This is a genomic window from Halonatronomonas betaini (genome assembly GCF_015666175.1).
GTDB lineage: Bacteria > Bacillota > Halanaerobiia > Halanaerobiales > Halarsenatibacteraceae > Halonatronomonas > Halonatronomonas betaini.
The window spans coordinates 173,015-217,187 of record NZ_JADPIE010000007.1 but is presented as its reverse complement, the minus strand read 5'-3'; the positions used below and the strand labels follow the sequence as shown (position 1 = coordinate 217,187).

Sequence of the window (44,173 nt, the reverse complement as noted above, 5' to 3'; positions counted from 1 at the left end):
GAAAAAAGCTAAAACTGGCTTTATTGCTTAACTTTATTACTGACTGAGGAATTTACACACAAATATGGACTTGACTCCTGTTATCCTGAAATCATTTTAAACTAATATTAAAAGCAAACTGATTGTATCATGATTATAGCTTCAAAAGTAATTGTAATAACAATTCAACGTCCTACTATTATTAAACCTGATATATTATGATTAATGCATACTAAGAAATGGGAGGGAAAATTAAATGAAAAAAAGAAGTTTGAAATTTGTTGGGCTATTTGTCTTTATTCTAGTTTTTACATTTACAATGGCAGCATGCGACATGGTCGGTAATAGTGCTGTTGAGGATACTGCTGGTGATGTTGCTGATAGTTCAGAGACAGGTGAATTGGAAATCGTGATGAGTAGCATAGACATGGAGGAAGAAGTTGGAGCCCAGAGTTTACTGTTTAATAGGTTTCAAGATTTTGAATTAGAATTTTATATTCAATATCAGCCAGATTCATCTGTAAACCATACAGAAACAATTAGTTTAGACGATGCAGATATTCTAGAAGATAATCTCGGTGATGATGGTTACTCAGTAACCTTCACAGCTCTAAGAGAGTCCAACTGGAATGTAGAAGTTACCTTAACTGGTTACAATGTTAATACTGAAGAAAGAGTAACTATTGCAACTGGTGACACTGAAGCTATGGTTATTGCTGGTCAGAAAAGAGATGTCAGGTTAGAGATCCAGCAAGTAACTGGTGGCTTAGATATAACTGTAGATCAGTTCCCATCTGAAGAAACCGGTGGAGAACTAATTGAAGAAGTAAATATTCAATTATTTGATTTAGAAGGCGAACTAATCGAAGAAATGGATTTTGATTATGATGTAGATAACCAAAATCTACTAGCAGAAGACCTATTTCCTGCTTATTATACAATTCAAATATCCTGGGAAGGACATGGTACTGTAGAAGAAGAAATACAGGCTAGAGTAGTTCCAGGTAAAGTTACAGAGGTCCCAATCTCTCTATTTGGCTCTCAGCTTACTGTTGGTGTTGACTGGACAGCAGAACCTGCCTCACCCGAAAACGTCCAGGTAGAGCAGAATGACGAAGGATTCTTAATCTCCTGGGATGCAGTAGACAATGCAGACTCATATAATGTGCTTCGCAAAAGAACTCCTTATACTCACGCTCATTTCGCAAAAGTCGGCGAAATAGTTGATACAGGCGAAGGTAATTATGAATTTCAGTATGATGTAGAAAAGCCAGAACTATTTGATATTGCAGACTTTGAATTCCAGATAGTCTCTGTAAGAGAACATCCTGATAAAGATTATGACCTAACAAGTGAACCTGCCAATGGAGAATTCATGGTAGATTAAAACGATTATAACAGAATTAGAGTTGAATAAATATTATGAATTAGTAAGTGAGCCCTCCCCTCCATGGGAGGGTTTTTTATTTAAAATATTCTTCTGCTGTGAAAATGACTTTAAGATACCAAAATAACCAGTTCCAGAGAACTGTCGTTATCCTGAAATCATTTTTAGCTAAGATTAAAAAAACAGACTAATTGTATAGTGATTAAACCTTAAAAAATATTTTCAATATCAATTCAGAGTACTATGATTATAACATCCAGCATAATATGATTAAGACATACTATAGAAACGGGAGGATGGTAAAAATGACAAGAAGAAAATTTAAAGTTGTTGGGCTATTTGTGTTTGTTCTAGTTTTTGCATTTACAATGGCAGCCTGTGACATGGTGGGGAATAATGCAGTTGAGGATACTGCCCGCAACGTTGCTGAAAGTTCAGAGACCGGTGAATTAGAAATCGTAATGAGTGGGATAAACATGGAGGAAGAAGTCGGAGCTCAGAGTTTACTATTTAATAGATTTGAAGATTTTCAGTTAGAATTTTATATTGAATATCAGAATGATGATACAGTAAACTTTACAGAAACCATTAGTATAGACAATGCAGACATTCTAGAAGATAATCTCGGTGATATCTCAGTAACTTTCACCGCTTTAAGAGAGTCAAACTATGATGTAAAAGTTACTTTAACTGGTTTCAATACTGGTTCTGAACAGAGGGTAACTATTGCAGAAGGTACCACCGAAGCTATGGTTATTGCTGGTATGAAAAGAGATGTTAGATTAGAGATCCAGCAGGTAACTGGTGGATTAGATATAACTGTAGATCAGTTCCCATCTGAAGCAACCGGTGGAACACTAATCGAAGATGTAAATGTTGAGTTGCTTGGTTTAGAAGGCGAATCACTTGGAGAAATGGATTTTGAATATGGTGTAGAGGACCAGAATCTTCTAATAGAAGGTCTCTTCCCTGCTTATTATACAATGGTCATATCATGGGAAGGACATGGTTCTGTGAGAGAAGAAGTTCAAGTTAGAGTAGTTCCAGGTAAAGTTACAGAAGTTCCAATAACTCTATTTGGTTCACAGCTTACTGTTGGTGTTGACTGGATGGCAGAACCTGCCTCCCCTGCAAACGTTCGGGTAGAGCAAAATGAAGAAGGATTCTTAATTTCCTGGGACGCAGTAGAGAATGCCGATAGATATAATGTACTCCGTAAAAGAACTCCTTATTATCACGCTCATTTTGCAAAAGTTGGCGAAGTAGAGCATACAAGTTCAGGCAGACATGAATTCCAATATGAAGTATTAAAGCCAGAACTATTTGATATTGCAGCTTATGACTTCCAGGTTGTCTCTGTTAGAGAACATCCGGGTAAAGATTATGACCTAACAAGTGATCCTGCCAGTCCAGCTCTCTTCGAACTTGATAGAGCCACAGCCTGGGGTGGAGACACTGCTGGTGAATTTGGTGAAGGCTGGTGGTATTACTATGATACTGAAGGTCCTGCCGTACAAACCATCTGGGTCAATCTAGAAACAGAAATGGGAACAATAGAAGTTATTGATAATGGAAATGGTTATATTACAGTTGAAATGGTCATAGATAAAGATAATTGGACTCTGCAGGTAGATGACGTTGATGAAGTTGTAAAAGTCCAGGGATTTGCAGAAGGCAATCTGCCTAATCTCAGACCTGAACCTGCATTTTTCGATCATCAATTTGATTATGATCAATTGAATATAGAAGGCAATGTAGTTACTATTGAAGTACCAACCGATTATTTTAGATATTTCGGAATCAAGCTAGATGTTATGGGCATTATCTATGGTGCTTAATTAATAAGCCCGGTAATATTTAAATCTATTACCATAACCTCCCCTGATATAGGGGAGGTTTTTTTATTTAATTAAACATCTATTCTAGAAATATTCCAGAAAACTGCCTGTTATCTTATAATCATTTTTATCCAACTGTAAATCTTCACCGTGATTATATCGTGATTATACCTTCAAAAAAAATTAAAAATGTCAATGTGGCAAACTATTATTATTAAAATCGATATATTATGATATAAATATACTACAGCAAAGGGGAGGATGATAAAAGATGGGGAAAAGAAAACTAAAAATTGTTGGGTTGTTTGTATTTGTTATGGTTTTTGCATTTACAATGGCTGCCTGTGATATGGTAAGTAATACTGCTGTCGAGGATACTGCCCAAAACGTCGCTGAAAGTTCAGAAACAGGAGATTTATTAGTCGAGGTAAGTGGAATTGAAATGAGAGAAGAAGTTGGGGCTCAAAGTGTGCATTTTAGTAGGTTCACAGATTTTAAACTCGAATTTCAGGTTGAACATCAAGATGATCCAACTATAAAGTATAATAAAACTATTAATTTAAATAATGACGATATACTAAAAGATAATTTAGGTAATCCTAATGGTGATTACTCAGCGATATTCACTGCCCTAAAAGAAGGTAAATATAATGTAAGTTCTGCTTTAAAAGGTACCAATATCAATAGTGGTGAAGAAGTAATTATTGCATCTAAAGAAAATTATGAAGCTTTTTGTGTTGCAGGCATGAAGGTGGTTGCTAGATTTGAAATTCAACAAACAACTGGTGATCTAAATATAACAGTGGATCAATTCCCATCTGAAGAAACAGGTGGAGAACTAATCGAAGAAGTAAAAGTTAAATTATTGGATTTAGATAATGAAACAGTATTAAGAGAAATGGATTTTAATTATAATGTAGAAGACCAAAATCTTCTAGTGGAAGACCTTTATCCTGTTTATTACACAATAGTTATCTCCTGGGAAGGTCATGGTTCAGTAGAAGAAGAAATCCAGGCTAGAGTAATCCCAGGTAAAATCACAAACGTTCCAATCACTCTATATGGTTCTCAACTAATTGTAGATATTGACTGGAAGGCAGAACCTGCCTCACCTACAAATGTTCGGGTATTCCAAAATGAAGAAGGATTTCTAATCTCCTGGGATGCCGTAGGAAATGCAGATTCATATAATGTACTCCGAAAAAGAACTCCATATTATCACGCTCATTTTAAAGAAGTTGGCAAGGTAGAGCATACAGGTCCAGGTAGACACCAATTCCAATATAAAGTATTAAAACCAGAACTATTTGATATAGCAGCCTATAACTTCCAGGTTGTCGCTGTAAGAGAGCATCCTGATAAAGATTATGACCTTACAAGTGATCCTGCCAGTCCAGCTCTATTCGAACTCGATCGAGCCACAGCCTGGGGTGGAGACACTGCTGGTGAATTTGGTGATGGCTGGTGGTATTACTATGACACCGAAGGTCCTGCCGAACAAACTATCTATGTCAATCTAGCAGTAGAAATGGGAACAGTAGAAGTTATTGAAAATCCAGATAATCCTAATTATATCACACTCAAAATGACTATCGATCATGTTAATTGGTCACTACAAACAGATAAAACTGATGAAGTTGTAAAAGTCCAGGGATTTACTGAAGACAATCTACCTGATATGAGACCTCAACCTGCATTTTTTGACTACCAATATGATTTTGATGAGTTAAATGTAGATGGAGATATAATTACTATCGATGTTCCTGCCGTAAATTATAGATTTTATGGGATCAAGCTGGATGTTATGGGAATAATCTATGGAGCTTAATGAATAGCACCAGCAACAGTTAATCTGTTATCAAACCCTCCTCTGCTGTCGGGGAGGGTTTTTATTTAATATATTCTTTTTCTGTTGATATGTCATTATAATACCAAAATAATCATTTACAAAAAACTAACTGTTATCCTAAAATCATTTTCAGCTAAATTAAAATATTACTGTTATTATGATGTGATTATAGCTTTAAAAATATTTTCAATATCAATTCATCATACTAACATTATCAAACACGATATATTATTATAATTGTATACTATAGAAATAGGAGGGAAAACAAAATGAAAAAAAGAAAGTTGAAAGTTGTTGGTCTATTTGTGTTTGTTCTAGTTTTTGCATTTACAATGGCTGCCTGTGACATGGTAGGGAATAATGCCGTCGAGGATACTGCCCGAAACGTCGCTGATAGTTCAGAAACAGGTGAATTGGAAGTTGTAATGAGTGGAATAAACATGGAGGAAGAAGTTGGAGCCCAGAGTTTACTATTTAATAGGTTTGAAGATTTTCAATTAGAATTTTATATTGAATATCAGATTGATGGTACAAGCTATACAGAAACAATTGATTTAGACGATGAAGATATATTAGAAGATAATCTCGGTGATAATGGTTACTCAGTAACTTTCACAGCTTTAAGAGAGTCAAACTATGATGTAAAAGTTACTTTAACTGGGTACAATACCGGTTCTGAACAGAGGGTAACTATTGCAGAAGGTACCACCGAAGCTATGGTTATTGCTGGTCAGAAAAGAGATGTCAGTCTAGAGATCCAGCAGGCAAATGGTGGATTAGATATAACTGTAGATCAGTTTCCATCTGAAGCTACCGGTGGAGAAAGAATAGACGATGTAAATATTAAAGTATTGGATCTAGACGGAGAACCAATACCTGGTGCGGAAAAAGATTTTAATTATGATGTAGAAGATCAGAATCTTTTAGTAGAAGGTCTTTTCCCTGCATACTATACAATAGTTATATCCTGGGAAGGTCATGGTTCTGTGAGAGAAGAAATACAGGCTAGAGTAGTTCCAGGTAAAGTTACAGATGTACCAATAACTCTATATGGTTCTCAGCTTACTGTTGGTGTTGACTGGATGGCAGAACCTGCCTCCCCTACAAACGTCCAGATAGTTCAGAATAACGATGGCTTCTTAATCTCCTGGGACGGAGTAGAAAATGCTGACAGATATAATGTGCTCCGCAAAAGAACTCCTTATTATCACTCTCATTTTGCAAAAATTGGCGAAGTAGAGCATACAGCTGAAGGCGAAAGACACGAATTGCAATATATTGTAGAAAAAGACGAACTATATGATATTGCTGACTATGAATTCCAGGTTGTCTCTGTAAGAGAACATCCTGAAAAAGATTATGACCTAACAAGTGAACCTACCAATGGAGAATTCACTCCTGATAACGGTGATCCTTTAGATCCTGATAACGGATTTGAAGTTGGTGATTTTGTAGAAGAGACAGCATTTGGTGGAGACACCTGGGGTGGCGGTTCACGCTGGTGGTATTACTTTGACACCGCTGGTCCTTCCGTACAAAATATCTATGCCGGCCGAAATATAAATATAGGAACAGTAGAAATATCTGAACCTGTTGATGGTGAAGTTACAATTACACTAAATCTCAAAGATAACTGGGACCTACAACAAGATGAAGAAGAAGCTGTAAAAATAAAGGGATATGCAACAGCAGATCTACCTGAAAAATTGACTGGAGTTGGAATTGGAAACGTATTCGACACTTATCAAGGTACTGATTTGACTATTACTGTTCCAGCTTATGATATTTTTATAATTCACCTCGATGTTGAGGGAACAATTGAGAGCGAAGATTTACCAGCATAATGAATAACCAGTAATAGTTAGATCTATTATAGCGCCCTCCCCTGTTCCGGGGAGGGTTTTTTTATGCATCGTTACCGCTATTATGCAACTTCTCCACCATTGGCCCAGTTATCAATTTTATCCATGACAAGATCATAGGTTATATCTGAGATCTCTGGAAGGCTGCCTCCTAAAAGTTCTCTGGCTTCATTAAAACCTTTCTCAATGGCATCTTTTAAGAGATCATATTTTTCAGTATCGCCACCGGAGATTGCTTTAGCGAAATTTACAATCCTGTCGCTAACGGCTTCCGGGCTAAATTTCCCGCCTTCTGAGATCAATTCATTAGCTTCAACAACTGCCTGCTCATCAACCTCTACTTTTTCTGATGATTCAAGAGCCTCGTTAAAAGTCATACCCTGCCGGGCCAGAAGTTCCTTAACCATTGCCTTGAGACGGCTATTAGCGTCATCTGCAGCCTTTTTCACCTCGGCCAGGGCTTCCTGATCTATCTTAGTGGCCGGCTTATCATAAGTTGTATTTTTAATATTGCGCTTGCCAGGAGTATATTTATCTCTATCAACATCAATTACATTGCCTTTACCATGGGCTTTATCAGCTCTATCGACTTCATTTTTACCAGCAGACTTATTTCCAGTTTCCACAGGATTTACTCCTGGAATTTTATCAATCTTCATCTGCGCCACCTTCTTTTTTATTATTTATGATCCTATTAATTCTAGATTATCTCTATATTTATTATCGATCGATAATAAATATTATTAAAGGCTGGATTTTATCTTTAAAGCAGATTAAAGATCATTAGCTAGATAATACTCACTATTAATGATTAATAGTACTCCTCTTATTAAATCTATAGTGCTCATTTTAAAATCAAATAATTAAAGTGATTATCTAAATAACTCTACAAATTCTTCTGCAATTTCAGGGTCAAACTGGCTACCGGCACAATCTTCTATTTCCTGGAGTGCTTCCTCTTTAGACATGCCCTGCTGATAAGGGCGGCCACTAAGCATGACATCATAGGCATCTACTATTGTTATTATTCGGGCAAGATAAGGAATATCTTGACCCGCCAGTCCTCTGGGATAACCTTTTCCATCCCAACGTTCATGGTGAGAGAGAATTTCCTCGGCAATGACTGCAAACTCACTGGTAGCTGAAGCTATCTTATAACCCCGGGCTGGATGACCTTCAATCATCTTCCATTCTTCTTTTGTCAGTGGACCTGGCTTATTTAAAACTTCCTCTGGAATAGAAGTCTTACCAATATCATGAAGGGTTGCCAGGAGAGAAAGTCGATTAAGCTGAGAATTATGAACTCCCAACTTCTCTCCAATCTTTCTGGCCAACTGGGTCATCCGTTCTGTATGTTCAACAGTCTCATCACTTTTAGCAGATAAAGCCCCTAAAAGCCCTGAAACCATCTTATGATTGGCGCTTCTAGTTTCAAGTAGCTTATTATGATTCATCTCCCTATCAGCTTTCTCAAAAATAAGGTTAATATCCTGTTCAGAATCAGTCATTGTAGCTATACCCATCCCCAATGAAACAGGGAACTCATCTGATTCAGTTGCTTTACAGGCTGTTTTAATATCATCAAAAATTCTGTGGGCCTCCTGATTATCAGTCTCAGGTAAAAGAATGACAAATTCATCGCCGCCAAAGCGGGCTACTGTTGCTTTTTCAGGTGTTTCTTCCTCTAAAATATTAGCAGCCTTGACCAAAACTTTATCGCCAGTCGTATGACCATAGCTGTTATTTACAATTTTTAAACCATTGAGATCTGCCATGATAAGGCTGACTGGCAAGATTGCCTCATTAATAGTTTCCAGCTTTTCTTCAAAATATCGGCGATTATAGAGTCCTGTTAAAACATCATGATAGCTTAAATATAGTATTCTATTTTCTTTATTTTTACGATCTGTAATGTCTCGAACAAAGGCAATCATGTACTCCTGACCATTATTACCGACCTTGCCGGCATCTATCTCCACAGGTATAGGTTCTCCATCTTTGCCTACATGCTCAACCTGAAAGCTAACAGATTCGCCAACATTACAATCTTCCCAGCTATCATAGATATTCTGCCGATCGTATTTAGGAACATCAACATCTGGATGGAGATCAAAGACCTTCATATCAGTGATTTCTTCCCAGGTATAGCCAGTCTCTTCAAGGGCCCGTTCGTTTACATCAATAATATTACCCCTTAAATCATGGAGATAGATCATATCATAAACACTATCTATAATTATTTTATAAAAACTATCTAAAATCCTCTGACTATCTGCCAATTTAGTACCCTCCCCCGATACTTCAAAACAATTTATAAACTTTCCCTTAATAATTATTCTTCTCGTTAATCCTATTTATTCCTGCATAATTTGAAATATATTTAATAATTATGATGCCAGTCAATAAAATCAGCTATAACTAAAGGTTCCGTAATATAAAAACCCTGAATATAATCACATTTAAGGGAATTAAGCTCTGTTATAGTTTGCTCTGTTTCGACACCTTCTGCTACTACCTGACAGCCAATTATATGGCCTAACTTTATTGCAGCAGAAACAATTTCCTTACTTTTAGGTTTTTGATAAATATCCTTAATAAATATTTGATCAACTTTTAAGCTATTAAATGGTAATTCTTTTAAATAAGAAAGTGATGAATAACCTGTACCAAAATCATCCAGAGAAATATTAAAGCCAGCCTGACTTAACTCTGAAAGTTTTATTGCAGCGGTATCAATATCCTGCATGATATCTGTTTCAGTAAGTTCTAAATCAAAATCTGCAGGTCTAAGATCATGGTTTGAAATGATCTTAAACAAATTGTCAATAAAATTATTATCCAATAGGTTTCTTGGAGTTATATTTATTGAAATATTGATATCGATACCAGCTTCTTTTAGTTGATTTAATTCCTGACAGGATTTTTTTACAACCCAATATGTTAAATCATTGATAAGAGCTGTCTTTTCTACTTGAGGAATAAATAATCCTGGCGATATCTGGCCTTTTTCAGGATGATTCCAGCGTATTAGTGCCTCAGCTCCAATAATCTCATTGTTTTTCAAATCTAATTTAGGCAGATATTTAAGGAAAAAATCATCATTCTGGATAGAGTCTTTTATCTCACCTAATAATATTAAGTTATTTTCTTCTTTCTCTCTATAATCATTCTTATACTCTATTAAAGTCTGATTTGAATCCCTGGCTTCTTTCAATGCTAAATAGACATTCTGGAATAGTTCTTCTGGATTTAACTTATTTTCTATTGAAGTAACTGAAAAATATGTTTCAAGATATACTGGTAAATCATTAAACTCAAATGATTGATTAAATTCATTTTCTAGAAGTTTAATTAAATCTATTAAAGAATTATTGTGAGAGTCTTCATTATAAATAACAACAAAATTTTCATTGTAGATATTATAAACATTGTTCACCTGGTTAAAATTACCTTTAATTTTTCCTGCTATAGCCTGATTAAACTCAACTGTTTTACCATGACCGAAATTATTAATAGCCTCAGAATAATTTTTTATATTTATTAAAACTAATTTATAGTCAGTAATTTCATCTTCCTGCTGAATCTCTTTAAGTTTATTAAATAAAAATAATTTATTTGGCAACCCAGATGAAGGATCATGATATGATGACTCTTCTAATTTATTAAATTGATAATGAAGAATTTCAAAGGTAACGCCAGCAATCATACCTTCCGCCATAAAAAAACTTGTTCTTAAAAGCCAGCCAACTCTGGCTCTTAGTAAATCCAGCCCAAAATCTATTGGAATTATTGGGGCAAAAATCATTCCAGCAATAAAGCCAGCTATTACGCCTCCCTTTGATCTAAAAATAATAGCAGATAAAATAATTGGCAAATGCATGCTATGCATATAAATATAACTATCAGAATAATATCTCCCGATTAAATATATTCCGCCTGCTGAAATCAGAAATATTAAAATGATAATTGCTAAGCTATAAGTTTTTGTTTTTCTACCTGGATCTCTCCATTTTGTTACCAGCCAGTGAGTATAAAACGATAAATCCTTTACCAACATATAAAAAATCTCTCCCTAATTTAATTGTTACATAAAATTTAACTTAAACTTTTAACTTTTTAAGACAATAAAACAATAATTTTTATCTCATTTTAAAATTAAAGTTAATTACTTAGCAGTTATCAATATGAATGCCTGGCTGGCAGTTTCTCTCTTTAGATCTCGAATTTATTAATAGTTTCCTCTAATTCTTCAGACATTCTTGATAATTCTTCGGCAAAAGAGATAATTTCTTCAGTTGAAGCGATCTGTTCCTCGCTGGAAGCTGCAACTTCTTCTGCATTACTGGCTGCCTCTTCACTAACTTTTGAAATATCACCGACAGCTGTTTCTAACTGCACACTATTTTGATCCATATCCCTGGCCTCTTCTGTGACTTTTTCAATTAATTGATCAAGCTCAAAAACAGCCTTTTTAATATCATTAAAGACTTCACCAGTCTCCTTGATGGCACTGACGCTGGATTCCACAGTCCCGACACTAGCATCCATCTTATCATTAGCTTTCTCAGCATTCTCCTGGATATCAACTATTAGATTATTAATCTTTTCAGTGGCTGATGCTGATTCTTCTGCTAGCTGGCGAATTTCTTCAGCAACAACACTAAAACCACGGCCAGCTTCACCTGCTCTGGCAGCCTCAATTGCAGCATTTAGAGCAAGCAAATTAGTTTGACTGGCTATACTACTTATGATTTCAATTATATCGCCAATCTCATTACTTGTTTCTCCTAAATCATTTATAATTTCAGCTACTTCGCCTGCATCTGACTTCACATTATTTACTGATTCAACTGAATTATCAACAGAGTTGCTCCCTTTCTCAACATTTTCAACCACTTTATCGGCTTTAGCAGACATGTTTTCTGCCATATCACCTGTTCTACTAATCTGATTACTCAAGTCTGTAAAGATTGTCTCCATTTCATCGATCTGGGCCGACTGCTCTTCAGCACCTGAGGCCACATTTTGAATGGCAGTTGCAACCTCTTCAGCTGATCTTTCAACCTGGGCACCAGCTTCAGCCTGGCCTCTACTGGTTGATGATAAGTTCTCAGCTGCCTTTTGAACAGGTCTAACAGTATCCTGTAAATTTTCGACCATCTTATTAATTGCAGTTAATAACTGGCCAATTTCATCCTCTTTTTGAACATTAAAATCAGTTAAATTAACCCGTTCTGTTAAGTTACCTCCGGCAATTTTTTGAGCCAGATTATTAACAGATATTATTGGATTGACAATCATTCTGGCAATAAGATAACTGACTATGATCCCTAAAAGGATTGCAATTAAACCGGTTGCGAAACTGCTATTTCTGATAATATCAAGAGGTGCAAATAAATTTGCCTGGCTGGCGGTTAAAAATACAGTCCAGTCAGTGTTATCCACAGTTGCATATGCTAAATCCCAGTCTTCATTTTCAAATTGATATGTACCATAACCTTCTGATTCCTGGAAACTTTCACTTACAAGATTATAAAATTCGTCTCCAAGATCGGAATAAATATCCTGGTTGCCAAGATAGTCAGCTTCAGGGTGGGCAATTATATTCTGATTCTGATCAACTATCATTCCGTAACCATGGCCACTGATATCCATATTTGCAGTTAATTCACGAAGAATATCAAGGGCAACGACGCCACCAACGATTCCGACAAATTCATCATCATTAAAAACCGGGCTAGCAATAATAGTTATTGGTCTGCCAGTCTCAAAACTTTCTGTTGGTTCAGAGAATACCTGTTCTTTATCAGCAGTTACTGACTGAAAATATGACTGATCGCTGACATTGGTTTCATATTGATTGGTATCTCTCATTGTACCGTCTGGTTCAACAACAAAGAGTGATTCAATTTGGTCATCATCCCTGGCCATTTCCAGGAGATCATCATATTGTCTATCCCAGTCCATACTCTTGATGCTATCCAAGTATGATAGATTCTGTATGATTTTTCCCTTTTCTTCAGACCAGAGGTTTATGGTTTCAACTGACCTTCTGGCACTATTTAAAGCTTCGGATCTTAGAGTGTCATCTAAAATATCTCTAGACTGTCTAAATGAATAAAATGAACTTCCAGCAATTAATAATAAAATAAGAAGACCAATAAAAACAACAAGTCTTGTCTTAATACTTTTAAACATCGAATTCCCCCAAAATTATATATGTAATTAAATAGTAAACCGTTGCTATTATAACATATATTACAAATACTATCCAGAGTTCTACTGTAATCTGATTAACTTAAATAAACTCACCAGGGACTAGCCTGGTGAGCTTTTTTATTATCATATTTTTTATAAATAGTTTTAATTGTCATTTAGTTTAAATTGTTCGGTTATGTCCTGGAGTCTGACTGCCATTTCAGCTAGTTCTTCAGATACTTTAACAACTTCCTGGGTTGAAGCAGACTGTTCCTGGCTAGATGCTGAAACTTCTTCAGTATGAGCTGAAGATTCCCGGCTAACTTCTGCGATTTCATTCATAGCTGCTTTTACATCTGTACTATATTGTGACATCTCTGCAGCATTGCCGACTACTTCAGTAATAAGATCAGTTAGTCTATTGACAACCTCGTCTATCTCGGCAAAACTCTTTTCAGTTGTCTCGATAGCTGAGGCGCTTTCCATAACTGCTTTTTCTGACTGGTTCATAACCTCTGTTGTCGCACTGACTTTATTCTGAATCTGTTTGATTAGATCATCTATTTCATTGGTTGCTTTAGATGACTCTTCTGCTAGCTCTCTAATCTCTTCTGCAACAACACTGAAACCTCTACCGGCTTCACCAGCTCTAGCTGCCTCAATTGCAGCATTTAAAGCCAGGAGATTGGTCTGTTCAGCGATGTTATTGATCATACTAACTATTTCACCGATCTGATCTGAAAGATCGCTTAACTCATCAACCATGGCTGTAGCTTCTTTTTGATCATTAACAACCTTTTGCACCTGGTTGCTGGTAATATTAACAGCCTGATTGCCCTCTGCTATTTCCTGGTTGGCTTTTTCAGCCTGCTCACCCATAATATTAGCTTTCTCACTGACAGAGTCGATCTGATTATTGAGATCTTCCATCATTTCTGTTGTCTGGTCTACCTGGGCAGCCTGTTCTTCAGCTCCTGAGGCAACCTCTTCTACGGCCCTGCTAACTTCCTGGGCTGAAGCTGATATTTCTTCACTATTGGCGGATAACTCCTGGCTAGATGCTGATAATTCAGTTGTTGTTGATTGGACCTTGCCGATTGCATTATTAATATTATCAGTAAATTTATTGAACCAGGCACCTAATGTCTGAATTTCATCTGTATTAACTGTTTTGTAAACAATACATTCTTCACAGGAATCATATTCGCCTGAGGAGATCTTTGGACAGTGAATTTCCTGACCAAACTCAGGGGCATAACTACCTACATCAAACCAGCAAACAACTCCGTCTTTAGAATAATCAGGACATTCCTCGCGGCCACAATCCATCATCTCTGAGCAGTTAACTTCCTGGATAGGGAATGATTGGGTTAGATCTCCTAAAGCCATGTCAGCAAATAGACTTTGAAATTTATTTAATGGCTCAAGCTGCTTTTTGATTAATAGGAATGTTAATAAACCTGCAATTAAAATACCTAAGATTGCAATAAAAAGCATATTTCTAGTTACTGCAGAGGCCTGAGCAACAATCTCCTGCCTATCCTGAACTACTTTTATATAACCCATATTTCTGCCCTGAAAATCTTCAAAGGGCTCAAGTAAGATCCTGTAGTTGTTATCTTCTGAAAGAGTAAATACCCTTTCGCCATTTCTAGCCTGTTCAATTTCTGTATCATCTACCTGCCAATCATCTGCTGTTGTAGAGCCGAGCAGGCCATCATCAACTGCATCCCAGGCCACTCCGGCAACATCTTCGAATATATAGATGAAATAATCTCCGGCCATCTCAGCCTGGACAGTATTTAAAAACTCATCATCAAAAGCAGATCCATACTCAACAGTTCCAGTATGGTCACCATCATAAAACATTGGAGTAACTACTCTAAAGCCAAATCCACCTCGGCCTTCTTCTAAACCTAAAACTAATTCTTGATTGCGGTTGGCCTGGTTTACTGTTTCACGGAAATCACTAAGATCATCTCCATAGTTATCAAGACTATGTAATCTTAAAAATGAGGTTGAATCAGGCTCATGGAACTGTATCTGGGCAACATCATCTGAAAGCTCGTTAAAAACAGGTTCTAATCTAACAATTAATTCTGCTCTATCTCTTTCCGCGAAGAGCTCCTGAATCTCAGGATTATTAGAAATGCTTAAAACACTCATTCTAGCTGCATGTAGCTGATCGTTCATCTTGGATTGGAGAAAGTCTCCAACTGCATAAAGACTAGATTCTTCTTCACCCATAACAATATTATCTGTCTGATTGATCGAATAAAAGCTTAATACCCCTGCCAGGATTAGAATAACAACAATTACAGCCAATGAAATCTTACCTTTAATAGATAATCTTTTTAATAACATCTGCTTTCCCCCTTGTTTGTTTTTAGCTATATTAATTAATTGATAAATATATCCCCAATTATTACTTCATCATTTTGATAAATTCATTTGCTAATTCCGGGTCAAATTGACTACCAGCACAGTAACTGATTTCCTCGAGAGCCTCACCTTTATTCATAGGCTGATTATAACTTCTTTTGTTTGTCATAACATCATAGGCATCTATTATTGAAATTATTCTGGCTAATTCAGGAATATCTTTGCCAGCTAATTTCCTCGGATAACCGCTGCCATCCCAGCGCTCATGGTGGGCCAGTATATCTTCTGCTATTATAGAAAACTCTGATGTTGCCGAGGCTATCTTATAGCCCTGCTCTGAATGCTTTTTTATGATCTCCCATTCTCTGTCGCTTAAGCTGCCTGGTTTATTTAAAATTTCTTCAGAGATTGAAGTTTTCCCGATATCATGCATGGTAGCTAATAGCGATAATTTATTTAGTTCAGAGTTAGATAATCCTAGCTTACTGCCGAAATTAAAGGCCAGTCCTGTCATTCTAATAGCATGTTCTTTAGTTTCATCGCTCTTAGCACTTAATGTATTTAAGAGGCCCTGGACTATACTATTCTTGCTGCTTCTACTCTCTAAAAGCTTATTCTGATACATATTGTCATCTGCTTCTTTGAAGATATCATTTATATTCTGTTCAGAACTTTCCTTAGTAGCTGAGCCCAGAGCGATAGATATTGGTAGATCTTCTTTTTGATTTTCTAAAGATATTTTAGCCTGGATTCTTTTAATAATTTTATCTAGCTTATCACTGCTGGTTTTCGGCAATAAAACTGCAAATTCATCGCCACCCTGCCTTGCCAGAATATCCTCGTCTCTCAGGGAATCCTTTAAAATTTCAGCAGCTTTTATTAGTATTTCATCACCCTTTTCATGGCCATAGCTGTCATTGATGATCTTTAATCCATTTAAATCTGCCATGATGATACTTAGCGGTAACTGTCTTTTTGTATCAAGTCTTTTTAGCTCTTCTTCAAAAAAACTTCGGTTATATAGATCAGTTAAACTATCATGAAAGGTTTTATAATTGAGCTTTTGCTGATGATAAACTCTTTCTAAAGCTGCCTGAGTACTTGCAATTAAAATTTCAGCAAACTCAAGGTCTCTCTGGTTAAAAGCAGATTTTTTGTCCGAAACAACCTGGAAAACTCCAACATCCTGCATTGGTATAACAATGCCAGATTTATAGGTGTTTCTAGTTGGTTTTGCCTCAGGATTGTTATCTATATCTGTATTTAAGTAACTTTTATTGTTCTTATAAGCTTTACCTATAATCCCATGATTTATTGGTAAAAAATCGAAATCTATTTTTTCTGAAACTCCTGCTGGAACAAATCTATCGCCTTTGGCCAGGGCGATTCCACATAAATCAAATTTTAAAATACTTTTTGCAGTTTCAATTGTTTTTTTAAAAATTTCTGCTTCATTTTTAAGTTGATTGAACTCAACTGCCACTTTATTGAGTTCTTTTATTATCACTTCATAACTTTTTCTAACTGAGATATCCTTAGCAAAAACAAATTCATATTCGTTACCTTCATATTCAAAGTATTGACTGGTTATCTCCACAGGAAAACTATCTCCGGTTTTTGTGATAAAATTGCTCTCATATGTTAAACTCCCACTAATTTTAATAGCTTTCCAGAACTTATCTCTTGGAATATATTCATCCTCTGGAATAAAGCTATCAACAGATAAATATTCAAGTTTTGCTTCTGAATATCCCAAACTATCAAGGGCAGTTTGATTGGCATATTTTATAATGCCATCAGGTGATACCCTAAATATCAAGATATCTGCATTATCAACAAAGAACTTATTCATTTCCAGCAGCCTTTTTTGCTTAATAGCTTCATCGATAACTTGAATATACTCTTTAGCATTATAGATTTCTTCGTATTTAGCCTGTTCTTCCTGCAAGTTTTTAACAGGTTTAAGGTCTGAGGCTATTTCAATAAAACCATCTAGTTCTTTTGAATTATTAAATACTGGAATTGCTTTCATTTGCCAGATTTGATTATTTACTTTTTTCATTATCCCTTCTTCTGCTGTCTTTGATTTATTGGCTCTGATCACCGGGCAACTATCACATTTATCTTTCCAGCCCCATTTTTCATAACATTTTTGCCCTTTTAGACTGGTTAAATCTTTATCAAAATAGTCGATAGCTGTCTGGTTGGCCCAGATTATTTTTAAATCTTTATCTAAATAAAATACTATTTCTGAGATATTATTTAATGCTCTTTTATGTAGATTATTTTCTCCAATCATTTAAAAACCCCTCAATTCCTAGCTACTTATCAATTTGTATCCTTGTGATATTTATATCGTCAGAATAATTATTATTGTTAACCAGCTTTAGATGTTATTAGATGTCATTAAATAGAATTATCTCTCATATACTCTTTATATTGCAGGTATTACACTATAAATATTTAATTTTCATTCTTTAGTATAATACCAGTCGATAACACTTGCAGCAGAAAAATTTAAATAACAACTAAATAATATATAAAATTCCCTCAGGGAATTAACCCTGAGGGTATTTTAATTCTGTATTATTAAAGACATCTTCTGGCAAATAACTTTTAATAAAATATCTGGCTGACTCTGGACCTTTAAAACTGCTTTAAATAGTTCATCATGGGGTTAATTTCTTATACTTAACTCATCACCTGCATTCTTTATATTCTGGTTGAATTATATCATAATTCTCAAAATATTACATTAGTGCAGCTTGCAAAAACCGCCTATTCTAATGCTATCAGGTTGTTATTAGGTGATTATAGGGCTTATAAGACAGTTTATATTTCTCTTGTTTTCCAGGTTCCTTTCCTAAACCAGACAGAAAGGACTAATACTCCCATAAATTTAGCAATTAAAATTCCCCACCATACCCCGGATTGTTCAAATCCTAAAGTTGTTGATAATAGATAACTTATAGGTAGTTGAAAAACCCAGAGTGAAAGCAGTCTAAAAATAGTCTGCGATAATGATTTGCCTGCTCCATTTAAAGCTCCACTTAGAACAATCTGGGCAGCTAGAAAGGTATATGCAAACCCGGCAATCTGCAGATATTCTGTGCCAACTTTTATAACATCCATATCTCCAGTAAAAACTGCCATTATATTAGGGGATATAAATAATAACACTATTGCTAAGCCAACCATAAATAAAATAGTTATTCCTGCACTCATCCACGAAACCTTACCTGCTTCATCAGGTTGTTCAGCTCCAAGATATTGACCAACCATAACGCTAGTTGCTCTGCCCATACCAAAGGCTGGCATTCTAATAGCCGAAGTGACCCGATTGGCTATACCCCAGGCTGCAACTGTAATCGTTCCAAAGTTAGCCACCAGTGCAGTCATTAATGATAAAGCAATTGCCATTGCAGAATCTCCAAGAGCAGCTGGTGTTCCAATTCTTATAATTCTCTTGATCATTTTAGGTTCTGGCTTTAAATGCCAGAGTTCTAATTTTAACTCTGTTTTATTCCAAAACATTATGTAGATTCCAATTATACCTGCAACCAATCTTGATAACACAGTTGCTAATGCAGCTCCGCCAATCCCTAATTCTGGAAAGAAAAACCAGCCAAAAATCAAAAAGGGATCCAGAACAATATTTAAAATAACTGTAACTAATTTGATCTTCATCGGAGTTATTGTATCTCCAATACCTTCTAAAACCGATGAGAAGATAAAATAAATAAAGATTATCGGAATTCCTGATACATAGATTCTAAAATATTCCAGGGCCAGCGGTAAAACATCCTCTTCTGCTCCAATCAAAAGAAATAGTTCTTCACTAAAATAAATTCCTGCTGCTGTAAATATAATTGAAAGAAATATTGCCAATGTAAATATCTGTCCAGTAGCTTTACTAGCCATTTTAGGCCTGCCTGCTCCTGTATACTGTGAAACTAGAGAAACACCTGCGATTGAAAAGCCTGCGCCGACTGAATAAACCACCAATAATAATGGAAATGCCAGCGACATGGCTGCTAAATATTCTGCGCCTAACCTACCTACCCAAAAAGTATCTGCCAGTTGATACATTAAATGCATACCCTGGCCAATAATAATCGGCCATGAAAGCTTTATCAAAGTAGGTAAAATCGGTTGATCAATTATTTCTTGCTTATTAGTTTTTGCGACTTTCAAGATAACCCTTCTTTCTAATTGATTATATATTTATGTTTTGATAACTATTATATATTAATATCTTTAGTTCTGCAAACTACTCAGGTTATCCTCTCAACAATTAATATTCTTTATCCTTCATTAAGCTCTTCTATTCTCTCAGCTTCTTTGCATTAACTAATAATATCTCCAGTCAGGCTACAAATATGGACTTGACTAAAATATCTCTATAATAAATTTTAAATTAAAAATAGTAAATAATAGATCAATTATTTTAAATCTAGAAAGGAAGCTCCTATTAAGAGCTCCCTGCAATACTTTTAAATATATAATTTAATTAACTAAATCTAATTTCTAGTTAGGACAATTAATTTTAGAAAGTATAACTAATCCCAGTTCTAAATTCTAAACCTGAAAAATCTTCTTCTGTTCCCTCAAAAATTTCTTCGTCATTATCCTGATCAAAAGCAATCTCCATCTCTAACCTTCTATAATAAAAATCTCCAAATACATCAAGATTATTATCAACTGGGACTTCAAATCCAGCCCCAACTTTAAACCCTACAGCACCTTCTAAGGTTAAATCAGCACTAAATTCTTCGTCACTAATTTCTTCTTCATCAATAGGATCTCCGTCACCATCAGTTCCTTCCATTGTGGTTTTATTATAAACACTTAAATTGTATTTACCGTCACCCCAATAATAGCCTCCACCAAGATTCACTGTAAAGTATTCAAGGAAATGACCGATCTCGGTTTCTGTTTCGGTGAATAAAGGGAATTTATAGCTTCCAATAGCACTGTTCACTGTAAGATCAGTGTTAATGCTAATCTCATAATCCTCACTGAACTCTACTTCAGTATAATCTGGATCATCCTCTAATGCCTCTTCTTCAACTTCTATCCATAAATCATAATTTGCATTACCACTTACATTAATATTGAACCTTTCATAACTAATCATAGCGCTATGTCCAGCCTCAGTTTTATTTGCAATGCCAATATAAAAACCTGGAGAACCAATTGGTGATGTAGGACTACTTACATTGCTATTAAATCTATAATTAACATGCTCTGACCCTTCAATATCCCCATCATATAAAAATTCTAAGTTTTCTTCAATGTTCTCATAATTTTCTTCAATGAACTCAAAATATTCCTGATAATCTTCAACAAGTTCAGTCATATTGGTTCTGGTATAAAAAATACCGCCAAAAACTTCATAACCATCAATAACTCCACTAGCTTTTAAATCGATAGACATGAATGTTAAAACCAATAAGATCATTAAACTAATAGATATTATTTTCTTCAATTTCAATGCCCCCTATGTATTTTAATTAAACCTCCTAAAAATATGCTTATCATTTATACATTTATCTAATAGTTGCTAATCTCCTGCAATATTTTCTAAAAAACATTAAATTGGTGAATTATTTTAAATAAAAAAAGGAGTTTTTAAACTTATCATGAATACATATATTAAGATTTAATATTTCCAAAACATAGGAGGGGTAACCATTATTAAGAAAACTTTTATATTAACTTTATTAATTTTTACTATTCCAGTCTTATTATTTCCATCTTCAATGGCCGCTAGTAATGTTGCCATTAATACTATTAATTTAGAAGACGAATCAGAAACAGAATCTTTAAGAGAACGAGTTGATCGAGAATTAGCCAGACAAAACTTAAATGTTTTAGGACCAGGTCAGGATGTTGATTTTGATATAAATATTTACCAGTCTGGCGTTGAGTATGATAGATCATTTAATTGGTTAATATTAATTTTACCATTATGGCCTATTGTGGGTATAACTCAATCAACAACAACTGTTTATGTTGATAGTGAAGCTCTCGATCAAGATGGAAACAGAGTATGGACTGGATCAGGAAAAGCCGAAGATTCTACAATCTTCTTTTCAGACTTTAGACATCCAGCTCAAGCACCTTTATTAACTCATGCTGCGCAAAGATCAGTTTCTGGTGCTGGATATTTAGCTTCATTTGAGGCTCCAAATAACAAAATTACTCTAGTATCATTACCATTTTAATATTAAAGCCCTCACATAATTTGTGAGGGTTTTAGTATTTCTATTTAAACTCAACTCTTTTAACAATGTTAAATCCAATAACAAGAAACCTTATTTAAATTATTTTTAAATTTAGATTGTTTGGAAAGCATATTATATAAAGCCAAATTATACTCGGAAATCGACGTGGACAGCCTGGCTGCCCTGGCCGGTGGCGTTGTTCTGGACCTGCTGGATTTCCTGGCTCATCTCCTGCATGCCTTCCATGAGTTTGTCCATTGTAGCTTCGGACCGGTTCATTGACTGGTCTAGAGTCATTGTTGATAATGCCTGTTGAACACTTGCCATCTGCTGCTGGTTGACACTGCTCATTTCCATGGTTCTATGCCACCTCCTGAGTTAATAGCTATGATTTTAAGTTGATAATTTTTAAGATGAATAATTTAAACCTAGCATATTCTGACCTGTAAATAATAAGTTTAGCTTAAATTCTAAAGAAAATGCCAAACCTTAAGGAGGAAAGAACTGCTCCTATGATGACTATTCCAAAAACAATTGGGGCAATAATTATAGCTAGATATAGCAGGGCTGTAATAATTAAGAATACCCCAATGTATTTAAAGATAGCTTTAAAATTTAATTTCTTTTCAGTTCTGCCATGGAGGTTTTCCTCTACAATTCTGTAAAGCCTATCTTCTGAGCGACTGGCGGACATCATTGTTATTATAAGAGCAATAACTACTGGTAATAGATATAGCATAAATATCACCTTTTTTAGTTTTCTTAAAGCTTCTCTTATTAAATGACTATAATATTAATGACCTTAAAAATAGATAATAAGCCTATTTCTCTTTGTCGATTAAGTCGTCATCGACCTGGGGTTCAACTTCTTCGACGTCATAATGGTGGGCTAGTTCATCGGCCATGGCCTGGAGTCTGTCCAGTTCTGGCTGGAAGCTTTCGCTGATGATTGTTACCAACTCGTCGCTGTTGCCGCTATCTATTCTGTCTCTGACTGAGTTGAGCATGGTATTAAGGCTCTGGCTGGTCTCATTAAAGCGTTCCATTAGCTTCTCGTTACCTGATAGGGTTGAGCCATGGGACATGACATCCATTGACCAGCGGAGCCCCTGCAGGGCATAGTTGAGGATCTCATAGCCGTTGGCCTGGTTGCCTAGTTTGAGCTGGGCTGCTGCCTGTTTGAAGCCTTTAATGACCTTTGGCAGGTATTCCTGGAGATCAGCCATTGTCTGCTTGATGAGATCCTGGACTTTAATTGTTGAAACTTCTAGCTTATCTATTTCAGACAGCTTGGGATTGGCTTCAAGGTTATTAGGGTTTAGCTCCTGACCGTCACAGATAACCTCTTTGACTACCTTTTCGTCAAGGCTTTTGTTGATTTCCTGTAAGATAGCGGAGAGATTACCGCCAATATATTTATCGCTATCGACCTTTTCGTTGTTAATATAAATTTCCATTAATATTCACGCCTTTCTAACATTAGTTTCTATAATAATCTATAATATATTTTTTCATTGCTGATAAAATAAATTTTTGTTGTTTTGCATCAATACAGCTTGTTATTTCTTTATTTATCATAAACATATCCTTATTAGTCTTAATATGAAAAATATTAGAACCACAGTTTGATTTTATATCTTCTTTTACTCTAAAAATAAATTCATCAATATTTTTATAATTTTTTACTTCTTCTAATTCAACTTTCATTATATAAAACCCTCTCTTTGTTGAATCTCTTTCTGGAGATCATTGAATCTTGCAACAAGTTGTTTCTGTTCTGAGTCATCAAGGTCTTCATCTCTGATTTTAGTGGCTATAGCTCGCATACTTCTTAGCTTTAATTCTGTCTCAGCTAATTCTTTCTTCTGCTTTTTAACCAGGCCTAGTTTAGCTTTAAGCCTTTTTATTCTCTTATTGATCTTTTGCCTGGCAGATTTAATTATATCCAGTAGCCAGTCGTGATCTTTTCTCATAATATCAGTCCTCAATTATATGACGAAAAGCCGGATTTCTCCGGCTGATTAGAAACTATTGGTTAGCCTTTAGAGTCGATGACTCGGGCCTTTTCCTGTTTTAGGCCATACTCAGCATCACGCTTTCTGCCCTGTTTGATCTTGCCTAAATCTTCTATGTTGTCCTGGTGTTTTTCTGCTAGGAGCTTCTCGTTTTTTTCTTCAAGGGCAACTAGTTTGTTTAGTATTTTTGTGAATTCTGATTCGGCTGTGGCCGGGTCGTTGGCTTTGGCTATTAGATCATTTAGGTCAAAGCTATCGAGTTCGGCTATTAATTTGGCTCGCTCTTCTATGGTTTCAGCAAGTTTGTCCATATCTTCGTCTTTGATATGGTCATGCTGGCGTTCAGTTATTTCATAAAGTTTGTAATATCCCTGGAGGACTTTCTTAATCTTATCTTCCACCGGTCATTACATCCAGTCTGTCACGTCCGTTTTCTTTGCGGTCCTGTTTGACGGCTTCTTTCCAGGCTTCCAGTAATTCTAGCATCATGCTTTCTACCTGATCGATCTTTTCAGGATCTTTTTTCATATTGGCCTGGATGAGTTCACGATACATATATTCATATAAGGCTGCCAGATTAGTTGCAACTTCGCCACCTTTTTCACCATCAAGGGTTGTCAAAAGCTCCATGATGATATCCTGGGAGCGGATAAGATATTCATTGGTATTATGAATATTATCTTCTTCCATACTCTTTTTGGCAAGTCTCATAAATTTAATGCAGCCCTGATAGAGCATGACAACTAAATCGCCACCGCTGGCTGTCTGGATTTTAGTCTGGGCATACTGCTCAGATGCTTTATAATTAGTCATAGGTTGATTACCTCCTGAATTATTTCATTACATTATTTATATTAATTATCCCTGTTGTAAGCCAAGATTCTGTAACTGACCCTGGAGCCAACCGCCCTGGGCCTGAATTTCATTAAGAGCTGTCTCCATTCTAGCAAACTGTCGCTGCATTGTCTGCTCTCTTCGCTCCATTCTTTCCATTCTCTGTTCGATTCTTCTATCGATTCTATCCATCTGGGAATCGAAGTTTTGGTCCTGTCTATTTAAGATACCTCCGGTCCGGCCTCCACCGAAACGGACATATTCTTCTACAAAGCTGCTCATTCTCCTGGCAAGACCATCGGCACCATGATCACTTTCTCTGGCTCTGAAGAAATTTTCGACTGCTTCAGGATCTTCTCTGAGTGCAGTTTCAAGATCACCTGGATTGAATTCCATATTGCCTTCATCATCTATCTCGATACCCAATGACTGGATATTATTGAATTCATTATCGGCTAAGCCAACATCATTAGTGATATTTCTTCTTAGAGATGACTGGAGTCTTCTTAAGGTGCCATCACCCTGGAGGAGCCCGTCTTCTTTACCGAGTTCATGCATGAAGGTCTGGGCCTCATTGTATTGCTCAACAAACTGCTGGACTCTTTCACCGATGGCTTCAGTATCCTGACCGACACTAACATTAGCAGGGCTTTCTGTCGCACTGTGTAAATCAATAGTTACACCATCAATTACATCACTTATTCCCTGATTGGTGCTGCTTGTAATCCCTTCTAAGCCATTAATTGAAAAAATGGCATCCTGGGCTGCCTGCATAGTGTTATCATCACCTATTATACCGATATCCTGGAGCAATGAGCCTTCAGTATCCTGAAATACCATCTCGAACTCTTCACCGGTATTATCACTATTTATGACCAGCCTATTATCTACTAATGTTGCTGTAGCTTCAAGATCTGGCTGTTGATTGATAAGACTTCTGATATCTCTTAGAGTTATTTCATCGGCTGCTTTATCAATATCTGATAGATCAATTTCAATATGATCTTCTGCATCATGGCCGTCAAAACCGATTGTAAAGGTTTCATCACCTGAAATAGTTACTCCTGTTTCCTGGTTTTCTTCACTATTTATTGGTTCAGAGCCACTTTCAAATTTTACACCATAGACAGAGTGGGCCTGGGCAAGTTGTTCGACATTGATTGCATAGTTACCGGCATCAGCGGATGAATCAGCAGAGACAGATACTGCATCTTCATTGGTTGAACTTGCTGACATATCATTATATATGCTTCTACTGGCAAGATCATCAAAGCTACCTTTAAGACCCTGAAGTTGTTGATTGACTGTCTGCCACTGTTCCTGAATAGTTGATATCTCTTCTTTCTCAAATTCCATTCTCTGGATAGGTACTCTTTCTAGCTGCATCAATTCATTAACTATCTCATCAGTATCCATGCCTGATGCCATACCTGTCATTGATATACCTGTTACCATTATACTCACCTCTTTTAAAATTTTGCCTGAAATTTATATTAACATTGTCTTAGTTTTATCTGTTCAAGGGAAGGGCCGTTCGTGCCAGCCCCTCCGTTTAACAGATAAAAGAGCTAATTATCTTAAATACGTACATCTATCACCAGGCCTATCATCTCATTGATTTTGGCTGAGATATCGAGAACCTCTTCTGGAGGTATCTCTCTAATTATTTCATCTTCTATGATATCCATTACCTGAACTATATGTCTACCTGTATCTTCGTGCAACTCAAAGTTTAAGCCACGATCGAAAGTACGCATAGTCTCATTTAGTCGCTTTAATTCGTGCTCTATTTCCTCCATGTGTTGGTCGATCTCATCCTGACTTAAGGCATCTTCTCTGATAAAATCTTCAGTTGATACCTGAGTCGGCTCTGAACTTCCTCCACTGGCAGACCTACTGGTAGATTGTCTATCATTAGCTCCACTTACTCCCCTTTGCGGTTCGGGAATACTCTGTGTACCTTCTACCCGCATAAGCTTCACCTCTTTCTTTTATAAAAGGCCGGCCCTTAAAAATTACAGAGCCGGCCTGTTTTTAACCAGTTATCAATTACTTTTAGCTATTAATAAGTTAATTATTGTGAGTTACTAATTAACCTAATAGCTGAAGTACTGACTGTGAAGCCTGGTTAGCCTGAGCTAACATAGCTGTACCAGCCTGTTCTAGGATCTGCTGTTTGGAGAACTCAGTCATTTCGTCTGCCATGTCAACGTCTCTAATTCTTGATTCAGCAGCCTGTAGGTTTTCAGAAGCTACTTCAAGGTTAGCGATTGTATGGTCTAATCTGTTCTGGACAGCACCTAGTTCTGAACGCTGTGATGATACTTCTTCAATAGCTGCATCTAAAGTTGAAATAGCTGAGTCAGCACTTCCTTGAGTAGATACAAGTATGCCACCTTCAAACTCTTCTTCATCTAAAGCAATACCTACTTCAGTATCATCATCTAAACTTAAGTTGCCATCAAAAGAAACATCATATGAAACATCATCAATTTCTTCTTCTGCAAAAAAATCACTAATTGCTTGATTTACTTCTTCAGATGTTACATCTAAATTTTCTTCAATAGTAATTGTTAGATCATCACCAGTACCTGATACTACAATACCATCTACTTCATCTCCATCTCCTTCAAAAGATATATCTGTATTTTCATCAATTCCCTCACCTCTTGCAGATACAGTAACATCTGTATCACTAACATCTGTTTCATCTGAGACAAAAATATTGCCATCAACATCTAAAGATTCTGCTCGCATATCTCCAACTTCTAGTTCAATATTTTGCCCTTCATTAGCACCAATCTGGAAAATATTATCTAATGAACCATCTAGTAAGTTTTGTGTATTAAATTCTGTGTTATCTCCAATTCTTGTAATTTCCTGAGCTAACTGATCAACTTCTGCCTGAATTTCTGCACGATCTTCTGCAGTATTAGTATCATTAGCAGCTTGAACAGATAATTCTCTCATTCTCTGAAGTATTTCATGTGTTTCATTTAAAGCACCTTCAGCAGTCTGGATCATTGAATTAGCGTCCTGGGCATTTCTGGTAGCCTGATCTAAACCTCTGACCTGGCCTCTCATCTTTTCAGAAATTGCAAGACCTGCAGCATCATCAGCGGCTCTATTGATTCTAAAACCTGATGATAGCCTTTCCATTGACTGACTCATTGAACGGTTAGTGTTGTTAAGGTTACGATAAGCATTAAGTGATTCTACGTTTGTTTGAATTCTCATTAATAATCATCCTCCTTGATGATTTCCTTAGTATTTTGTGTTTTTCTGCTGGAACCAGGCTTCCTTGCCTGGGCCCCAACTCCTCTGGTTTACTTACTCTCTGATACAAGCATCACTTCGGCCGATAGTGCTGCTGGCAGCAGGGTTTCAGTAACCATCACTACTCCCGCTTCTTTTGGATCCGGGTCAGGAGCAGTCAAAGTCACTGAAAAAATATATTTAAAGTTATTTCAAGTTGCCAGTAAAGCTATAAAACTGTTGTAAAAATTAATTGCTATTTGTTTTTCGTTCTATTACTAATATCGTCAGTAAGTACTAAATTGTTAACTCTCTTTAGAGGTGATAAGAGGTGATTATGACTGATTATATCTATTTAAGTCTATTTATCTGGCTTATAACCCCTATTTACTATCTTTTTCTTCTTTTTTGATGACTAAGTTGCCAAGGCGGCTTAAATCTTTGCTGCTAGCAGCTTCTTTATTCTCTTCCTCGATTCTCCGGTAAACTTCCTCCCGGTGGATCTCAATTGATTTCGGGGCATCGATGCCTAGCTTGACTTTATTACCCTCTATTTCAACGACTGTCAGCTCTATATTGTCATCTATGATTATCTTTTCGCCTTTTTTCCTTGTAAGGACCAGCATCAGCTAACGCCTTCTTCCGCTGGCTCAGGCTCTAAACGATATTTAACCGGATAATTCTCGTCATCTAAAATAATTTGCCGGCCAAGCCTTTCATTGATATTAAAGACTACCGGTGCTGCCAGGTTGACTGTTATATCATCGATATCACCTTTAATGGTGGCTATTAGCAATACACCGACATCTTCATGGCTTTCAAGCTGGAGCATATCCTGGGTGCTATCTGCCAGCTCAAAGTCATAGCCGTCTAAGATTGTTGAGGGTTCAACTGTTACAAAGGCCAGACCTGGCTCGTTGACTGACTGCATAATGATAAATGGTGACTGATCATTTAAAGGCAGCAGTACAAACTCATCTTCCTCTGGAAAGCCTGGTAGGCCTTTAGGGAATTCTATAATATCGTCGTCTTTTATCTCTATCTGACCAAATTCTCTGGTCTCTATTTCCTGCATCTAGTAAAACCTCCTTGATAATGACTGAATTTTTCAATTAACTGTAATGAATTACCTTATGAAAGGACTTGTTTTAGCCTATATTTTAGCCTAAAAGATTCATTCTTACTCCTGGGGCAGTGATTTCGACATCTGGATGCTGCCTTAAGTAGCTCTGGACATCGCCTAGCTGGGGCTGGACGCCAACTTTATTGGCCTGACCGGCCCGCTGGGTCGTGACATCTACCGGGCCTTCCTGGTGATTGATCTCCAGTTGTTCTGGTATATAGGTATGTTCTGGCCGGCGTTTATAACCTAGCTCGATCTGCTGATCGCCGAGCCTGGAATTCTGCCTGGCTAAATCTGCAATATCAAACTGCTGAAAGTTGGCCAGCTGATCGCCTTCATTTGCATATTTTGCGATAGCCTGGAGGGCTGCCTGCTGGCTCTCACTGGCGGTGGTATCGCCACGATCGATTATTGTCAGGAGGCCCATATCAGCCCTGGATGGATAGGAAGTTGTCTCCAGTTGGGCTGCTTCTGCTGAGATCTCCAGGCTGTCCTGGCCCTGATTGACAATGACGCTGTCTTTAGTTGGCTGGACGCCGACCTCAGGGTCTCTGATATCGAGCCCGACAAGCCCTGGCGTATAATCAACTTCTATTCTTGCTATATTTAAGGCCATGGCTTTCACTCCTTAAGCTTACCTACCAACCCGGGTTCAAAAAACCAAATTTTAACATTTTATATATCTTATGATTGTTTATCTTAGGAAATCCAGCAGGGTCGGCTGCATTGTTCTGGCACCTGAGGCCAGTGAAGCCTGATAGACTGATTCCTGCATTCTAAGTTCCATGATAGTTTCGGCGATATCGACATCTTCGTTCTCTGATTTTAAGCTGCGTAAGTTTATCTCCTGGTCTTCTAAACGGCTCTGGGTTAAGTCCAGGCGGTTCATTTTGGCGCCGATTTCGGCTCTGGTGGTTACGTTTTTGTCGATGGCATTATCGAACCTGCTGATATCTGAAGTTGAGAGCATTAGTGAGCCTTCGCCACCGGCGGCATCTGTTTCTTCGAAATTTAAAAGTTGCATGATAGGCTCAGCTTCATCTGTTTCTATACTTATTTCAGAATCTTCACCGTCTGTTAAAGAACGAATTTCTAGATTGCCATTTCTGACTCTGGCATAGGTTTCACCTGTTGTGCCAAGTGCTTCATTAGCTGCATCGTTGATTGCTTGAACAAATTCTGCTCTGGTGGTGTCACCGGTTAATTGTTCGCCGTCACTATTTTCTGTGACTTCAAAGTTTTCGCCATCTATTGTAATATTGAGACTGACATCTGTATCTGCATCTATTTCATCTGAGTTTTCAGCCAGTTTGCCTGGTCCCAGTTCGCCATAGACTCTGGCGCTGCCGCCTCTTAGATCTGAGAGGAGGTGGTCCATGGCTTCAATTGCATCTTCAAAGCCTTCCCGGCCGGTTACGTTTACTGCCATTTCAACACCTGGGTTGATTTCCCGGCGGATCTTTCTGTCATCGCCCTGGTATTCGGCATTTTCGTCAAAGGGCTTTTCATCGGTAGCCTGGCCACTAAAGACATAGCGATCGCCATGGCGGGTTTCGGTAATGGCAAGGAGTTCGCTTCTTAATTCTTCGACCTCTCTGGCCAGATTCTCCCGTTCGGTCTCGGTCATGGTGTCATTGGCTCCATAGATTGTCAGTTCTCTGGCTCGCTGAAGGACTTCATTGCCGTCAGTTAAAGCACTCTCTGTTGTTTCCATCCAGGAGTTGGCCTGGTCGACATTCTTTTTAAACTGATCTACATTATTGAGCTGGGAATTGAAATCCATGCTCCTTGAGGCCTGAATTGGTGCCTCAGATGGAAAGCGGAACTGTTTACCAGATGAGAGCTGCTGGTTTAATTTATCGAGATTTTTCATATTATGCTGCAGGTTTTGCATCATATTTCCGATCATTACATTATTAGTTATACGCATTTATTTGCCTCCTCCCCTGTTAGCGGATTAGACCGAGCAGGGTATCCATGTTCTGCTGCTGGGTCGTGATTATATTGGCTGCAGCCCCGTAGGCCTGCTGGAATTTGATCATATTGGACAGTTCTTCATCTAATGAGACACCGGAGATTGCTTCCCGGCGATTGTTTAGCTGTTCTTTGAGTAAGTCTGAGTTTTCAACCATCTGCTCGGCCCGCTGGCCATCGACACCTAGTGATGAGATGACGCCTTCAAAGTATTTGTTGACTGAGGTGTTATCCAGACCCTCGAGCTGATCTTCATTGAGGCCCCTGGCTAAAGCTGTGGCATTTTCGCCACTGCCCTCTGATGGATCCAGGGTGATATTGGCTTCGCCTCTTGATTTTAGGGTTATAGTAACATCGTCAACAACACCTGAGAATTCTTCACCCACTGCATCTTCTATTTCAGTAAGTTCAAAACTTTCGCCTATTTCAGCTGTGCCGCTGAATTCATTGAGGATTTCGTCGCCTTCCATTTCGGCGATGGTGAAGTTGACATTGCCGTCTTCATCTGGGCGCTCGGTTCGTATCCGGTATCTATAGGGACTATCGCCGGTGCCAGGGTTATTGACCTCTGCCACCCTGGGGTTGTCGCTAAAGTTACCGGCTGCTATTTTTCTGGTTGAATCCATGATCTCCTGGGAGACTTCGATTAACTGGGCCGGACTCTCTCCTGAATCTTCATCTGGAAGTTCGAAGAAGTCCCCACCCTGCTCGCCATCAAGGTCATAACCGGTGCTGTGGATTCTATTAAAATGTTCGGCCATCTCTCTGGCAATTGTATCCAGTTCATCGAGCTGGGCTGGAATGATTTCGTCTCTGACTTCTAAGAGACCTTTGAGTTCGCCCCGTTCGACCTGGATCTCTTTGCCGATATTGCTGTAATGGATGGTATCTTCATAATTATTATCTGGATCTTCGCGGATTTCCAGCTGATTGGTGCTGGAACCTGAGACGACTTTGACGCCGCCGATTGATATATCTAAATTGCCCCGGCTATCGGTGCTGCCCCGGGCATCTACTTTTTCATTGAGCTGGTCAAAGAGTTTATCCCTGGTATCCATCAGGTCGTTGGGTTGCTGGCCGCTACCTTTAATATGGACTATCTCTTTATTGATATCGCCAATCCGCTCGATGATTGAGTTGATTTCATCGACTGTGGAATGGACATCATTGTTGATTGAACTTTTAAATTCGCTCATCTGGTCATGGAGGCTATGGAATGTATCTGTTAAGGTGACTGCCCTCTGCCTGACTGTTGAGCGGATTGCTGAATCCTGGGGGTCATTGCTTAGCTCCTGGAGGGAGCCCCAGAACTCGTTTAGAGAGTTGCCCAGATTGTTATCTGATGGTTCGTTATAGATTAGCTCCAGGCGGCTCAGGCCTTCGCTGACCTGGTCCCAGTAGCCGCCGGCCTGGTTCTCCCGGCGAATCTGGCCATCGATGAAGTCGTCACGGAGTCGGTTGATATTATCAACCTGAACGCCCTGGCCGACCTGGCCTGCTGTTGTTGGCATATTCATGCCTGGACTGGTATAGGGCCTGGCTGCTGAGAGTTCTGCCCGCTGTCTGGAGTAACCCTCTGTATTGGAGTTGGCTATATTATGTCCAGTTGTATCTAAGGCTCTCTGCTGGGCCTGGAGGGCTGAGAGAGCTGTATTTATGCTGCTAAAAGAGTTCATGCTGTCACATCCTTTTATATCCTTTATATATGTTAGGGGCTGTTTTAAACTTTTTGGTGTCCGTACAGATTAATGCTGATATAATGATTTATTATTTTAGGCCTGCCGGTTGATGATCCGGTTGGATTTGTTGTTTTTGCCGGCTTTGCCAGGGTTTTCGTAAGTCTGTTGATTTTCAGTGCCGATTACTGCCTTCATGGAAAATTCATTGAATTTAAGGGCTTCCATCAGAAGCTGCCTGTTGCTTTCGTTTAAGGCGTTAAGGTCTTCGATAAGCTCCAGGAGTTTGTCTCTGAGCTCTGAGAATTCGGCCTTTTTTGCTTCTGGCAGTTCTGGAAGCAGCTGATTGAAGCTGAGCTCTTCAGCTGATTGATCGAGATTTGTGGAGATGGATTCTATAAGCTGGAGCCTGGCTGCTTCCAGGTTATCGACATTATCCATCAGTTCGGTTTCGGCCTCGACTATCTCGGCAAGGTCTTCAAGTTCATTTTCAATAAGGGCTTCCTGCTTTTTGTTGCCGAGGCGCTGAAGTTCCTGATAGACCCGGTATTCTTCTGATAAAATTTTATAGAGTTTTTCTGCTGGTTCTTTAATTTGTGCTGCCATTTGTTAGAGGTCACCTCTGGTAAGTTCTATTTCGTTCATCAGGCTTTCAGCCAGTTTTTCGCTGTCGATATGGTAGTTGCCGTCTGCTATCTCCTGCTTGAGCCTGGCAACCTTCTCGGCTCTGATTCCTGGATCGGCCTCAAGCTGGTCGGCCAGCTTTTTGATCTGGAGTCCTTTAGATGAGATATTCATCTTATCGCCTTCGCTGCGGCTGGTCTGCTTATTCTCCTTGTTGAGGAGATTCTGCTGGTTCTGATATAATTTTTGAATGTTTTTCCCCTGAATATTATCAATTCTCATCAGGTATCACCCTTTCTTTGCTTGCTGCTGTCTTTCTTGTTGCCAGCGTTCTTGTTGCTGTATTCATAACGTGCTAACTTCTAACTGCTATCTGAATTTATAGTTGTTTTCTTTATTCTTGCTTTCACCTTTTATATCGTAGCCCTGGCAAAAAAATTAACAGCAGTCAGCGGTCATATGCCGCCTTTAACTGCTGTTAGATAAGATTATCTAGTTTATGCTCTCTGATAGGGCCCTGTGTTATTTTTATGGTTTGGGGCCTATATTGGTTCCATAGTACTATTAATTTCAGGGTTCTACTCTTTTTTCCGCTTTCTGATCCGGTCTGAGGTATACATTTTCTGGTCTTTCTTGCCGGATTTTTTGTCGATTTCTTTCTTCTTTTTGGCGATACCTTTAGTTAAGCCGTCAACAAGTTCGTTCTTGCAGCTATTGCAATAACGGCCCTTTTCTATCTCTTTGCCGCAGCGTTCACACTGGACAAAGAAGTTGGCATCGATGCCATCTGCTATTAAGCGGTCGTCTTTGACAAACTGGATGATTGTATCTTTATCGACCCCTGTCTCCTCATGGACTTCATCTATTGTTGCCCCGGGGTTATCCCAGAGATAGTCCTTAACTTTTTGATACTGAACTTCTTCATCATCCCGACAGACATGGCAGCGGTCTTCACTGGCTACCGGTGAAAAGAGCTTCCCGCATTCTTTACAGTTTCTTAATTCCATTGAATATCACTCCTCGGCTGCTATTATATTGCTCTTATTCAATTACTAGTTCTAATTGGTTTAATGACAGGGACGGCTGGGCTGTTATCTCTCCTGCCAGGATATATTCGCCTGAGATTCTGTCTGGTAGTTCTGCGCTTTCATCCCAGCTTTTGAGTTCGTCTGGCTCCAGTTCGATATCCCTTAGGGCCATGGTATAGGCTCTATCTTCTGATAATTTCCATTCTATATTGCTATTGCTGAGCAGGTATAGTTCCAGGGTCTGACCGCTCATAAAATTGAGGACCTGGGGCCGCTCAGCGATATTCCAGAGTTTAACGTTGTAATTCAGCCTGCCTTCGGTCTGTTCATGCTGATCTGTCAGTTCGAGCCAGGCTATGAAGTTTACGTTCTGATCTTCCAGGCTGGCAACGAGATATCTGGTTAGGGCCGGGCCGATATAGATTGCGCCATCATGTTCTATAGGTGATCTGACCAGCTGGCGGCCGTTGAAATCTTCGGCTGTCAGCTCAAATTCTATCTGCTGGTCATTGTCGGCCTTTTCTATTGTTATTACGCCCTCTTCTTCGCCGGCACTGACTGTCCAGTCAAATAAATAGCCCAGCATTTCAAGGTTTATATAGTTTTCGCCATCTAATTGCTGAATCGGGAGATTGAGGACCTGATTGTTTTCTTCAAGTTCGAATTCGCCGATGATCGGTTCCAGGCGATCGATCCAGTCTTCCCTGGGCTGCACACCATTTGATGCTGCCGGGGCTCCTGTGGCGATAATTAAAGCGGTTATAAGGAAAATAGCTGGTAAGATTTTATTTAGCAAGAAAACCACCTCTTTTTTAAAATTTTGCAAACATCGGATATATATTTATATTGATTATTATTATATCATAATCTTATATCTTCTGCCATCCTCCTGGAGTTTCTCAGACTAAATGCTGAGATTGGATGGGGCCAGGGTAATCTCTGGTGTGGATCGGGACCGGGTTGGTACTGGGTTGATACTGGATTGATAGTGAATTGGGACCGGGGAGATACCGGGGAGGTACCGAGGAGATACCGGGGAGCGACTGGATCAGGTCTATACTGATCCTGGCCTGGAACAGGTTTGTATCAGGTGGATATAGGAGCAATCCTGGATTGAACCCCTGCTGAATATAGTATAAGGTTGGCCACAGAAGTTAAGAGGCTCAGGCTATTTTGACGGAGGTGGTAACCGGCAGGTAACTGTCTGGTGTTATAGTAAAACCCCTGGCGATTTGCTGCCAGGGGGTTTTTTATTGGGTACCCGGGTACATTGAGTTTTTAGGTTGAGTAATCGGTCAGGCTTTCCTGGAAGTTTTCGACTAGCTTTTCTGTCTGCTGGATATAGTCGGTCATCTCCTTGATTTTATCGGCATAATCGCTGACTGAGGCGCTCATCTCCTGGGATGAGGCTGAATTTTCTTCGGCGATTGCTGCCAGGGAGTTAAGCTTTTCGATCACTTCGCTGATCTTCTGGGTTTCATTTCTTAAGTTATCGACTATTTCCATGACCTGCTCTGAGGCATCTTCTATATTTTCTGTTGACTCCTGATTGGCTGCAGTTACTTTATCTAAGGCTTTATTGCTCTCTTCAAGATTGCTGAACTGGGAGCTGATGCCATCAACCAGGGCCTGAACTTCTCTGGTGAAACTTTCCAGGTTATGGCGGATCTCTTCCCCGGCTTTATGAGAGTCATCGGCTAAATCTCTGATTTCATCGGCAACGACGGCAAAACCCCGGCTGTCGCCGCTGGACCTGGCGGCCTCGATTGTTGCATTTAAGGAGAGAAGATTGGTCTGCTCGGCTATCTCTGAGACTGTGTCGACTATCTCCATGATCTCCTCGACCTGATGGGAAAGCTGAATTCCCCGGTCGTTGACGTCGCCAAAGGCTTCTTTGATATCATTGATCATCTGGTTGACCTGTTTGACTTCGCCGGCTGACTCTTTGATGCTGGTAACTGCGGCCTCCAGCTGTTCTTTGGACTGGCTGCCGGTCTCGACCAGGTTCTCTATTTCTCTGACATTATTATCGACTATATAGGCTGAGTTTTCGGTCTCTTCGGCCTGTTCGGTGGCACCCTGGGCCACTTCATCGACGACGACTGCGATATTATCTGAGACTCTTTTCATATCGCCGGTGAGATCGACCAGTTCACCGGTAAAGTTGTACATATCATCGGTACCGCCTTTAAGAAAGAGGATATCCTCTCTGACCCTGGCTTTAATTTTGTTGATTTTCTCGAAGACTTCCTCAAATTCGTCGCCTGAGTCGACTGAGATGGTGTTACTTAAGTTCATATCGCCGACTTCATCTAACTCCTGGTTGAGGAGGCCAAATGGCTTAAAGAGGCCTTTCATGACTAGATAGCCGATGCCGCCATTGAGTAGTCCTAATGCCGGTGGCAGCCAGAGCTGGCTGTCGGTGCCGGCCAGGATGAAGCCTATAATTGTTGTAGTGACAGTGACTGCCAGCCCCAGTTTGCTTTCGATTGATTTAAAGATGCCCAGGGAAAGCAGTTTGTTGAAGCTGAAGGTCTTTGAGGTTTTGATCGGTTCTGGAAAGATAACATCTACAACAAGTTCCTGCTGCTCTGAGCTGGTATCCCGGCTGAGCTCATTGACTTTGATATCTTTATCGAAATAGACGCCGCTGCCTTTAAGGAGCCCGAGAAAATAATCGAACATGCCCCGCTTTGAGCGATAGGTGAGCCTGAGGGTATCTTCCTCTGGGATATCCGGGATAATTCTTGGTGGGTTGGCCCCTGGGATCATTTCGGTCAGCTGTTTATGGACTGTATCCATCATTTCAAGAAAGTTATGTAGCCGTCTTCCATCAAAATAGCTTGGAAACCATTCTGAGAATGAGTTGATATTTTCCTGTCCTATCTTCTGCCAGAGCTCGCTGACAGAGGTATTTGCTTTTGCTGCTACTGTGTTGACCAGATCATGGGCCATATCATCCTCAATATTCATCAGGGGTGTAATCATCAGCCCGGTATTCCAGGATGATTCCCGTTTGGCCTCATTGACCAGCTCTTCACCGTGCAGGTTTTCCATTGTCTTAATCCAGGTTGCTACTACTGTTCCTTTCATTAATTCTACCTCCTGTGTGCTCAGATATTTGTTAAAATTACTTTTATGAAAAAATATTAGTAAAAAAGCAGGATTATTTGGTTTATTCGAGAATATAATTTAATGTAACGAATTTAAATACATAATCCTGAAGTTTACATAATTTTAATGTTTCTTTAGGTTTGATTTAGTCTGCTTTACAAAATACTTATAATCTGGAGTGGTACATATTGTTTAAAAAGATTAAGTACAAATTTTTGTTTTCTGTGATAGCTGTTATGGTTATTGCCTTTGCAGTCGTTCTGGCTGTGATGATAACTAACCAGAGCAGTCAGGTTACTGATAATTTTCACCGGGAAGTCGAGCGGGAATTTGAAGTTACAACGATTTCCTCGGCCAGCCCTCTTTATATCAACGACCCTGAACATAATGATTTAGAAAGTGAAGTTAGAGACTTTTTCGAACGCTATCAGTTGCTCCACTTGACGATAGATGATCGCCAGGATGAAAATGTTTTTACCTTTACTAGAGATGATGATTTTGCTGATGTTGCAGCCCTTGAAACAGACGATGACGTATTTCAACAGCAGAATGATATTGTTGCTGCTGATAATACATATCTGGGCCAGATCACTGCCTATTATGATGAGTCTGCAGCCCAGGCAGAGATTGCCAGTTTCAGAAATAATGTTATTTTAGGTTCTTTTATAATTATTCTGCTGGTCAGCTTTACTGTCTTCTTTATTGCCTCAAAGATTACCAGGCCGATTACTGAGGCCAGGGAGTTTGCTGAAAATATCTCCGCTGGCGATCTAAATCAGGAGCAGCTTGCCAATCAATCTAAAGATGAGGTCGGCGATTTGAGCCGCTCTTTAAATCAGATGCAGGGCAACCTTAAGGATATTATTGGCCAGGTTACTCGCTTTGCTGAACGGCTCTCTGAGAGCAGTGAGAATCTGACTGCTAACAGCGAGGAGATCTCTGCCTCTGCCCATGAAGTAACCCAGGCTATCGAGCAGGTTGCCGAAGGTGCCGGGACTCAGGTTGAAAAGATAAATATTACTGACAGTAATATTTCTAATCTGGCTGCTGAAATTGAAAGCCTGACTGAGATGACTGCTGAGATGAATGATCAGGCCAGCAGTATGATTGGCGATATTGAAGCCGGTAATAATTCGATGGGCCATTCGATTGCCGAGATCAATAAGGTTAATAACCAGTCTGAAGAGGTTTCTGCTAAAATTAATGAATTAAGCGAGCTGTCCTTAAAGATAAATGAGATCATTGAACTGATAAATGGTATCTCCCAGCAGACTAATTTGCTGGCTCTAAATGCTGCGATTGAGGCTGCCAGGGCCGGTGAAGCTGGCCGGGGATTCTCAGTTGTTGCCGATGAGATCAGGGAACTTGCTGAGGAATCGGCCTCTGCCACTGAGGAGATCTCGAACCTGATTAAAGAGATTCAGGCTAAATCTGAAGAGGCTGTTAGAACTACTGATCAGACTGAAAAGGTTGTTGATTCCAGTGTTAGCTCTATTAAAGAAACCAGCCAGTCGCTGGACCAGATTGATCAGGCTGCCAGAGCCTTACTTGACCGCCTTGAAAATATTGATAATGCCGCCAATACCATGGAGGATAGCAGCGAAAAGGTTAAGCAGGCTATCCAGGAGATTACGGCCATCAGCGAGGATACAACCAGCCAGACTGAGGAGATTACTGCTGCCAGCGAGGAGCAGTCCAGCTCTACATCTGAGATAGTTGAGGCCTCTGAGAAACTTGCCGAGATGTCCAGGGAGCTTAAGGCTACTGTCGATAAGTTCGATATATAAGTTTATGCTGTCAAGGTGCTAAAACTTGCTTTAAATATTTAAGTGATGCCGGCCGTAACTGGCCGGCATTTTATCTTCATTAGTTGTAGCAATAAATAATTTTTTGCAATTATTTATTAGTGCTGTTGAAAATTTATTGAGCGTAAGTATATTTTACTATACTCTGAGCTAAAAATAAACAGTTTAATCAGGATTTATTGTTAATTCTCAACTTGTGACCTTTTAGTGTGCAGGGTATAATAGATTAAAGGGGGTTAGGCTGATGCTACCTGATAATTATCAGATCGTTAAATTTGAGGAGAAATATTTGCCTGAGCTGGCCAGAATTTTTATTGGGGCCTTTGATGATGGCGTGCTATTTTTTAGCGAGGTTGAGGATACCAGGGTTAAGGCGACCAGGCCTGAAAATGAGCTGGAAACTTCGGCCAGACGGCGGAAGCTAGAGAATGCTGTTAGGGATATCCTGAAGCTTTTTGGCCAGGTCTTTAGCGATGGCTTTCTGGTGGCTGTTGATGAGAATGATAAGCCCCAGGGCTATATTATTGTGATTTCCGGGGTTAAATCTCTCTGGAAAGAGGCTGTCTTTGGCGGCCATATTTTTCGGCTTTTGAGCCGCTGGCTCCAGGGCAAGTATGGCCTGACTCTCTTTGATGTTGGCAGGGTGATTTATAATAAGGTTTATTATATTGCCTTTTCGGTTAGAGGGACTGCTGATGCCCAGATTCTTTCGCTGGCTGTAAGCCCGGAAGCCCGGGGTAAAGGGCTCGGGAGCAGTCTGACCGGGGCTGGCCTTGATTATTTGCGTGAGATTGGGATTAAGCGGGTTAAGCTTGAGGTACGGCCTGATAACCCTGCTGCCAGGCATATTTATGAAAAGCATGGTTTTAAGGTGGTTGGCAAGGCCAATGATCTCCATGATGACTGGTATGTCATGGAGGCTGATTTAAGAGAATAAATAGGTGCCAGGTACCTATATACTTTACAGGGAGGCGATTAATTTATGAAAGTTATGTTAACTCAGGACTGGGATGAGAAATACAGTCAGAAGATAGAAGCTGAATTTGAAGATATTGAGATTGTTAAGGCTTTAGAGGATGATGAACAGCAGAGGGCTATGGAGGATGCTGAGGTTGCTATTGGTTTTCCTGGTGATTTAGATGCCGGCATTCTGGCCGAGGGGCCTGAGCTTAAATGGGTGCAGGCTTTAAGTGCCGGGGTCGATAAGTTACTGGAGCAGCCGGAAGCTGAATGGCTTGCTGAAAATGGTGTGAAGCTGACCAATATGAGTGGATTGCACAGGGATATAATTGCCGAGCATACGATGGCCTTTATTTTGAGTTTTAGCAGACGGCTGCCGGAGCTTTTTAAGCAACAGCAGAATAAGGAATGGAACCGGATTAGTCTAACTGGCCTTAAGGGCAAGCGGCTGCTGGTTTTAGGGCTAGGAAATATTGGCCAGGGGATTGTTGAAGTTGCCAATGCCTTTGGCATGGTTGTCGATGGTGTTAAGAGGAATCCTGATGAAGGTGTGCCAGGGGTTGATAGGATTTATGGCCAGGACCAGCTGCAGGAGGCCTTTGCCGGTGTTGATTTTGCGGTCTCTATTCTGCCCCTAACTTCTGAGACTGAGGGGATGATTGGGGCTGCTGAGTTTAAGGCGATGCCTGAGTCAGCTTACTTTATTAATGTTGGCCGGGGGCCTGTTGTTAACCAGGATGAGCTGCTGGCAGCCCTTGAGTTTGGCGAGATTGCCGGGGCCGGCCTCGATGTATTTGAGGAGGAACCGCTGCCGCCGGAATCCCCTTTTTATAAGCTGGATAATGTGATTATTACGCCTCATCTTGCTGGAAGTTTCTCCGGTTATTATGAACGGGCAACTGATATGTTTATTGAGAATATCAGGCTTTATCAGGCTGGTAAAGAGATGAAGCGGCTTGTTAATTATGAGGCCGGTTATTAGAATATATTTTAGGCCTGGAGTTATTAGCTCCAGGCTCTATTAATTTTTGTATTAATTTTTACTGAATTTAAAGATATCCTGCCAGTCCTCTATGGGGAAGCCGGAACCGATGGTTTCTGAGAGTTCTTTTAGGTTTTTCGGCCTGGCCAGGAGGACTTTTTCTGCCCGTTTTTTGCCGAAGCCTGGAATCTGTTCCAGTTCGATCAGGCTGGCCTGATTGATATAGAATGGATAGGGCAGGGCGGTTATTGAGCGGTAACCGTAATCGATTACCTGGACTGAGATTTCTTCCTTGCTCAGGTGATCGCCAGGGATGCCGATTAAAATAGGATAACTTCCAGGTCGGCGGCCATAGGTCAGCCGGCCTTTTTTAATTTCTGGCCAGACTCCTTTGATGACTGTGCCTGTTGGGAATACCTGCTGGAGCATTGGTTTGTTGATTTCTTCGTTGACCTGGCGCTTAAATTCTTTGAAACGGCGGCTATCTACCTGGCTGGCCTGATAGCTGCCCAGGGGATTGACCTGGCGGATATTGATTCTTCTAAGCATTAAGCCAGCTTCTTTGATTCTTCTGAGATACTGGAGGTTATGCTGATAGGTCTCTGCTCTTTCGCCCTTTAGGCCGGCCAGGAAGTTTAGTCCTGGCAGTAATTTCGGGATGCCGTTGACACGCTGGCCGCCGATCTCGTTAATCCGCTCGATTGCCCTGAAGGTCAGTTCAGGGTCGGTATCGATGTTGTTGGCCTTTAAGACCTGGTGATCTGCTGATTCCAGGCCAAAGGCGGCGACATCGCCTGGGGTGTTGTACTTGCAAATGATATTTAAAAGTCTTCTAGCTTCTGTCGGATCTTTTCTACCCAGGGGGCCTGGGTTGATATTATCAAGATGGAGGACTTTTAGATCGGGATCGGCCTCTCTGATGCCGCTATAAAGCTCTTCTAACCAGGGATAGGCCAGGAGATCGGTCTGGCAGCCCAGGCGGTAATTATGGACACCGGTTGCTGCTATTGCCTTAACTTCGGCCGCTATGGCCTCTGGCTTTCTCTGATAATGGATCTGCTTTAGCTGCTCGCTGCAGAATTCACAGTGCTTGCTTCTGGGGCAACCCCGGAAGGTTTCCAGCTCTGCCAGTAATTTAGGATGGCCTGGATGGGCTTTAAAGATCTGGCTGCCGGTGATTGCCCAGTCTGAGATGGCTGCTGCTATTTTCTCCTGATTTTTACTGTTAATTACTGGCTGGTTTTGCTGATCCTGGAGGCGATTATATAGTTCTAAAGGGGCCAGCTCTCCGGTGATGATATCATAGTTTTCTGCCAGAACTTGCTGGCCAGGCAGTTGCTCCCAGACCAGGGTTATTGGGCCGGCCAGGACTCTGGTCGGGTATTTTAGGTTCTGGCCAATCTCTTTGATTTCGGCCAGGCTCAGGGGCTGGCCGCCGAGATAATGGCCTGGTACTGTTGTTCCGGCCAGGATTATTACGAGATCATATTCTTCAAGATCGGCGATTGTTTTGCTGTCTCTATATGAATCGGCGGTAAGGTAGTTGATCATCTTCTCTGGTATGCCACCGGCCAGCAGGGCACCATAGAGATATCTGGCATGGGGCGAAATATATGGCGGCACGCCAAGACAGGATGGTTCATCCAGGTAGCCATCCAGCAGTAATGTTTTTATGTTTTGGGTTGGGTCAGGCATATTAAAACTCCCCTTATCTTCTCACTTTAAAATCTCCTGTTTTTATCAAATCTACTGCTAACATTTTCCATCTAAACACCTCATTGAATATTTGTTAATTTATAAATATTTTAGCGACTTATTATATTATATATTATATATCCATCTTTTTAAAGCGGCTTAAGGCCAGGCCATAGAGGCCGGTATTTAATATAATCAGTAATGCTGTATCTATTGTGGGAAAACTGCCGGTTACGTAATAATCTGCCAGATTGGCCCAGTAATAATAGAAGATATTGTATAGAGGTGTTAGATTTGCGGCAACCCAGAAAGCTAAAATTATTGCCAGACTGAAGATACCTGATTTAACCTGATCTTTTAATAGTAATGATAGGTTAACTGTTAACAGGAAAGCTACCAGCAACTTAAGCCCCAGGGGAATCAAGGCAATTATAAATCTAAATAAGTATATTTCTCTACCCTGAAAACTGGCAAATAATCCTAAGTAGACAGTTAAAATAATCATGAATGCGGTCATAATAAATATTTGAAAGCCTAATTTTTTCTTGAATAGCTCAGTCCGCTTAATAGGTCTGGCCAGTAAAAATGGCAGGGTACCGTCCTGGAATTCACTACCAATAACTCCCATTCCAAGGAGTACAGCCAGTAAAGTACCATACTGAGCCAGGCTGCCATCAAACCAGCTATCAGCCAGATAATAATGAAAGTTTAACTGCTGTTCCATCCCGCCGGTCATCCAGTCAGGCAACTCATCAAGAATTCCTAATTCTAAAGTTCTTTGCACCATAGGATATTGTAATACCAGGATTGTAGCTGTTACCAGGAGAAAGGCTGAGACTATTAAGACTTTCCAGCGATTATTAGCCCATTCCTTTTTAAGTAATAGTTTGTATTTATTCAGACTCATCCTGTCGACCTCCTTCGATTAGCTCATGAAAGATATCAGCTAAATCTGGTTCTTTGATTTTTAGGGAAAGATATGGTATTTCTGAAAGTCTGTAAAGTATGTTAGCTTCATCTTTTGAGTAGTTTATAATAAATTTCTTATCTTCTAAAGTTATTTGATTGATTCCATGAATTTTATCAAGACCTAAATCTCTTTTTTTCAGATCTTTCTGAGGCACAAAGATTATTTCTTTATTGAAATTAGGAAGTTCTTCCATTTTTAAATCAGCTAATTTTTTACCCTGATCAAGCAGAATAATTCTGTCAGCTAGCTGACTAATTTCGCTAAAATTATGGCTGGTAAAGAGTAAATTTATATTTTCTTCGTCTTTATACCAGCATAATCTGGCCAGAAGCCTCTGCCTGACAAGAATATCAAGCCCTGAAGTCGGCTCATCAAGAATTATTAAATCCGGATCAT

At 39.3% G+C, this 44,173-nt stretch carries 39 protein-coding genes (1 of these 39 only partly in view); 8 read left to right on the top strand and 31 right to left on the bottom strand.

Annotated elements, in window-relative coordinates; all coding sequences use genetic code 11:
- The first annotated feature begins 235 nt into the window (after window positions 1-235).
- The 4 genes from I0Q91_RS12420 to I0Q91_RS12405 all read left to right on the top strand — a co-directional run bounded on the left by I0Q91_RS12420 (window position 236) and on the right by I0Q91_RS12405 (window position 6,897).
- Window positions 236-1,366 (top strand): hypothetical protein, encoded by a 1,131-nt coding sequence (locus tag I0Q91_RS12420; RefSeq protein ID WP_270454915.1) that lies wholly within the window; start codon window positions 236-238, stop codon window positions 1,364-1,366.
- Between the two features lie 305 nt (window positions 1,367-1,671).
- On the top strand, window positions 1,672-3,204 hold the full coding sequence (locus I0Q91_RS12415; RefSeq protein WP_270454914.1) for a hypothetical protein: 1,533 nt from the start codon (window positions 1,672-1,674) through the stop codon (window positions 3,202-3,204).
- 271 nt (window positions 3,205-3,475) lie between these two features.
- Complete coding sequence (locus tag I0Q91_RS12410) at window positions 3,476-5,032, top strand: hypothetical protein (RefSeq protein ID WP_270454913.1); 1,557 nt, start codon at window positions 3,476-3,478, stop codon at window positions 5,030-5,032.
- Between the two features lie 290 nt (window positions 5,033-5,322).
- Entirely contained in the window at window positions 5,323-6,897 is a 1,575-nt protein-coding gene (locus tag I0Q91_RS12405; RefSeq protein ID WP_270454912.1) for a hypothetical protein, read from the top strand.
- A gap of 80 nt (window positions 6,898-6,977) precedes the next feature.
- On the opposite strand, the gene I0Q91_RS12400 is transcribed toward I0Q91_RS12405, so the two are convergent.
- The 8 genes from I0Q91_RS12400 to I0Q91_RS12365 form a co-directional block, all read right to left on the bottom strand.
- A complete protein-coding gene (locus I0Q91_RS12400) occupies window positions 6,978-7,574 on the bottom strand; it encodes a DUF5610 domain-containing protein (RefSeq protein WP_270454911.1) in 597 nt (198 codons plus the stop codon).
- Between the two features lie 213 nt (window positions 7,575-7,787).
- Window positions 7,788-9,194 (bottom strand): sensor domain-containing diguanylate cyclase/phosphohydrolase, encoded by a 1,407-nt coding sequence (locus I0Q91_RS12395; protein WP_270454910.1) that lies wholly within the window; start codon window positions 9,192-9,194, stop codon window positions 7,788-7,790.
- Between the two features lie 101 nt (window positions 9,195-9,295).
- Window positions 9,296-10,972 carry a putative bifunctional diguanylate cyclase/phosphodiesterase gene (locus I0Q91_RS12390; RefSeq protein ID WP_270454909.1) on the bottom strand — a complete coding sequence of 559 codons (1,677 nt, stop codon included), beginning with the start codon at window positions 10,970-10,972 and terminating at the stop codon, window positions 9,296-9,298.
- 155 nt (window positions 10,973-11,127) lie between these two features.
- Window positions 11,128-13,113 carry a methyl-accepting chemotaxis protein gene (locus I0Q91_RS12385; protein ID WP_270454908.1) on the bottom strand — a complete coding sequence of 662 codons (1,986 nt, stop codon included), beginning with the start codon at window positions 13,111-13,113 and terminating at the stop codon, window positions 11,128-11,130.
- A gap of 165 nt (window positions 13,114-13,278) precedes the next feature.
- Window positions 13,279-15,477: a methyl-accepting chemotaxis protein gene (locus tag I0Q91_RS12380; RefSeq protein WP_270454907.1), complete on the bottom strand. Its 2,199-nt coding sequence runs from the start codon at window positions 15,475-15,477 to the stop codon at window positions 13,279-13,281.
- Window positions 15,478-15,538: 61 nt separating this feature from the next.
- On the bottom strand, window positions 15,539-17,794 hold the full coding sequence (locus tag I0Q91_RS12375) for a diguanylate cyclase domain-containing protein (RefSeq protein WP_270454906.1): 2,256 nt from the start codon (window positions 17,792-17,794) through the stop codon (window positions 15,539-15,541).
- Between the two features lie 533 nt (window positions 17,795-18,327).
- Window positions 18,328-19,689 carry an MATE family efflux transporter gene (locus tag I0Q91_RS12370; protein ID WP_270454905.1) on the bottom strand — a complete coding sequence of 454 codons (1,362 nt, stop codon included), beginning with the start codon at window positions 19,687-19,689 and terminating at the stop codon, window positions 18,328-18,330.
- A 352-nt stretch (window positions 19,690-20,041) separates the two neighbouring features.
- Entirely contained in the window at window positions 20,042-20,983 is a 942-nt protein-coding gene (locus I0Q91_RS12365) for a hypothetical protein (RefSeq protein ID WP_270454904.1), read from the bottom strand.
- A 274-nt stretch (window positions 20,984-21,257) separates the two neighbouring features.
- Between I0Q91_RS12365 and I0Q91_RS12360 the strand changes: the two genes are divergently transcribed.
- On the top strand, window positions 21,258-21,722 hold the full coding sequence (locus I0Q91_RS12360) for a hypothetical protein (RefSeq protein WP_270454903.1): 465 nt from the start codon (window positions 21,258-21,260) through the stop codon (window positions 21,720-21,722).
- Between the two features lie 147 nt (window positions 21,723-21,869).
- On the opposite strand, the gene I0Q91_RS12355 is transcribed toward I0Q91_RS12360, so the two are convergent.
- The 20 genes from I0Q91_RS12355 to I0Q91_RS12260 all read right to left on the bottom strand — a co-directional run bounded on the left by I0Q91_RS12355 (window position 21,870) and on the right by I0Q91_RS12260 (window position 37,344).
- Window positions 21,870-22,079, bottom strand: coding sequence for a hypothetical protein (locus tag I0Q91_RS12355; RefSeq protein ID WP_270454902.1), 210 nt, complete (start codon window positions 22,077-22,079; stop codon window positions 21,870-21,872).
- Between the two features lie 106 nt (window positions 22,080-22,185).
- Window positions 22,186-22,461, bottom strand: a complete 276-nt coding sequence (locus I0Q91_RS12350; protein ID WP_270454901.1) for a hypothetical protein — start codon at window positions 22,459-22,461, stop codon at window positions 22,186-22,188.
- Between the two features lie 82 nt (window positions 22,462-22,543).
- A complete protein-coding gene (locus I0Q91_RS12345) occupies window positions 22,544-23,179 on the bottom strand; it encodes a hypothetical protein (RefSeq protein WP_270454900.1) in 636 nt (211 codons plus the stop codon).
- 22 nt (window positions 23,180-23,201) lie between these two features.
- Window positions 23,202-23,429: a hypothetical protein gene (locus I0Q91_RS12340; RefSeq protein WP_270454899.1), complete on the bottom strand. Its 228-nt coding sequence runs from the start codon at window positions 23,427-23,429 to the stop codon at window positions 23,202-23,204.
- Entirely contained in the window at window positions 23,429-23,695 is a 267-nt protein-coding gene (locus I0Q91_RS12335) for a hypothetical protein (protein WP_270454898.1), read from the bottom strand. The genes I0Q91_RS12340 and I0Q91_RS12335 overlap by 1 nt, the downstream gene beginning before the upstream one ends.
- 62 nt (window positions 23,696-23,757) lie before the next feature.
- The gene (gene fliT / locus I0Q91_RS12330) at window positions 23,758-24,138 is read right to left on the bottom strand and encodes a flagellar protein FliT (protein WP_270454897.1); all 381 of its coding nucleotides are present in this window, start codon (window positions 24,136-24,138) and stop codon (window positions 23,758-23,760) included.
- Entirely contained in the window at window positions 24,128-24,550 is a 423-nt protein-coding gene (gene fliS / locus I0Q91_RS12325; protein WP_270454896.1) for a flagellar export chaperone FliS, read from the bottom strand. Before fliS ends, fliT begins: the two co-directional genes overlap by 11 nt.
- A gap of 45 nt (window positions 24,551-24,595) precedes the next feature.
- Entirely contained in the window at window positions 24,596-26,026 is a 1,431-nt protein-coding gene (gene fliD, locus I0Q91_RS12320) for a flagellar filament capping protein FliD (protein ID WP_270454895.1), read from the bottom strand.
- Window positions 26,027-26,148: 122 nt separating this feature from the next.
- Window positions 26,149-26,544 carry a flagellar protein FlaG gene (locus I0Q91_RS12315; RefSeq protein ID WP_270454894.1) on the bottom strand — a complete coding sequence of 132 codons (396 nt, stop codon included), beginning with the start codon at window positions 26,542-26,544 and terminating at the stop codon, window positions 26,149-26,151.
- Window positions 26,545-26,662: 118 nt separating this feature from the next.
- The gene (locus tag I0Q91_RS12310; protein ID WP_270454893.1) at window positions 26,663-27,808 is read right to left on the bottom strand and encodes a flagellin N-terminal helical domain-containing protein; all 1,146 of its coding nucleotides are present in this window, start codon (window positions 27,806-27,808) and stop codon (window positions 26,663-26,665) included.
- A gap of 401 nt (window positions 27,809-28,209) precedes the next feature.
- Window positions 28,210-28,452 (bottom strand): carbon storage regulator CsrA, encoded by a 243-nt coding sequence (gene csrA, locus I0Q91_RS12305; RefSeq protein ID WP_270454892.1) that lies wholly within the window; start codon window positions 28,450-28,452, stop codon window positions 28,210-28,212.
- On the bottom strand, window positions 28,452-28,901 hold the full coding sequence (fliW, locus tag I0Q91_RS12300; protein ID WP_270454891.1) for a flagellar assembly protein FliW: 450 nt from the start codon (window positions 28,899-28,901) through the stop codon (window positions 28,452-28,454). Before fliW ends, csrA begins: the two co-directional genes overlap by 1 nt.
- Before the next feature lie 85 nt (window positions 28,902-28,986).
- Entirely contained in the window at window positions 28,987-29,565 is a 579-nt protein-coding gene (locus tag I0Q91_RS12295; RefSeq protein WP_270454889.1) for a DUF6470 family protein, read from the bottom strand.
- 78 nt (window positions 29,566-29,643) lie between these two features.
- Window positions 29,644-30,879: a flagellar hook-associated protein FlgL gene (flgL, locus tag I0Q91_RS12290; protein WP_270454888.1), complete on the bottom strand. Its 1,236-nt coding sequence runs from the start codon at window positions 30,877-30,879 to the stop codon at window positions 29,644-29,646.
- A gap of 19 nt (window positions 30,880-30,898) precedes the next feature.
- Window positions 30,899-32,599: a flagellar hook-associated protein FlgK gene (gene flgK, locus I0Q91_RS12285; protein ID WP_270454887.1), complete on the bottom strand. Its 1,701-nt coding sequence runs from the start codon at window positions 32,597-32,599 to the stop codon at window positions 30,899-30,901.
- 96 nt (window positions 32,600-32,695) lie between these two features.
- The gene (locus tag I0Q91_RS12280; protein ID WP_270454886.1) at window positions 32,696-33,205 is read right to left on the bottom strand and encodes a flagellar protein FlgN; all 510 of its coding nucleotides are present in this window, start codon (window positions 33,203-33,205) and stop codon (window positions 32,696-32,698) included.
- A 3-nt stretch (window positions 33,206-33,208) separates the two neighbouring features.
- Window positions 33,209-33,505, bottom strand: a complete 297-nt coding sequence (flgM, locus tag I0Q91_RS12275) for a flagellar biosynthesis anti-sigma factor FlgM (protein WP_270454885.1) — start codon at window positions 33,503-33,505, stop codon at window positions 33,209-33,211.
- 296 nt (window positions 33,506-33,801) lie between these two features.
- Window positions 33,802-34,230 (bottom strand): flagellar protein, encoded by a 429-nt coding sequence (locus I0Q91_RS12270; RefSeq protein ID WP_270454883.1) that lies wholly within the window; start codon window positions 34,228-34,230, stop codon window positions 33,802-33,804.
- A 34-nt stretch (window positions 34,231-34,264) separates the two neighbouring features.
- Window positions 34,265-35,047 (bottom strand): BsuPI-related putative proteinase inhibitor, encoded by a 783-nt coding sequence (locus I0Q91_RS12265; protein WP_270454882.1) that lies wholly within the window; start codon window positions 35,045-35,047, stop codon window positions 34,265-34,267.
- A 482-nt stretch (window positions 35,048-35,529) separates the two neighbouring features.
- Window positions 35,530-37,344: a heme NO-binding domain-containing protein gene (locus I0Q91_RS12260; protein WP_270454881.1), complete on the bottom strand. Its 1,815-nt coding sequence runs from the start codon at window positions 37,342-37,344 to the stop codon at window positions 35,530-35,532.
- Window positions 37,345-37,553: 209 nt separating this feature from the next.
- Between I0Q91_RS12260 and I0Q91_RS12255 the strand changes: the two genes are divergently transcribed.
- The 3 genes from I0Q91_RS12255 to I0Q91_RS12245 all read left to right on the top strand — a co-directional run bounded on the left by I0Q91_RS12255 (window position 37,554) and on the right by I0Q91_RS12245 (window position 41,112).
- Window positions 37,554-39,152: a methyl-accepting chemotaxis protein gene (locus I0Q91_RS12255; RefSeq protein WP_270454880.1), complete on the top strand. Its 1,599-nt coding sequence runs from the start codon at window positions 37,554-37,556 to the stop codon at window positions 39,150-39,152.
- Between the two features lie 262 nt (window positions 39,153-39,414).
- Complete coding sequence (locus tag I0Q91_RS12250) at window positions 39,415-40,107, top strand: GNAT family N-acetyltransferase (RefSeq protein WP_270454879.1); 693 nt, start codon at window positions 39,415-39,417, stop codon at window positions 40,105-40,107.
- A gap of 45 nt (window positions 40,108-40,152) precedes the next feature.
- Window positions 40,153-41,112: a D-2-hydroxyacid dehydrogenase gene (locus tag I0Q91_RS12245; RefSeq protein WP_270454878.1), complete on the top strand. Its 960-nt coding sequence runs from the start codon at window positions 40,153-40,155 to the stop codon at window positions 41,110-41,112.
- A gap of 51 nt (window positions 41,113-41,163) precedes the next feature.
- Here the strand turns inward: I0Q91_RS12245 and I0Q91_RS12240 are convergent, their stop codons facing one another.
- From I0Q91_RS12240 to I0Q91_RS12230, 3 genes are all read right to left on the bottom strand, one after another.
- A complete protein-coding gene (locus I0Q91_RS12240; RefSeq protein ID WP_270454877.1) occupies window positions 41,164-42,807 on the bottom strand; it encodes a radical SAM protein in 1,644 nt (547 codons plus the stop codon).
- Window positions 42,808-42,940: 133 nt separating this feature from the next.
- Complete coding sequence (locus I0Q91_RS12235) at window positions 42,941-43,714, bottom strand: ABC transporter permease subunit (protein WP_270454876.1); 774 nt, start codon at window positions 43,712-43,714, stop codon at window positions 42,941-42,943.
- Window positions 43,701-44,173, bottom strand: partial view of an ABC transporter ATP-binding protein gene (locus I0Q91_RS12230; protein WP_270454875.1) — the 3' portion only. Its footprint extends 454 nt past the window's final position; only the last 473 of its 927 coding nucleotides appear in the window; its start codon lies beyond the right edge, outside the window — the gene reads right to left on this strand; it ends in the stop codon at window positions 43,701-43,703. Before I0Q91_RS12230 ends, I0Q91_RS12235 begins: the two co-directional genes overlap by 14 nt.

Coding starts and splice junctions, on each gene's coding strand:
- I0Q91_RS12345 (WP_270454900.1), bottom strand. CDS start 23,179: ATGGAAATTTATATTAACAACGAAAAGGTCGATAGCGATAAATATATT.
- I0Q91_RS12410 (WP_270454913.1), top strand. CDS start 3,476: ATGGGGAAAAGAAAACTAAAAATTGTTGGGTTGTTTGTATTTGTTATG.
- I0Q91_RS12240 (WP_270454877.1), bottom strand. CDS start 42,807: ATGCCTGACCCAACCCAAAACATAAAAACATTACTGCTGGATGGCTAC.
- fliD (WP_270454895.1), bottom strand. CDS start 26,026: ATGGTAACAGGTATATCAATGACAGGTATGGCATCAGGCATGGATACT.
- fliW (WP_270454891.1), bottom strand. CDS start 28,901: ATGCAGGAAATAGAGACCAGAGAATTTGGTCAGATAGAGATAAAAGAC.
- flgL (WP_270454888.1), bottom strand. CDS start 30,879: ATGCGTATAACTAATAATGTAATGATCGGAAATATGATGCAAAACCTG.
- I0Q91_RS12400 (WP_270454911.1), bottom strand. CDS start 7,574: ATGAAGATTGATAAAATTCCAGGAGTAAATCCTGTGGAAACTGGAAAT.
- I0Q91_RS12340 (WP_270454899.1), bottom strand. CDS start 23,429: ATGAAAGTTGAATTAGAAGAAGTAAAAAATTATAAAAATATTGATGAA.
- I0Q91_RS12360 (WP_270454903.1), top strand. CDS start 21,258: ATGGCCGCTAGTAATGTTGCCATTAATACTATTAATTTAGAAGACGAA.
- I0Q91_RS12380 (WP_270454907.1), bottom strand. CDS start 15,477: ATGTTATTAAAAAGATTATCTATTAAAGGTAAGATTTCATTGGCTGTA.
- I0Q91_RS12310 (WP_270454893.1), bottom strand. CDS start 27,808: ATGAGAATTCAAACAAACGTAGAATCACTTAATGCTTATCGTAACCTT.
- fliS (WP_270454896.1), bottom strand. CDS start 24,550: ATGACTAATTATAAAGCATCTGAGCAGTATGCCCAGACTAAAATCCAG.
- I0Q91_RS12350 (WP_270454901.1), bottom strand. CDS start 22,461: ATGCTATATCTATTACCAGTAGTTATTGCTCTTATAATAACAATGATG.
- I0Q91_RS12415 (WP_270454914.1), top strand. CDS start 1,672: ATGACAAGAAGAAAATTTAAAGTTGTTGGGCTATTTGTGTTTGTTCTA.
- I0Q91_RS12270 (WP_270454883.1), bottom strand. CDS start 34,230: ATGGAATTAAGAAACTGTAAAGAATGCGGGAAGCTCTTTTCACCGGTA.
- I0Q91_RS12315 (WP_270454894.1), bottom strand. CDS start 26,544: ATGCGGGTAGAAGGTACACAGAGTATTCCCGAACCGCAAAGGGGAGTA.
- I0Q91_RS12295 (WP_270454889.1), bottom strand. CDS start 29,565: ATGGCCTTAAATATAGCAAGAATAGAAGTTGATTATACGCCAGGGCTT.
- I0Q91_RS12260 (WP_270454881.1), bottom strand. CDS start 37,344: ATGAAAGGAACAGTAGTAGCAACCTGGATTAAGACAATGGAAAACCTG.
- I0Q91_RS12245 (WP_270454878.1), top strand. CDS start 40,153: ATGAAAGTTATGTTAACTCAGGACTGGGATGAGAAATACAGTCAGAAG.
- I0Q91_RS12385 (WP_270454908.1), bottom strand. CDS start 13,113: ATGTTTAAAAGTATTAAGACAAGACTTGTTGTTTTTATTGGTCTTCTT.
- flgK (WP_270454887.1), bottom strand. CDS start 32,599: ATGAACTCTTTTAGCAGCATAAATACAGCTCTCTCAGCCCTCCAGGCC.
- I0Q91_RS12355 (WP_270454902.1), bottom strand. CDS start 22,079: ATGGAAATGAGCAGTGTCAACCAGCAGCAGATGGCAAGTGTTCAACAG.
- I0Q91_RS12280 (WP_270454886.1), bottom strand. CDS start 33,205: ATGGCAGCACAAATTAAAGAACCAGCAGAAAAACTCTATAAAATTTTA.
- I0Q91_RS12375 (WP_270454906.1), bottom strand. CDS start 17,794: ATGATTGGAGAAAATAATCTACATAAAAGAGCATTAAATAATATCTCA.
- I0Q91_RS12390 (WP_270454909.1), bottom strand. CDS start 10,972: ATGTTGGTAAAGGATTTATCGTTTTATACTCACTGGCTGGTAACAAAA.
- I0Q91_RS12335 (WP_270454898.1), bottom strand. CDS start 23,695: ATGAGAAAAGATCACGACTGGCTACTGGATATAATTAAATCTGCCAGG.
- I0Q91_RS12420 (WP_270454915.1), top strand. CDS start 236: ATGAAAAAAAGAAGTTTGAAATTTGTTGGGCTATTTGTCTTTATTCTA.
- I0Q91_RS12250 (WP_270454879.1), top strand. CDS start 39,415: ATGCTACCTGATAATTATCAGATCGTTAAATTTGAGGAGAAATATTTG.
- I0Q91_RS12405 (WP_270454912.1), top strand. CDS start 5,323: ATGAAAAAAAGAAAGTTGAAAGTTGTTGGTCTATTTGTGTTTGTTCTA.
- flgM (WP_270454885.1), bottom strand. CDS start 33,505: ATGAGAATTGATAATATTCAGGGGAAAAACATTCAAAAATTATATCAG.
- csrA (WP_270454892.1), bottom strand. CDS start 28,452: ATGCTGGTCCTTACAAGGAAAAAAGGCGAAAAGATAATCATAGATGAC.
- I0Q91_RS12235 (WP_270454876.1), bottom strand. CDS start 43,714: ATGAGTCTGAATAAATACAAACTATTACTTAAAAAGGAATGGGCTAAT.